This window comes from Streptomyces sp. NPDC002773 (genome assembly GCF_040295605.1).
In the GTDB taxonomy this organism is placed as follows: domain Bacteria; phylum Actinomycetota; class Actinomycetes; order Streptomycetales; family Streptomycetaceae; genus Streptomyces.
In genome coordinates this window covers 337,059-388,635 of sequence record NZ_JBEOVO010000003.1, presented here as the reverse complement: position 1 = coordinate 388,635, position 51,577 = coordinate 337,059, and the positions used below count along the sequence as shown (strand labels likewise).

The following is a 51,577-nucleotide window of genomic DNA, read 5'->3' as shown; positions in this document are numbered from 1 at the left end:
TGGCCGCCGGGGATGAGGCGTTTGAGTTCTTCGGCGGTGCCTTCGGCGGCGATGGTGCCGTTGTTGAGGACGGCGATGCGGTCGGCGAGTTGGTCGGCTTCTTCGAGGTACTGGGTGGTGAGGAAGACGGTGACGCCGGTGGTGACGAGTTCGCGGATGATCTGCCACATGGTGTGGCGGGAGCGGGGGTCGAGGCCGGTGGTGGGTTCGTCGAGGAAGATGATTCTGGGGTTGCCGACGAGGGTCATGGCGATGTCGAGTCGGCGTTTCATGCCGCCGGAGTAGGTGGAGGCGGGTTTCTTCGCTGCGTCGGTGAGGTCGAAGCGGGCGAGGAGTTCGGTGGTGGTCCGGCGGCCTTCGGCCTTGGGCAGGTGGTGCAGGTCGGCCATGAGGAGCATGTTCTCCTCGCCGGTGATCAGGCCGTCGACGGCGGAGAACTGTCCGGTGACGCCGATCGCGGCCCGGACGGCCTGGGGGTGGGTGGTGAGGTCGTGGCCGGCGACCTGGGCCTGGCCGCCGTCGGCGGTGACGAGGGTGGAGAGGATCTTCACGGCGGTGGTCTTGCCGGCGCCGTTCGGACCGAGGAGGGCGAAGACCGTCCCGGCCGGGATCCGCAGATCGATGCCGTCGAGCACGGTCTTGTCGCCGTAGGACTTGCGCAGCCCGACGGTGGAGATGGCGGCCGGGGACGGAGCACCGCTCACGGGATTGGACATGGGCATGACAGAAGAAGGCATGGGACCCTCCGATCGAAGGATGAAGGCGTTGACGGAGTGGAGAGGGGGCGGGCGTTTTCGCGAGCCCCGAAGCTCAGGACTTGGCGCGGCGCACGTCGATGTTGCCCCAGCGGGTACGGGCGCGGATCTTGACGGACTCCTCGGTCTCCGCGGGGGTCTCGGACGCGGCGAGCGTGTTGCGCACCTGCCCCCGGTCGGAGCTGACGTCGAGCCAGGCGGCGGTGCCCTCGCGGATGCCGACCTCGATGGAGCCGTTGGAGGTCTCCAACTGGACGCTGCCACGGGCGACTTCGGCCACGCGCAGGTGCCCGTTGGTCGTGGTGCCGGCGACCGACGCCTCGGCGCGCGCGATGTCGACGGCACCGTTGACGCCGCTCACCCGCAGCTCACCGGTGACGGTGCCGACGGTCGTGGTGCCGTGCGCGTTCTTCAGGACGGCGGGCCCCTCGATGGCGCCGACGCGTACGTTGCCGCTGCTGCTGGTGATCTCGGCCCTGCCCTCGACCCGGTCGACGATGCTCGTTCCGTGTGACGCGGTCAGGTTCAGCGGGCCGGTGGTGTCGAGGCGGACGTCGCCGGCCGAGGTCTTGACGCGGACCTCGCCGAGTCGGCCCTCGCCGAGGACGCCGGCCGCGGTGCCGCTGACGTCGATGCGCGAGCCCGTGGGCAGTTCCACCGCCACGTCGACGGTTCCGCCGCGACCGAGCAGATTGGCCTTGGGCGTCCTGACGGTCAGTACGCCGCTCGCGTACGTGACTTCGGTCTGCTCGGCCGCCCGCACGTCCAGGTCCTTCTGCGGGGCGCGGGGCTGCACCTCGACGACGGTGTCGAGGCGGTCGCCCGCGGTGAACTGGATGGAACCGGAGTACACGTACGCGGAGACGGAGATCGGTGCGGGAGTGTCGTAAGAAGGCATGGCTGTCCCGTCCTCTTGGGTCTTCAGGACGTCCCCGCTGGTGGGACGCGGTGTGAGGTGGAGTGGCGTGGGCGGGTTGCGGCTAGCGCACCCACCCCGTGATGCTCTGGCCGATGGTCTGGGTCCGCTCGGGCGTACGCGGCCGGGTGCCGCCGTCGACCGCGGCCGACACGGCGCGCACCAGCCACGCGTTGACCGACAGCCCCTCGCGGGCCGCGGCGTCCTCGGCGCGGGCCTTGAGGTGGGCCGGCAGACGCAGGTTGACGCGGGCGATGCCGCCCTCGTCACCCTCGGCGGGAGCCGCGGCAGGGAGCGGTTCGGCGGGGGCGGAAGGCTCCGCGTGGCCACCGGCGCCGGCGGGCGGCGGGGTCACCACGAAGTCGGGGTCGAGCCCCCGCAGCCGTACGTCGACCGAACCGGGGGCGAGTTCGCGGGTGATCTCGTCCGTCGCGGCGGAGAGCACGTTGAGCATGGTCAGCCGGGCCGCCGACTCCAGGGGAGCGGTGAGCCGCTCGGCCAGCTCGCGCGCTTCGTCACCGCCGGCTTCGGCGGCCACCGCGAGTTCGCGGCGGAGGGTGTCGACATACGGGGTGAGATCCATGACGCCATCATGGCACCGTAGTGGTGCCATACGCAAGCCCTGATGGCGCCGAGCAGTCTACGAACTGCGTTAGGACGGCGCTGACCTGCGAAAACGCCCCTCCGGAGTCAGCGTGGCACCGGGTGGCACCCGATGGCGCCAAGCGGTGCCATCCGGCGCCAAGCGGTAGTCGTACGCCCCCGGGGCACCTGCGCCCCCGTCACGGCAACGGCGTTAAGAAATCGACAGGAATTACGCCGCCGGGCAGCCGGCTCCAGGGGGCCCGATCGAGACGATGAGCCCGGCCGCGTACGCACAGTCCAGAGCCGGCGCGCCAGCGGGCGCGACTCCGGGCGCCGTACGACCGCGGGGCATCGGAAGGCGACCGTCCGCCCCGGCCGCCGCCATCGATTGGTTCCGGGGCCCTCGCCCTCGCCTCGGCGCAAGAGCGCAGGTGGGAAGGCCCGTTGACGGTCGACTACGGGCGGCTGGGCGCTCTCGGCGCGGTGGTCCGACGCCACCGCCGGGTGGCGCGGAACGGAAGTCCCTCGCCGTTCCCCGGCGCCGTGGGACCCTCCCGCTCCGCCCGCGTCAGCCCTCCCGACCTGCCCCCGAGCTCCTCCCCGGTCCGCCGTACGGGCCCCTGCCGGCCGCTTCCGCGGCGGCCACGGGGCGCCGTCGGGAGGTCCCATACTCGGTGATCGCACAGCCGCGAGAGCGGTGACCGACAGGCATGTCCGCAGGAGCGAGGAAAGTCGATGGGAGACATGAAGGACGCGAACGGCCCGGCCCCCGTGCCCGAGGCGGCGCCCGACGTGGTGCCCGAGGTGGTGGACAGCCCCGCGTTGCGGCCGCAGCCGACCGGACGGCTGGCGCAGTGGATGCTGCGCCACCAGGTGCAGCCCGTGGGCCCGGCGGCCGGCGAGGGGCACACCGAGCCGCACGCCTGGTGGAAGGTGATGTGCCTGACCGGGGTCGACTACTTCTCCAGCCTCGCGTACGTGCCGGCCATCGCCGCGCTCGCGGCGGGCGCGGTCTCCCCGCTGGCGACGCTGCTGATCGTGGCGCTGACTCTGCTGGGGATGCTGCCGATGTACCGGCGGGTGGCCGAGGAGAGTCCGCACGGTGCCGGGTCGGTGGCGATGCTGGAGGACCTGCTGCCGTTCTGGTGGGGCAAGCTGTTCGTCCTGGTCCTGCTCGGATTCGTCGCCACGTCGTGGATCATCACCATCACCCTGTCGACCGCGGACGCCTCCGTCCACGTGGTGGAGAACCCCTTCTTCCCCGAAGCCCTGCACGGCCACGAGGTGGCGCTCACCGTGGCGCTGCTGCTCGTCCTCGGCGGTGTGTTCCTGCTCGGCTTCAGCGAGGCCGTCAGCGTCGCCATCCCGCTGGTGGCGGTCTTCCTGGTGCTGAACGCGGTCGTCATCGCGGTCGGCCTCGTCCATGTCTTCACCACGCCCGGCGCGTTCACGGCCTGGACGGACGCGCTCGTCGGGGGCGGAGCCGGCTTCGGCGACCTGATGGCGCCGGCGCTGCTGGCGTTCCCGCTGCTCGTACTCGGCCTGTCGGGGTTCGAGACCGGCGTCAGCATGATGCCCCTGGTGGCGGCCGACGGCGCCGACGACGAGCGGCGGCTGCGCTCGCGTATCCGCAACACCCGCAGGCTGCTGACGACCGCCGCGCTCATCATGAGCGTCTACCTGCTCGCTTCCAGCTTCGTCACCACCGTCCTCATCCCGGCCGACGAGTTCGAGCCGGGCGGTGCGGCCAACGGCCGCGCCCTGGCCTGGCTGGCCCATGAGCACGTCGGGGAGGCGTTCGGCACCGTCTACGACATCAGCACGATCCTCATCCTGTGGTTCGCCGGCGCGTCCGCCATGGCCGGCCTGATCAACATCGTCCCCCGCTATCTGCCCGACTACGGGATGGCCCCCGAATGGGGTCGCGCGGTGCGGCCCGTGGTGCTCGTCTACACCGCCCTGTGCATCCTCATCACCATCGCCTTCGACGCGGACGTCGACGCCCAGGCCGGGGCGTACGCCACCGGGATCCTGGCCATGATGGTCTCCGGCGCCTTCGCCGTGACCATCTCCGTCGCACGCGCCGGCCGCCGGGCGGTCGCCACCGGGTTCGCGCTGCTCACCCTGGTGCTGCTCTACGCCCTGGTCTACAACATCGTCGACAAGCCCGACGGCATCACCATCTCCGGGTTCTTCATCGCCGGGATCATCGTCGTGTCCCTGATCTCGCGGGTGTCGCGGACCACGGAACTGCGCGCCGACCGCATCGTCTTCGACGAGACCGCCCGCCGGTTCGTCGCCGACACCCTGGCCCATGACGACGCCATCAACATCATCGCCAACCGCCGCCAGGCCGGCGACGGGGCGGAGTACCGCGACAAGGAGCGCGAGCAGCGCGGCACCAACCCGGTCCCCGGACCGGCGGACGTGCTGTTCCTGGAGGTCGACGTGGTCGACCCCTCCGACTTCAGCGAGGTCCTCGCCGTCCACGGGGTCGAGGTCGACGGGTACCGGATCCTGCGCGCCGAGGCCCCCGCCGCACCGAACGCCATCGCCGCGGTCCTCCTCGCCCTGCGCGACACCACCGGCGTCCAGCCGCACTGCTACTTCGCCTGGGCCGAGGGCAGCCCCCTGAAGCACATGTTCCGCTACTTCCTCCTGGGTCGCGGTGACACCGCCCCCGTCACCCGCGAGATCATCCGCAGGCACGAGCCGGACCCCGACCGCCGTCCCGGCATCCACGTCGGCGGCTGACGGGGTCCCGCCACCCTTCCTCCGCGCGCCCCGGCGGGGGCCCGAACGGGTTCTCCCTCCGAAAGCGCCCACTCCGGCATGATCAGCCCACTACCGTACGGACATGCCGCGCTGCCTGCCGCGGCCACACGAGGAGGAATCCTGTGTCGTCGCCCTGTGACCCCACGTACGCTCCCGCCGGTGATGTCGGTGCGGCGCTCATGATGATCGACTCCCAGCTCAAAGCCGTCTACGACGGCAGGACCGAGGCCGATCCCGAGCAGCGGAAGCTGATCGAGCAGCTCACGACGTCCCTGGGCCCCTCGGAGGCCGACGACGTCCTGGACGGCGCGTGCACGATCATCTTCATGTTCGTGAAGTGGCTGCGGATGGCGTACGAGGACCACGACAGGGACGTCATCGAGTACGTGGTGCCCAACCTCGTGGCCTCGATGCGCATGATGCCCAGGAGCATCCGCCCGGAGACCATCCCCACCATGGCGGGCCTGGTCATCGCGGCGGGCACCGGCCTGAGCCCCAGCCTGTGGCGCCGGCAGTACGGGGACTGGACCAGCGAGGAGATGAACTCCCTGGAGGCCACGGCCTTCCTGCTCGCGGAGCACATCAACCGGCTGACCGAGGACCGCGAGTTCGCCACCCGCCTGATCACCGAAGCGCTGTCCCGGGCGGAGGAGATCTGATCACCTCTGACCGGAAAGGTTCACGCACGAATCGATGGGGTTCCGCGTACTGGGCCGGCGGGAGCGCGTGGCCCGCCACCACGGCGTCTGGCGCGACGTCCTGTTCGTGGAACGCCGTAGCCCGGTGGTCGAATGACGGAAGCCGGTCACCCGGGTGACCGGCCCGCGCTCCCTCTCGCCGCCCTGACAGGCGGAAGCGGTCCCGCGTCGACGCCTAGTACCAAGGGCGGGCGTCAGGTGCGGGCAGCGGACGCAGCCTCGGCCAGCGTTCGAGCAGGCGGCTCGCCAGGGCGGAGCTGAGGCGGCCGACGGCGTGCAGGTGATCGTGGTCCCGGGTCATGTCGGCGACCACGCCCAGGCGGTGGACGAGCCGCTCACGGGCGGAGACGTAGCCCCACTCGAAGTCCTCGGCGGGGACCCGGGCGAGCTGGTCGACCGTCCCGCGGTGGGCCCGCTCGACGAGCGCGTCGCCCTGGATCAGCCAGCCCGCACACGCGTCGGCGAGGTCACCCGGCACGTCCTTCCCGGTGAGGCCGCGCCAGGTGGTCCGGTAGACGTCCTCGACCTCCGTGAGCGGGGCCGCGGTGACGGACATGGCACACCAGCAGGTGGGGAAGCCGATGCGGAAGTAGGCGAGTTCGATCAGGCCGTTGCCGAGCGAGGCCCGCTCGAAGTCGACGAAGCGGACGCCGTCGGCGGTGCGCAGATCATTGCCGGGGCAGGGGTCTCCGTGCAGCAGCGCATGGTGCGGGGCGGGGTCCAACCGCTCCAGGAGACCGGCGAGCTCATGGGGGACCGTCGACGGTACGGCCACGTCGAGCGCCCTGGCCAGGGCGAGGAAGGACTCCGCGTCGGTGGCCGTGGGCCCCGACCAGACCGGTAGTGCGCCCGCGTCGGCGGGCCCGGTCAGGGCGTGCAACCGGGCGAGCGACTCGGCGTACCCCGGCATCCAGTCGTCCCTCCTGCCGAGGTCGTCCACGTGCTCGAGGACCATCACCCGCGAGGGCACGTCCGTGGCCAGCACCGCGGGGGCCACGGCGGGCCCGGACGCCCGCCCCGCCAGGCGCAGCCCGGCGACCTCCCGCGCGAAGCGCGTGTCCGCGTCGGCGCCCGCGTCCCCGGCGTCGGTGATCTGCTTGACGATCACCAGCCGCCGGTCGGCCAGCCGCACCCGCCACACCCTCGACCGCGGACTGCTGTCCAGGAGTTCGGCGTGCTCGGGAGAGCCCACGGTGGAGAGCAGCGCCTCGGTGAGGGGAACACGGTTCAGCATGCCGACGAGCGTAGCTGGCGGCTCACCGTGGGCTGGGCCAGGTCGAGCACCTCATCTCCCCCTCCCCCCTCACTCCCTCATCGACTCCCCTCTACGAGCGGCCCCGAGCGCTGGAGCAGCCCCGAGCCCCCCGCGAGCGCGGCCTCGATGCGCAGCCACGCGGCGTCGTCCCGCCGCACGGCCGGCAGTTCCCTGCCTCGCCCCGAGCCCCATCCGGCCGCCGTCCCGACCGGGTCCTCGCCCCACGCGGCGCCCGCCGCGAGTGCGGCGGCTCCCACGGCGACCAGCTCCTCGCCGTCCGGGATCACGACGGGGCGCCCGGAGAGTCGGCGTACGGTCTCGATCCACGCGGCCCCCTTCGCCCCGCCGCCGATCAGCCGCAGCGGCCGCTCGCGCACGTCGGGTGCGTGCGGGTCGAGCGCCGTGGTCGCGAAGATCTCGTCCAGGACCCTCAGCAGCGTGAACACCGCCCCCTCGTACGCGGCACCGAGGATCTGACGGGATGTGGTCGCATGCCGAAGGCCGGTGAGCAGACCGGCGGCGTGCGGCAGATCGGGGGAGCGCTCGCCGTCGAGGTACGGGAGCACGACCACGTGCCCTCCGGGCTGTGCGTCCTCCCGGTCGAGGCCGAGGAGGCTCGCGACCTTGTCGACCGCCTGGGTGCAGTTGAGCGTGCAGCCGAGCGGCAGATAGGTCCCGTCGGCGGCCGCGAAGCCGGCGAGTCCGGCCGCCGACGGCCGGGTGCGGCTGGCGGTGAAGACGGTGCCGGACGTGCCCAGGCTGACCACGGGGTGGTCGAGCAGCCCCGCGCCACCGAGGCCGAGTCCGACGGCTGCCGCCATGTTGTCGCCGGTTCCGGCGGCGACGGGGATGCCCGGGCGAAGGCCCAGGAAGGCGGCGGCCGCGCTGGTCAGGGACCCCACGCGTTCGGCGCCGCTCGTGGCGACCGTGGGCAGCAGCGCGGGGTCGAGCCCGAGCAGGTCGAGGAGCGCGGGGTCGTAGGAGCCCGCGCGGGTGTCGTACCAGCAGGTGCCCGAGGCGTCACCCGGGTCGGTGGCCGCCACCCCGGACAGGCGCTCCGTGAGGAAGTCGTGGGGCAGCCGCACTGCTGCTGCCCGCTCGGCGGTGGCCGGCTCGTGCTCGCGCAGCCACTGCCAGGTGGTGGCGGTCATGGAGGCGACGGGCACCGATCCCGTACGTTCCAGCCAGGCGTCGGCACCGCCCAGGGCAGCGGTCAACGCCTCGGCCTGGGGCGCGGACCGCGTGTCGTTCCAGAGCATGGCCGGGCGCAGGGGGCGGCCCGCCGCGTCGAGTACGACGAGGCCGTGCTGCTGCCCGGCGACCGCGATGCCCCGCACCGCCGCCGGGGAGACGCCGGAGGCGTCGAGCGCCGTGCCGAGGGAGGTGCGCAAGGCCTCCCACCAGCCCTCCGGGTCCGACTCGCGGGCGCCTCCCTCGCCGGTGACGGTGTGGGCGGCGCGGCCGACGGCGAGGATCCTGCCGCTCTCGGCGTCGATCACGACGGTCTTGGTGGACTGCGTGGAGCTGTCCACGCCGATGACAGCAGGTGATGCCAGCACGACGCACCTCATACCTGAAGGCCTATTTTGCAATGGAAGTGAACAAATTACAGCGTCGATCATCCCTGCACGTCAAGGGCAGGACAGTGGACCACTCAAGAAGCCGTGACAGAGCCGAGGGGGTTGCCCGACAGTCACCCATCCTCTATTAGTTTTGGTGCACAACAAATCCGCGACGCCGCATCGTCCCAAGGGAGCGCCACCATGCCCAAGCCCTACTCCCCCACCCCCGAGGACCGTTTCACCTTCGGTCTGTGGACCGTCGGCTGGCAGGGCCGCGACCCCTTCGGCGACGCCACCCGGCCCGCCCTCGACCCGGTCGAGTCGGTCGAGTGGCTCGCCGGGCTCGGGGCGTACGGCGTGACGTTCCACGACGACGACCTCATCCCCTTCGGCACCGCCGAGGCCGAGCGCGACGCGATCGTCAAGCGCTTCCGGGCGGCCCTGGACCGCACCGGCCTCAAGGTCCCGATGGCGACCACGAACCTCTTCACCCACCCCGTCTTCAAGGACGGCGGCTTCACCGCCAACGACCGCGACGTGCGCCGCTACGCGCTCCGCAAGACGCTCCGCAACATCGACCTCGCCGTCGAACTCGGCGCCACCACCTACGTCGCCTGGGGCGGCCGCGAGGGCACCGAGTCCGGCGCCGCCAAGGACGTCCAGGTGGCGCTCGACCGCATGAAGGAGGCCTTCGACCTGCTCGGCCAGTACGTCACGGAACAGGGCTACGACCTGCGTTTCGCCATCGAGCCCAAGCCCAACGAGCCGCGCGGCGACATCCTGCTGCCCACCATCGGGCACGCCCTGGCCTTCATCGAGCGCCTGGAGCGCCCCGAGCTCGTCGGCGTGAACCCGGAGACGGGCCACGAGCAGATGGCCGGCCTGAACTTCCCGCACGGCATCGCCCAGGCCCTGTGGGCGGGCAAGCTGTTCCACATCGACCTCAACGGCCAGTCCGGCATCAAGTACGACCAGGACTTCCGCTTCGGCGCCGGCGACCTGCGGCAGGCCTTCTGGCTCGTGGACCTGCTGGAGACGGCCGGGTACGAGGGCCCGCGCCACTTCGACTTCAAGCCGGTGCGTACGGACGGCTTCGACGGCGTCTGGGAGTCCGCGAAGAACTGCATGCGCAACTACCTGATCCTCAAGGAGCGTGCGGCCGCCTTCCGCGCCGACGCCGAGGTCCAGGAGGCCCTCGCCGCCTCGCGCCTGCCCGAGCTGGCCGTCCCCACCGCCGCCGACGGGCTCGCCGCGCTGCTCGCCGACCCGACCGCGTACGAGAGCTTCGACGCCGACGCGGCGGCGGGCCGCTCGATGGCCTTCGAGCGGCTCGACCAGCTCGCCCTGGAGCACCTGCTCGGCGTGCGCTGACCAGCAGGGACAATCTGAACCGCGGCCGGTCGGCACGTGCCGACCGGCCGCCGCGAACCGTCCGGCCAGCATCAGGGAGACCCCACGTGTCGTCGAGCGCCGAGAAGCCGGCCCGTACCCCGAGGAACCCCATGGACCAGGTGTCGGTGCGACGCGCCAACCTCGCCCTGGTCCTGGCCGAGGTCCGTTCCTCGGGACCGGCTTCCCGTGCGGCAGTGGCCAGGGGTACGGGGCTGACCCGGGCCACGGTCTCCAGCCTCGTCGCCGAGCTGCTCGCGTACAGGCTCGTCCGGGAGACGGAGTACCAGCTGAGCGGCTCGGCCGGCCGCCCGGGACTGCAGCTGGAGCTCGACGGCCGCACGGTGGCGGCTCTGGGCCTGGAGATCAACTCCCGCTACCTCGCCGGTTGCCTGGTCGACATGGCGGGGCGGACGGTCCAGGAGCGCCGCCTCGTCCTCGACGCCACGGCTCAGGACGCGGACGAGACGATCCACGCCCTCGCCTCCCTCGCCGCGGAACTGCTCGGACACGCCGCACGGTCGGGCGTCCACGTGGCCGGCATCGGCGTGGCCGCCCCGGGCCCCGTGGCAGCGGCGACGGGACGCGTCTACTCCGCGCCCAACCTCCACTGGGAGGACATCCCGGTCGCCGAGCGGCTGCGGGCCATGGCAGCCCTGCCCGACAGCATGGGCATCGCCGTCGACAACGAGGCCAACCTGGCGACGCTCGCCGAGTGGGAACACGCCCACCCCGGCGCGGCGGACCTGATGTACGTCACCGGAGAAGCGGGGCTCGGAGCGGGCATCGTCGCCGGCGGCCGGCTGCTGCGCGGCGCCTCCGGCTTCAGCGGCGAGCTGGGCCACGTACAGGTGGACCCGGCCGGTGCTCGATGCGCCTGCGGGCGTACGGGCTGCCTGGAGACGAAGGTCGCGCTCCCCGCGGCGCTCCGGACCGCCGCGCCCGACCTGGTCGAGCCGGCCGGGGAGCGAGGCGAGACGCCGTGGGGCCCCCAGGAGCAGACGGCGGAGCTGGCGCGCAGGGCCGCCGCCGGCGACCCCCGGACGCTGGCCGGCCTGGACGAGATCGGCCGCTGGCTCGGGACGGGCCTCTCGATCCCGGTGAACCTCCTCAACCCGGAAGTGGTCGTCCTGGGCGGCTACTTCGCCTCTGTCGCCCCGTACCTCCTGCCCGCCACGATGAGGGAGCTGCGGGCGCGCGTGGTCGCCGGTGACGCGGCGCTCTGCCGCATCACCGGCTCCGTGTACGGCTTCGGCGCCGCGGTCCGGGGCGCGGCGGGCGTCATCGTGGAAGAGGTCTTCACCGATCCGGCACGGGTGGGCCGCTGACACGCGTCCCCGAGGCCGCACGGCACAGCGGTCCGCCGCGGCGGGTGGGGCGATCGGGCCGTTGACGCGTCCGGAAGCCGCGCTTAACGTCACCGTCGGCATCTCGAACCGATGTCGAACTATCGAACAGGCGACAAGCAACAGGCGACAAGCAACAAGCAACAAGCAACAAGCAACAAGCAACAAGCAACGAGTCGCATCACGTCGGGGAGCCCACCGTGCGCATCACGGGAATCACCACACACGTCGTCGGTACGCCCTGGCGCAACCTCACCTACGTGCGGGTGCACACCGACGAGGGAATCACCGGCGTCGGCGAGACCCGGATGCTGGGACACACCGACGCCCTCGTCGGGTACCTGAACGAGGCCGAGGTCAACCACGTCCGCGGATCCGACCCGTTCGCCGTCGAGGACCTCGTGCGCCGCATGAAGTACGGCGACTACGGCCGCGCGGGCGAGATCGTGATGTCCGGCATCGCCGTCGTCGAGATGGCGTGCTGGGACATCAAGGGCAAGGCCCTGGGGGTCCCGGTCTGGCAGCTCCTCGGCGGCAAGGTCACCGACCGGGTCAAGGCGTACGCGAACGGCTGGTACACCACCGAGCGGACACCGGAGGCGTACCACGAGGCCGCTCGCGGCGTCATGGCGCGCGGTTACAAGGCTCTGAAGATCGACCCTTTCGGGACCGGGCACTTCGAGCTCGACCACGCTCAGTCGATGTACGCGGTCTCCCTCATCGAGGCCGTGCGGGACGCGATCGGGCCCGACGCGGAGCTGATGCTGGAGATGCACGGCCGCTTCTCGCCCGCCACTGCGATCCGCCTCGCCCACGACCTGGCGCCGTTCAAGCCCGCGTGGCTGGAGGAGCCGGTGCCGCCGGAGAACCTCAAGGCCCTCACGAAGGTCGCCGCGAAGGTCGACATCCCGGTCGCCACCGGCGAACGCATCCACGACCGCATCGAGTTCCGGGAGCTCTTCGAGAGCCAGGCCGCCGACATCCTCCAGCCCGATGTGGGCCACATCGGCGGCATCTGGGAGACCAGGAAGCTGGCCGCCACCGCCGAGACGCACTACATGCTCGTCGCGCCGCACAACGTCGGCGGCCCCGTCCTGACGGCCGCCTCCCTCCAAGTCGGCTTCACCACCCCCAACTTCAAGGTCCTGGAGCACTTCAACGACTTCGCGGACGCCGAGATCAAGAAGGTCGTCAAGGGTGCGCCGGAAGTCGTCGACGGCTACTTCGAGCTATCCCACGCACCAGGCCTCGGCGTCGAACTCGACGTGGACGCGGCCGCCGAGTTCCCGCAGCAGAAGGCCCGCTTCGACCTGTGGGCCGAGGGCTGGGAGCAGAGGAAACCCGAGTGAGCCGCGCCGTCGTCGTCGCCGCCCCGGGCCGCCACACACTCCTCGTGCGCGACAGGCCCGAACCCGGCCCCGGCGAGGCACGCGTGCGCGTCGCCGCCGTGGGGATCTGCATGAGCGACCGCGAGGTGTACGACGGGCACCGCGCGCCCGGCTACGTGCGGTACCCGGTGACTCCCGGGCACGAGTGGGCCGGGACCGTGGAGGCGGTCGGTGCCGGAGTCGATCCCGCACTCGTGGGCCGCCCCTGTGTGGCTGAGGGCTTCCGCAACTGCGGGACCTGCGCCCGCTGCCGCGAGGGCGCCACGAACCTGTGCGTGGCGGGCTACGAGGAGACGGGCTTCACCGAGGCCGGGGCCTTCGCGGACCACGTGATCGTCCCCGCCCGCCTGCTCCATCTGCTCGCCGACCGCGCCGATCTCCGGGCGGCCGCCCTGATCGAACCCGCCGCGGTGGTGGCGGCCGCGGTACGGGCGGGCACGCCGCGCCCCACCGAACGCGTCGCCGTCGTCGGTGCCGGAACCCTCGGGCTCCTGGCCGTCCAGTGGCTGGCCGCCCACTCCCCCGCCGAACTGGCCGTGATCGACCCGAGAACCGCACGGGCGGACCTGGCCCTCGGCCACGGCGCGACCCACACCGCCGCCCCTGAAGAGGCGATGGCCTCGGCCGGGCGGTACGACCTCGTCGTCGAGACCGCGGGCGCGCCCTCGACCGCCGCGTCGTCCTGCCTGCTGGCGCGCCGCGGCGGACGGGTGGTGCTCACCGGCATGTTCGGCCCGGGCGCCGTGGGCATCGACCCCGTGCACCTGTCCATGAGCCAGCTGGAGATCCGCAGCGTGTTCGGGGCCTCGTCCACCGACTGGCAGGGGGCCGTCGCCGCCTTCCAGCGGGGCGTCCTCACCCCGGGCGCCCTCGTCACCCACGAGTTCCCGCTGGAGGACTACGCCGAGGCAGTCGAACTGGTCGGCTCCGGCGACCCGAAGGTCGGCAAGGTCCTGCTCCGCCCCGAACGCTGACCGCACGCTCTGACCGCACGCAGAAGGCGCGGGCCCGGGGCGGGCCCGGCCGCCGTCCGAGGCCAGCCCCGTGCGAGGCCGGTCTCACGCGAGGGGGGCCGGCCCCGCGTCCGCACTCCTGACGATTCCGAACGAAGGACATCCCGTGACTGCCGTGACTGCCGTGACCGCTCAGCCGTCGCCGTCCCGCCGCCCCGGAGCGTCAGCGCTCGCGGCGATCGGCCATCCCGTTCCACCGCTCGACGACGCCGACGCCTCACCCCACACCTTCCCCGACGGCGGCACCTGGCGCACCGAGATCCCCTCCGTCGAGGGGCCCGAGTCGCTGGCCGCCGTCATCGAGGAGGCCCGTCGCCTGGACGTGCCGGTCCACCGGGTGAGCCAGGGCAGCGGAATCTGGATGCTCACCGACTCCGAGATCACCGAGATGGTCGGCGCCTGCGGCGAGCAGGACATGGAGCTGTGCCTGTTCACCGGACCGCGCGGCACCTGGGACATCGGCGGCTCCACCCGTACGCCGTCCGGCGGCGCCGGTCTGCGGGCGCGCGGCCATGACGCCGTGGCGGGCAGCGTCGAGGACGCCCTGCGCGCCGTCGAGCTCGGTGTCCGCTGCCTGCTCGTCGCGGACGAGGGCGTGCTGTGGACGCTCCACCGGATGCGCACCCAGGGCCTGCTCCCCGCCGACACCACGCTCAAGGTCTCGGCGCTCATCGGCCCGGTCAACCCGGCGGCGTACGCCGTGTACGAACAGCTCGGCGGCGACTCGCTCAACGTGCCCTCCGACCTGACACCGCAGCACCTCACGGAGATCCGCAGGGTCAGCCGTGCCCCGATGGACATGTACGTCGAGGCACCGGACGAGCTCGGCGGCTACGTCCGCATGTACGAGATCGCGGAGCTGATCCGCCGCGGCGCACCGCTCTACCTGAAGTTCGGCCTGAGCAGAGCGGCGGGGATCTACCCGTACGGCGCCCACCTCCGCGACCACGCCCTCGCCACGGCACGAGAGCGCGTACGCCGCGCCCGCCTCGCCCTCGACCTGCTGGCCCGGCACGGAGCGGACAACGGCATGTCTCCCCTCGGCGCCCGACTCCCGGGCAAACTCCGCCGCTTCCCCACCGAGGGCAGCTGAAACGACCGAGGGATGTGAACCTGGGTGTTATCCGCTACGCAACCCGCAGCCGTTGGGTCACGGGCGTGCGCTGTCGACCTGAGGGGCGGGCTGCTCGGGCATCGCGGCTTCTTTTGCTGCCGGTTCAAGCGCGAGAAGAACGAGACCGGCGCAGATCGGGATGTACACGAAGGTGTCAGCCGACTGCCACGGCTCGCCCAGGAACGTCAGGGAAACCAGCACCAGCAGCACCGGTTCGACGTAGCTGAGCACCCCGAACAGGGAGAACGGCAGGACACGGCTGGCGGTCAGGTACAACGCGAACCCGGCGGCACTGAGAAGTCCAAGCAGGACAAGTCCGACGATCAGCTGTGGGCGGTGGGTGACCGTGCCGAGCGACGGCTTGGCCGCCAGGACGAAGACCGAGAAGGGGAGCATCGCGCCGAGCTCGAAGAGCTGGGCTGCGGCGGAGTCCAGGGCGAAGGCGCGTCGGCTGATGAAGTAGAGCGGAAGCCCCAGGGCGACGAGCAGGGTGGGCCAGCGCAGCCCGCCGGCGACGACCACGGCCGCCACGACTCCCGCAGCGGCGCAGAGCACGGCCGCGATCCGCCAGGGGGAGAGCTTCTCGCGGTAGACCGCGACGCTGACCACCACCATGACCAGCGGCAGGATGAGGTAGCCCAGAGAGAGATCGAGGCCGTGCCCGCTCTGGGGCGCCCATCCGAAAAGCCACAGTTGCAGCCCCAGGAGAGCGGCGTCCACGACCAGGACGCCGGCCAGATGCGGTGTTGCGCGCAGACGGCCGACCAGAGCCGCGGCCTGGTCCCACATCCGCGCCGCGCAGAAGAAGGCAGCCAGGAAGGCGACCATCGCGATGACGCGGTATCCCAGGATCTGCTCGGGATCCAGCGGCAGAAGGTGCGGGGGGATCATGAAAATGATCCCGAAGATGACCGACGCTCCGACCGAGGAAAAAATCCCGGACGCGGGGGCGGAGGGGATGTGCGCGTTCATGTGGGCGTAACTGCCTTCCGGGGGGAGGCGGGGAGCGTGAGGTGCCGACCGACCGGCGGCGACTTCCAGCGTCCTCCACCTCGCCGATAAGGACCAGCGATGAATCATGGAGCTGATTCATTAGGATTTGTGGATGGTCTTGTCTGATCTCCGCCGCCTGAGGATGCTTCACGAACTCGCCGAGCGCGGGACCCTCGCCGCCGTGGCCACCGCGATCGGCTACAGCCCCTCGGCGGTCTCCCAACAGCTGGCAGCACTGGAGCGGGAAGCCGGTGCCCGCCTGATCGAGCCGGCCGGACGGGGAGTCCGGCTCACCGACGCCGGAAAAGTACTCGCCCGTCACGCCGCCGTCCTGCTGAACGTCGCCGAAACCGCCGAAACCGAACTGGCGAACCTGACCCAGGAAGTGCGCGGCAGGATCCGAGCCGTGGGTCTGCAATCGGCAGCCCGCCGCCTGCTCATCCCCGCCCTGGTGGAAGTGGCACGCTCGTACCCCCTCGTCGAGATCGAGATCACCGAACTCGAACTCGAAGTGGCCCTGCCCGAACTGCGCCTGGGAACCGTCGACCTTGTCATCAGCGACGAGTACGAAGGCCATCCCCGCCCGCGCCCCGACGGCGTGGACCATCACCTGCTCCTTCGCGAAGGGACACGCCTGGTTCTGCCGGCAGGGCATCCACTCGCCGCCGGCCCCGGGCCCGTTGCTCTTTCCTCGCTGCGCCACGAGGTATGGGCTTCCTCAAGCAGCGGTACCGGACACCACGCGATGATCATCGGGACCTGCCGGGCGCACGGAGGATTCGACCCCGACCTCCGACACCGGTCCAACGATGCCGACGTCCAGCTCGAACTCGTCCGCAGCGCAGGCGCAGTGACCCTGCTGCCCGACCTGACCCTGCCGGCCGCAGACCCGCGCCTGGCCGTTCGCGACATCGCCGGCACCAGCCTGACCCGACGGCTCTACGCCGTGATCCGCCAACAGTCCCCGACCTCACCAGCGCTCAACGCCTACATCGAAGCCCTGCACCAGCAGAGCAGATCCAGCCCGCCCTGATCACCCCCACCGGCGAGCGCAAGGGACAGAATCCCTCGATCGCGAGCATCTCGGCATGTGGCTGTTCGGCGGCTTCGGGGTGCGCCTCGCGTTTGGCGTGCTCGGCGAGCGCCCGGTCGGTCAAGGGCGAGTTGGCCCCCCAAGTGGTCCCCGCAAACGATCGAGGGGCCGTTTCAGATTTCAGTGAGCTTCGCTGCACCAGGGGGCGTCGTGGCAGAGAAGGCGGACCTGTTCGAGGCGTCGGCCTCGGCGATCGGTTACGTGTACCAGCTGCGCAAGGCGCTACACCTCTGCGTCGAGCGCTACGGGCGAGGGATCGATTGGTCGGTGGCGATCGAAGCCGGGGACGACATCGAAGAGGTCTCCAAGGACGGCACCATCTATTACCAGCTGAAGCACAGGGCGCCGGGAGTCAGCCTGACGGACGCCAGCACGGACCTGTGGAAAACGCTGCGTATCTGGGCACATGCCATCGCCAATCATCAGCTGGATCTGGACGAGACGGATCTGGTCCTCATGACCACGGCCGAACTCCCCAGTGGCTCCGCAGCCAGCTTGTTGCAACCAGGGGCTGTCTGTTCCAGAGATGCATCCGGCGCGCTGAAGGCGCTGACAGCAGCACGGACCGCTTCGACGAACAGGGACCTCAAGAAGGCGTTCGAGGCCTTCGACGCTCTTACGGAAAAGCAGCGGCAGCGGATGGTCAGCCGCATCCAGGTGCTGGGCCGCGCGCCCGACGTGGAAGCCGTGGGGGGCCTCCTGTTGGAGCGAGCAGCCACGGCAGTCGGCCACACGTACGCGAGCCCGTTTCTGAGCCGGCTGGAAGGGTGGTTCTTCCAGCGCACGATTCGGCAGTTGCGAGCTCGGGACGTGGATGCGATCGGCGGCAACGAGTTCGATCAGGTGTTCACCGACTATCGCAACCAGTTCCGTCCGGAGAACCTCCCGATCGACGAGGACATCGCCGGCCTGGAGCCGAACGTTGCCATGTACAGGGACCACGCCTTCGTACGTCAGTTGAACCTGATCGACCTCGGTGCTCCCCGAGTCGGGAGAGCGGTCCGGGACTACATGCGGGCCTTCACTCAACGCTCGCGGTGGTCGGACGAGAACCTGCTGCTGCCAGGCGAGATCGGCCGTTTCGAGCGCCGGCTCGTCGAGGAGTGGGGGGAAATTTTCGACGACATGAGGGACGAGTTGGGCGACGAGGCTGCAGAAGCCGCCAAGGTGGCTGCGGCGCGGCAAATCTACCGGTGGGCAATGACTCAGGCGCGAGGTCGGATCCGTAAGGAGTGCGACGAGCCGTTCCTCACGAAGGGGTCCTTTCACATGCTGGCTGACGACCGCGAGGTCGGCTGGCACATCGACTTTGTGGCCCGACTAATGTCCATGTTGGAGCCCACGGAAGCAAGAACGGGGTGAGTGACTTCGTCGACCTGAGCCGTGAGGAACGGGCTCTGTATAACCCGGCGTTCACGGCCCTGCTCACGGCCAGGACCGTACAGGGGCACCAGACACAGTACGGTCGTCCGTGCCCCGTCGCCCTCGCCGTGCTTGGAGCAGTGATGGCACTGCAGCCCGCCGTACGGGAGAAGCTGCCCAGGACCACCCACGCGGGAGTCAGCCGCTGGGTCGAGGAGAACCGGACCGTGAAGGTGGCAATGATGCAGAATGCCACCGCACTGGCCACTGTCGTGCGGCCTGGCCTTCTATTTGCCCTCCAGTCCACGCTGCTGCACTGCACGGATCAGGGACTGCTCCAGCTGTCGACCGGACGACTGAAGAAGGTGATCACCGGACCGACCGATGAGGTCATCACCATCCAGAAGGCCGCACACATGTTGGGGCGATGGCTGCCCAGCACCGGAAGCATGAGCACTGTGATGACCCTGCTAGGAGTTCGGCCGTGACCTTTCAGATCAGCGCCATCTCGATCTACAACCGCGACGGTCGGATCCGCACCGTACCCATCCGGCCCGGGCGGATGAACATCATCACCGGCGATTCGCGGCTCGGGAAGAGCGCCCTGCTGAACATCGTCGACTATTGCCTGGCCAGCGAGGACTACGTCATCAAGGGCGCCGTTCTCCGAAACTTCGTCCACGTCTTCGCCGTCACCTTCGTCAAGGGGCAGCAGCAACTGTTCGTTGCGCGCCCGGCCCCCGCCGGCAACGCAGCCACGACGACCACGATGTGCGTCGTGTCCCAGGCGTATGGTGCCCCGCCTCCTGCTCTCGACGATCTGGCATTCACGACCCCGCTCGACATCACCAAAAGTCTGCTTTCCGACTTCGCCGGCATCGATCACACTTTGCGGATCCCAGCGGTGCGTAGCGCCAAGCCCATTGCGCCTTCGATCCGCCACGCCCTGTTCTTCTGCCTTCAAAAGCAGAATGAGGTCGCCAACGAGGACCTGCTCTTCCACGGGCAAGCGTCCGAACGGGCGGTCAGGCAGGAGTAGAACTCGCCCCGGAAGCGTGACAGTTCGGCCAGCGGCCCTCGCCGGGCATCGTGATGCTGCAGACTCATCCTCACGGCCTTCGCGCTGGACGTGTGTGTTCCTTGGTCGGAGCACATGTTCAGACGAAGGCCGCTTCCGCGTACGGCGGATACCAAACCGGGTGATCAAGTACGAGAGGCCGTTCGATCGACCAGGCGGTCCCGGTCAGCGATATCGCCTGGGTCATGATGACGCTATGAACAGGGATGCAGCAGGTAAGGCCGCCGTTGAAGCGGGCTGGCAGGCAGTACGTGACGACGGACGCGTACGACTCGAACTGTTTGAAGCGGCCTACGCCGAACCTCGCCTGCGTCAGCTGTTCCCCTGGATCGGGATGGGAGAACTCCACTTCAGCCGCTGCACGGAACAGCGGTGGACCTGGGACATTCCCTACATCCAGCCCGCCAGCGGCGGCACCTATTGGGTCTCTGGCCCGCTCCGCGGCGAGACGGTGGGTCCTGCAGGTACAGCACAGGACGCCATCGGCATGGTGGTTCAGCACCTGCCAGCAGACTGCGGTCCCGCCTTCCTGGGCACCCCCGAAGAACTCGCAGCCCATGCGGCAACAACGCAGTAGACACGAAGGTTAAAGCCCAAGTTAGCCAGAAACGCAGAAGAGCCCTCTCCCCGATCGGGGAGAGGGCTCTCGTTGTACGTCAGGGTTCGGCGGCCGGCACGGCGGCCGAGAAGTCGAGGGCCCGAAGGGGCCGCGCTCGCGGGCCCACGGTGGGCCTACGACACCCCTCCGGACCATCAGCCGAGTTTACCGCGCCAGGTCAGCCACCTGCGGCGCCCCCGCGATCCAAGAGTGATTTTCGGCGGCTCCTGGAAAAACTCATTCGCCGCTGAGACGAACACGGAGACAGTGCCGACGGTGACCTCCGCACTGGTAGCGCCGTGGCCGGACATCGCCCTCACCGTCGTGTCGGTGCCGTTCACGTTGACCACCGTGGTGGACGGGGTGAAGGTCAAGTCGCCGAACACGGGCGGCTGTACCGGGCTGGAGTTGAACAGGAAGGCCGCCAGTTCCGCATGGAGCTCGACCACGAGTTGGACTCGATAGAGGTCAGGAAACGGCCTCACCGTGGAGACGACGGCAACCACCCGACTATCGGCGGAGTAGAAGGCGCTGACGTGGTAGAGGAAGTCATGCGAACGGTAGGGCGATAGGGAATACGTCCAGTCGGACGGGGCGTCGGCGAGTTCGGCGAGCGGTCCGTGGAACTCCTCTTCGATCTGTGCCTTCGTAGGTTTGCGGAGGTCATCCGGCTCGTTCTCGCCGGACCCCTGTGCACGGATCATCGTGTCCCCCAGTCGGCGGTAGGCGGGCCCATTCGCGAGTGGGCCTGCCAACTCTCCTACTGAGTCTAGGAGATGGCGCTGACAATCTGGATGGGATGTGCGGTGCAACGTGAGGCGTCGCTCAGTACGGCGTACGAGTGGGGTGAAGGAATCTGAGCACTGGCATAGCTGCGAGTCAGGTTGGGGCCGACCCTGGTCAGGAAGTTGAGGACGTGCGCCTTGACCGACTTCTCGGAGAGGTACCGGGCAGAGAGCATCGAAAGGCCCCCTCCCCGAACGGGAGGGGGCAGCATCCGAGCTACTTCTTGTTCTTGCGGTTCCACCAGCCGTTCCACCAGTGCAGGCGGTCACGGGACTGGGTGGGCAGAACCGAGCCGGCCACCATCTTGAAGGCGATGGCGAGCAGGACCACGAGGACACCTGCCGACAACGGCACCGCCCGCCTGCGGCAACGTCCTTTCGCGGACAGTAGCCTGCTGATGGCCGCGCACTGGCGGGCGAACCTCACACTGCGGCAGACTCCTAGTGTCATGCTCTCGCTCAACTCTAGGGTTCCGGAGAGTCTCTTCATGTTGAAGAAGTTGGCAGTGATCGGGGCAGCCGCCGGGATGATGATCGGGCTGAACGCGCCTCCGGCAAGCGCGGCGGGGGCGAGGGGGATGTTCGAGGCCATGCCGAGCACATGGAAGTGCCTGGACTATCGGGCGGACTACGGCCCGTATGTGACCACCTGCAACGGGGGCAGCTACCAGACATGGGACTGGGCCGACGATTACGGCGTCTCGACGAGCGTGCGTCAGGAAGCGACGGGACTGTGCCTGACGGCGCGGAACGGGTTGATCGCGATGAAACCCTGCCTGGGCGGTGACTTGGCGGCGTTCTGGTCGATAGACAACGACTACTACTTGGGTGCCCTGATCAAAAACACAGTGACGAAAACCTGCCTGGCCAGGAACACAGCTGACAGGGTGCAACTGTCGACGTGCACGGGCGGTCCATCACAGCGGTGGAAGCCGTGGACCGCCTAAAGGTTGTCCCGTAACCCCGAGGCGTTGCGCTACGACCCTCTGGCCACCAGGGTCTCAAGCTTGGTTGTGGCTCCCTGAGGCATTCCGATCACGCTGCTGGGTGGTGGACGACTCCAGCCACTGGTCCACCACGTCGTCCACTTCATCCAGGGCCGGATCGCGACTTCCGCTGGGCGCGTAGGCCGGTGACCGGTCAGTGCGTAGTGGCAGATGTGCGCAGTCCCAGGCCCGCCGGGCACCGGCTATCTCCGCGGTCGTTCCCGTGCGGAGATAGCCGAGCAATGCCGTCATGACCCTGCGGCGCCCGAATGCGTAGAGCGCCGGCTCGACGAACCAGCGGCAGAAGCTTGGGTCTGGGTCGTAGACAGCAGCAGCCATCAGCGCGTCGAAGAACTCCTCAGACAGGGTGGCGCGTTCCAGCAGTGGCCTTCGTGCCGCTCCGGCCAGGTGCCGCGCACGTCGATCTTCAGGTACGTCGGCCGCAGCCTCAAGGTCCAGCAGGCGAGCCACTTCGGCTGCGCATGTAAGGAATGAATGTGTGGATGCCTCGTGGCGGTCACCTTCGGTCATGGCAGGATTCTCGACCATGGGCCTGTGCAGAGGTGGTCGCATTGGCGAGATGATCTCGATGTGACTGGTGTGATCACGGCGTCGGAGCCGTCCTGGATAGCCCCGTTCTCCGGGCTGAGCCCGCGCGCCTTCGAGAAGCTGGTGACGGTGCTGCGTCGCGCGGGTGCGGACACGGTCCGCAAGGGCAGGCCGTGGAGCCTTCCACTGGAGGACCGGGCCCTGCTGGTCACCGCGTACTGGCGAACGAACCTGACCATGCGGCAGCTCGCCCCGCTGTTCGGGATCTCGAAGTCGGCGGCGGACCGCATCATCGACCATCTCGCGCCGATGCTCGCACTCCAGTCCCGCAAGCGGTTTGCCAAGGACACCGTGCTCATCGTGGACGGCACCCTGGTCCCCACCCGTGACCACGCCATCGCCGAGCGGTCCAAGAACTACCGGTACTCCACCAACCACCAGGTCGTCATTGACGCCGACACCCGGCTGGTCATCGTGGTCGGCCGGCCGCTTGCCGGGAACCGCAACGACTGCAAGGCCTGGGAAGAGTCCGGCGCCAAGGCGGCCGTCGGCGGAACGACCACGATCGCCGACGGCGGCTACCCGGGCACCGGCCTGGTCATCCCGCACCGCCGCAAGCGCAGCCAGAGTGAACTCCCGGATTGGAAGGAGGAACACAACAAGTCCCACAAGCAGGTTCGGGCCCGCGTCGAGCACGTCTTCGCCCGCATGAAGACCTGGAAGATCTTCCGCGACTGCCGCTTGAAGGGGGACGGCGTCCACCACGCCATGCTCGGCATCGCACGGATGCACAACCTCGCCCTCGCCGGATAGATCAGCGGGTCACACTGCGGCCAACCATGCCCGAGACGGCTCGTAGATCATTTACGGGACAGCCCTTAGCTCACGAGCAGGCAAAAGGAGATGGCTGGCGTGAGTCCCGCTGACTCCGGGCCGCGGACGCACCCTCGACCCGGCGAGTGGAGACGTACGACCCGTCAGCGCGAAGCCGTGCACACCGCATTGGCGCACTCGCCCGACTTCGTCTCCGTCAAGGCGCTGCACGCGTCACTGATCGAGACAGGGGCGCCTACGGGCCTGACCACGGTGTATCGCGCGCTCCAGGCCCTCGAACGCGCCGGCCAGGTCGACATCGTCCGTGACGAGGCGGAGGAACGCCTGTACCGGATCCGCCCCGCGGGTGTACACCGCCACTACCTCATGTGCGGCGACTGCGGCCGCAGCCACCCGGTCGACACCGAAGTCGTCGAACGTTGGGTCGCCGACGTACCGGCGGCATCCGGCTTCAGCGAGATCCACCACACCCTGGAACTCACGGGCGTCTGCGCAGAATGCCGACGCCCGTCAGCAACCGCCTGCTGACGGGAACGGCAGCGCATCGGGGGCGGCGCTCGGACGTCGAGCGCGCAGCCGGAGTCGAACCTGCTCCTTCTGGCCGAACGAAGACGCGTTTCCCGTCTGAGAGGTAACGAGGCCCCAGCGAGTCATCGAGGTCGGTCGCGGTGCCTCACGGCCCCTTCTTGACGACCGCGAACGCCCACGCCCAGGGGGGCAGTGGCTGTCTCATGTCCATACTCCTGACTCGCCGCACGGGCTCCTTAGCCCGTTCTGCCCGCCGGCGGTGCGATGCGCGCGACCAGCAGGGCGATGTCGTCGTCGGCTGAGCTGGGCACGAGGCGGGCAAGCAGGGAGTCACAAAGGTGATCCAGTGAGCTCTGGGGTTCGCTGAGCAGGCCAGTCAGCTCAGCGAGGCGATCGTCGAGGTCGCTGTCCCGGCCTTCGATGAGGCCGTCGGTATACAGGACGAGAAGGCTGTCGGCGGGCAGCGTGGCTTCTGCGGTGGCGAAGTCGACTCCGCCGACGCCCAGGGGCGCGCCGGCCGCGGCGGTGAAGAGGTAGGCCCTGCCGTCGGGCTCCAGGACTGCGGGGGGCGGGTGGCCGGCGCGAGTGATGGTGCAGTGCCCGGTGGCGGGGTCACAGACGACGCAAAGGAACGTGGCGAGCATCGGCTCGGCCAGGTCGGCCAGGGCTGCTTCAAGCTGGTGGATCAGGTCGACAGGGGCCATGTCGAGGCGTGCCAGGGCTCTCACGGTCGCCGAGAGGCGGCCCATGACGGCTGCTGCGGCGATGCCGTGCCCCATCACGTCCCCGATGACCAGAGCGGCCTTGCCGCCGGGCAGGGGCAGGACGTCGTACCAGTCGCCCCCGACCTCGTTGATGTCGCTCGCGGGCAGGTAACGGTGGGCGATCTCGATGCCGGGCGGCGGTGTGACATGTTGCGGAAGCATGCTGCGCTGGAGAACGACGGCGGTCTCGTGCTCGTGCTGGTAAAGGCGCGCGTTGTCGATGCTGACGGCAGCGCGGGTGGTGAGCTCGCCGGCAAGAGTGACGTCCTCGGACCCATAAGGGTCCCCAGGCCGGGTTCGGCAGAACGTGGCGACGCCGAGGACGAGGTCGCGAGCGACGAGCGGCAGCATCATGAACGAGTGCACGCCCTTGCTGAGCAACTGGCCGGGCACGGCGGAGTGACGGGCCGCCGGCGCGATCGTCTGCTCGTCGAGGTGGGCGATCAGGAACGGCCGGCGGGCCCTGAGGGCCTGCGTGTAAGGGGCCTCGGCCGGGAAGGTAAGCGTACGGCCGAGCGGGGCGAGGAGACGCGTGATCGCGGAGCCCGTCAGAGGCGCCTTGCCCAAGCGCCGCACAGCGACACCGCCGGCCAGTCCGGGGCCTGGTTCGTCTCCGCGGGCAAGGCTGTCCAGGATGTCGACGGTGACGGCGTCGGCCAGCTGCGGAACAGCCAGGTCGGCCAGTTCCTGGGCGGTGCGTTCCACATCGAGACTGCCACCGATGCGGGCGCTGGCCTCGCTGAGAAGAGCGAGCCGGCGCCGCCCCGCCTCCGCATCGACGTGGTCGCGGTGCTGAGCGGTGATGTCGACGAGGGTGGCCACTACACCGATCGGCTGGCCGATCGGGTCTTCCATCCGCACGTACGAGCACGACCAGACGTGGTCGTGCTCCGGGTCGGCCGGAGTACGACCGGTGCGGTGCCGGTCCAGAACGGGCTCTCCGAAGGCCAGGGCCTGGCGCATCGCGTCCTCTATCTCGCCCGCGTTGACCTCGGGTAGCAGCTCGGCGAGGCGTCGACCGACATGCGCGGATTCGGCCAGGCCGTTCATCTTCTCCAGGGCGGCGTTGACCCTCAGGAAGCGCAGTTTGGTGTCGAGAAGCCCGATGCCGACCGGCGAGCGGGCGAACAACCCGTCCCAGACTGCCGAGGTTCCGCGGATCCGGCGAGTCGTGTGAGCGTCGGCGGCGAAGATCAGCACGGCTGAGGCGCCGCGGTGCCGGTCAGGAACGGGGCAGGCCCAGATCTCCAGTTCCAGGGGGTAGGCGTCGTGGTGCCAGGCAGTGACCGTACCCATCACCCCGCGTCCACTGGATGCCGCCTCCCACAGCGAACGGCCCAGGCTGCGGTCGGCCCCCGGATGGAGGAGTTCGGCGATGTGCCGCCCCACCACGTGCGGCGGAGCGTAACCGAGGAGCTCCTGAGCGGCGTGGTTCCAGCGCACCACTGTCCCGTCAGCCGCCGTGGCCACTTGCGCCACCGCCAAGGAGCCGAGCCAGCCACCGGCATCCTGCGCGGCCCCGCTGATCAGCTCCTCGATCGGCAGTCGCTCACTCATCCGGTGCCATCCCTCGGCGCGCGCCATGCCGCCGCATCAGTAGCGGCTGCGGCCTCCATGCCTCCATGGTCGCCCTCGGCACCGCTTCGCGCCCCCGGGTACACCAGCAGCGAGCGCTCTTGCCGTCCCTGTAGGCCCTGATAATCCTGGTCCCCCCTGTGTCGAGGCCCGCTCGAAACTGAAGGCTCCGTGCAGTTGTCAACTCCCGACGGGCCGCGTGCCGGGGCGGCTGCTGGGCTCCGCCGGATGACGGGACTCGGGATCGACGTGCCCGGCACTCCGGCGTCAGGTGGTCGTCCCGGCCGCCGGGCCAGGAACGGACCGTCGGGAGCCCTCGGCCGTTCGCACGGTGAGGGTCATGGTCAGGCCGCCCCCCAAAGGTCCTCCGCCGTCACCGTGCCGCCCATCGCCTCCAGAAAGCCTCGGGCCACCTCAAGCCCAGGCCGACGCCCTCCCCACGCACCGCGTCTCAGCAGCGCTGGAAGGCACCGAGGATGCGAGGCTTGGCCTGGTGGGGGACGCCCGGGCCACGTCAACGATCCTGAGCTCGACACGGTCCGCCAGAGCGCTCGCCGCGACCAGCACAGGCCTCCCGGGCGGGCTGTACTTGACCGCCTGCTCGACCATGTTGGCGACGGCCAGCCTGCGGGAGTCGGCTGCCGCCGGACGAGTCAGCGATCCGCGCTGAGTCTTCGCAACGATTCCGATGTACAGCCATTCGGCGAGCGCGGCCTCGACCACATTCGAAGACCCCCGGAGAACGACGCCCGGCCTGACCAGCCCTATCCCGTGTGAGACGGCCGCCGGGGCCCGGCGGCCGCGTCGTTCGTCCTCGCGTTACGGTCGAGGCCCAGGTCACCCACCGCGCTACCGGGCCGGAGGGGTGTCGTGCCGAGCCGTTCGCAACGAGGAGACCGACCGTTGGAAACCGCCACCCTGCCCGCCGACGGGGACGACGCCTTCTGGCAGGAGCGCCGCGTGTGCTTCATCACCACCCTCCGGCCCGACGGAACCCCGCACGTCACCCCGGTCGGTGTCACGTACGACCCCGAGACGCGGATCGCCCGCGTCATCACCGACGGCGGGAACATGAAGGTCCGCAACATCCGCGCCGCCCTTGCAGCGGGCACCGAAGCCCGCGTCGCCGTGAGTCAGGCCGAGGGCCGGCGCTGGTGCACGCTCGAAGGCACCGCGGTCACCAAGGACGACCCCGCCTCCGTGGCCGACGCCGAGCGTCGGTACACCGAGCGGTACAAGCCCCCGCGCGTGAACCCCAACCGGGTCGTCATCGAGATCACCGTCACCCGCGTCCTGGGACCCACCAAGCCCTCCGGCTGGTGACCCCGCCCGCCCCAGGCGCGGGCGGAACATAGGCGAGGCGCCCCGGTTTCCGAAGCCGGGGCGCTCGCGGAGGATGGACGACACCACCGCCACCCCCGCCCCTTCGGCGAAAGGCGCCTCTCACCGAGACGGCCACGCCCTGCCGCACCGGCTACGCCGCCGCGTACGCCTGCCGGAACAGCTCCAGCGCCCGCTCCACGTCCTTCTCCGAGCGCAGCTGGACCTCCAGATCCCCCGTGCCGTGGTGCCCCAGCCCTGTCACGTCCCGGGTGAAGCCCGGCACGAGGTCGACGTCCACCGGCGCGGCCTTGAGGTAGACGAGGAGCTTGTCCTGTCGTCCGGTGACGCAGGCGAAGTTCCGTAGCCGCTGGTACGCGTCGTACTGCTTGCGCGACACCTTCGTCACGTCCTCCCCCAGCCCTCGCAGCACCTCGTCGACGACCACCGCCAGCTCCGTCATGGCGCCGGCCTGCCGGCGGGGCGCCTGCCCCCACCCGCCGCGGGCACGGTCCCGCCGGTGAGTGGGCCTGCTCTGGGCGGCGCCCGTGGCGACCGCCTCCAGCGCGATGTGACGCTCGCCGAACATCCGGTACCGCACGAGGTCGATCGACCGGCGATGCTCGCGCACCGCGTGCAAGTCGTACCGGGTGAAGTCACCGGCAATGCAGATGAGCCTCGGCGAGCTCCACAGGACGGCAGAGGCCGCAGTCGCACCGAGGCGTTCACGGACCAGGGCCTGGAACTCATCCCGGTGGTCCAACAGCCACGCCATGTAGTACAGGCCCTGCGACAGGACTCCGGGGTCGGTCGCCCGCTTGTACTCGACGATCACCGGTGAGCCGTTCTCGTCCAGCCCGAGCGAGTCGATGCGCCCACCGTGGACGGGGCCGGTGCTGTACTCAGTCGCCAGGAAGCGGACTCCGAGCATCGGCTCCATCGCGCTCTCGACGAGCGCCTGTAGATCGGCCTCGGTCTCGGCCAGACGTGGCACGACTTCGAGCACGCCGTTCATCGTGTGAAACAGCTTCAGGTCAGAACACCCCCCGTGTTCGTGGTTGCGAGTAGGAACGCCCATTGCACTGGGTTTATTTCCGGGAGGCCTACCGGTCCGCGGGCAGAACGTCGGAAGTACTACAGGGATCTCACGCCACCGATCATCTCCCCCGAGGAAAGAGACCAGTTGCTGATGCTCATGACGGTCACGCCTTTCGTAGGGCTACCCCTCGACATCACGGCTGGGCGATATATAGCGCACATTCCCCGGTTTCCGAAACCGGGGAATCACTCGGAAGATCGTGCCTTCACAGCAACGGTTCTGTCCGCCACCCCTGAAAGGCCCTCCCCCTCCTCATGTGTGTTCATGGCGCCCAGGTTGCCAGCCTGCTCGCACTCCCCGATCGACGGTGCATCACTTTTGCGCAGCCTCGCTGAAATCGGTGACACTCACCAGGCAACGCTGCACCTCAGCGGGCCTGATTCCGCCAGGGCCGGGAACGACCTTGCGGGAGACGCATGTCGCGTCAACGGCACTTACCGGAACAGGTTGTTCTCCGTACGCGAATCCATGGGGGTTCCCCTGGACTTCTCCACCCTTGCCCCTATGGTCGTCGTCCCGGCGTTCCTCTGGTCAAGGGAGCTGACTGACCTGCCTCGTACATCGCCCCACCACGTCGGCGCGCTGCGCCGCCGCAAGGAATTCATGTCATCCAAAGAATCCACCGCGAACGGACGAAACGTTTCCTCCGAGCTGGTCGTCGGCAAGTAGTTCACGACCGATGAGCTCGCGGGCATTCTGAACGTCGACCCCTCCACCCTCCGTCGCTGGCGTACGGCCCGCCCTCCACAGGGGCCGCCCTTTGTCCCCGTATCCGATCGCGTCACCCTCTACAGCACTCACGACGTCGAGCACTGGCTGCGCAGTCGCCGTGTGGTCCCGGGGCAGGCAGCCTGACATGGCGATAGCAACACCTCCCGCTGCTGCCGAGAGCGTTCCGATCGGTGTCCGGCTCACCGCCGATGTCGAGTACCGCCCCAACCGCCCCTCGCCGTACCGGGCCCGCGTGCGCTGGTGGGACCCTGAGACGAAGTCCCGGAGATCCGTCTCCGAGGCCAAGGACACCGAGGACGAAGCGCAGGAGTAGATCACGGCGCTCGTCGAGGCGGCGGAAGCCGGCATCAACCCCTCGCTCGCCACCATGCCTCTGGTCGACTACGGCTCCGCGAATATGGAACTCGCGCTCCGTGGACTGGAGCTCAAGACTCTCGACCCTTATCTGGCTGGCTGGCGACTGGGAGTTGTGCCGGCCCTCGGTCACCTGCCGGTCCGAATGATCACCAACGGTTCTGTCGACCGCACCGTGTACCGGTGGATCGCCGACGAGTACAGCCGCTCGACCGTCAAGAACACCATCGCCGTCCTCGTGCGCGTCATGGAGCAGGCGGTCCGCGACGGCCTCATCAAGGTCAACCCGGCCCGGGTCAGCGGCTGGCAGCGTCAGTACCAGCAGGTCGAGGACGAGCTGAACGTTCCTCGCGCACTCGCTCTGCCCGACTGGGAAACTCTCCAGACCCTCGCCAAGACCCTGGTCGCACGCTCACACGGCCAGTACCAGGGCTGGGGCGACGTGGTCACCTTCGCCGCCTCTACAGCAGCGCGGATCGGCGAGGTCTCCGGAGTCCGCGTCCGGGACATCGACACCGACAACTGGATCTGGACCGTCCGTCGGCAGACCACTCCCGCCCGTGGCGGGCTCGTCGACAAGGCCACCAAGGGAAAGCGCGCCCGCAAGGTGCCTCTCATCGAAGAAGTCCGCCCGATGGTCGCCCAGCGCCTGCTGGCGGCCGGTGACAGCCCGGACGCCCGGGTCTTCTTCGGTCCTCGCGGCGGACGCATCTCCACCGCCGTCCTGCGTGACGCCACGCACTGGGACGACGTCGTGGCCGAACTCCGCTACCTGCACCCCGACGCAAGCCAGATCACCGCGGCCGGTGCAGCGCTCCCCGCGCACCTCATGGTGCTCCGTGCACCTCGTTCGCTGCCTGTCACGGCAGCTGCCGCCGTCTGACCCGCGCCGATCGCTCTGGTCCCCAAGTGGTCCCCGAAAACGATCGAGGGGCCGTTTCAGATTTCTCTGAAACGGCCCCTCGATCTACGACTCCTTCGAGTCGGGACGACAGGATTTGAACCTGCGACCCCTTGACCCCCAGTCAAGTGCGCTACCAAGCTGCGCCACGTCCCGATGCGCGTCTCCGCCGGGCTTCCCCGGCGTCGGCGTGCAGGGAAAACACTACCTCACTCCGGCGGGTGGGATGACGCACGGGCTGTCACCGGGTCCGCGGTGGCGGGGTCCGCGCCGCAGGTGGTGGCCAGGGCCTTCGCTTCGGCGAGGGTGGTGGCCGAGCCCGTGGCGTGGGCGAGGTCCAGGCGGGCGCGGGCCTCCTCGTAGCGGGAGGGGGACGCGGTCAGGTGCGCGACGGCCTGGGTGAGGAGGCGGCGGGACTCGGCGGGGTCGGCGAAAAGGGCCAGGCAGCGGAGGGCCTCGCCCAGGACGGTGGGGGTGCCGAGGCGTTCGGCGTGGGCGTGGGCCTCGGTGGCGATGCGGGCGGCGCGGTCCGGGTCCGTGGCGGCGAGGGCGCGGGCCAGGTCGAAGGGCCAGGGCGCCCAGAGGCCGTGGTGCCTGCCGCGGCCGGCCAGGGACTCGGCCGCCGCTTCGAGGGTGGCCACCGCCTCCTCGCGCCGGCCCTCGGCGAGCAGCAGCCGGCCGAGAACGCTGGGGCCGTCGGGCAGGACGATCGCGCCCGGCCAGGGCGGGCCGAAGGAGTAGCGGTCGGCGACGCTCCGCGCCTCGGCGGTACGGCCCCGGGCGACCAGCGTGTCGATGAGGAGGCAGGCCGTGTCCCAGTGCACGGGAAGCCCGGTGCCGACCCGGTCCGCGAGCCGGAGTCCTTCCTCCAGGTGGTGCTGCGCCAGGGGCAGGTTGCCGCGCCGCCGGTGGACCAGGCCGAGCAGGGTGTGGGCGAAGGCGAGGTGGGCGCCGCTCCAACCGGAGATCTCGAACGCCCGGACCGCCTCCCCGAACAGGGCCTCGGCCCGGTCCGGACGGTCGGAGAAGGCGTACGCGATGCCCGTCAGCGCCGGAATCTCGAAGCCCCAGGTGGTGTCCGTCCAGCCGAGCCCGCGGGCGGGTACGCCGTCGACGAGGGTGCGGTCGCAGAGCCGTACGATCTGGTCGGCGGGCTCGCCCCGCATCATCCCGTCGAAGGCCCGTACGGCGACCAGGGCACGCTCGGAGTTGTCCGCGCAGGTGAAGTGCGCGGTGAGGTCGGCGAGGCGGCGGGAACGGCCGATGCCGTCCTCCTCTGCGGCCTGGAAGCCCTCGAACATGAAGTGCGCGGCCTGGAGACGTCGGCGGCCCGTGCCGGGCGGGGTCCGGGTGGCCGCGGCGCCGGCCGTCCTCGCGGCCTCCTGGAGCTGGTTGTCGTGGGCGAGGGCCTGGGCGAGCCGGTGGGTCGCGTCGATGCGGAGGGCGTCGTCGAGGCCGGGCAGTTCGAGCGCGGAGCGCAGGTGGCGGACGGTGGCGCCGGGTGCGGTGAGCAGGGACGCGCAGCCGAGTTCGTAGAGGACCCTGGCGTACGTCTCCGGTCGTGGCGGTTCCGCGAGGGCGCGCCCCAGGCAGCGGCGGGCCGCCTCGGGGGCGCCGACCGCGAGGTGCTCGACGGCGGCGGCCCGGAGCTGGCTGACGACGTCCTCGTCGTCGTCCGGGTGCACTTCGAGGAGGTGCCGCGAGACGGCGGCGGGGCCGAGGCCCGCCGCGGTGAGCGCCCAGGCGGCGCGCCCGTGCAGAGCCGTCCGGACGGCGGGCGGCACCGATCCGTAGACGGCGGTCGCGATGAGGGGGTGCGCGAACTCCAGACGGTCCGTGGCGGAGGCCGTGACATCCGGCCTCGTCTGCACGATCCGGGCCTGGCGGAGGCGGTCGGTGTGTTCGGCCACCTCGGCCGGGCGCATGCCCGTGAGCTCGGCGAGGAGTTTCGGTGTGCTGTCCGAGTCGAGGACGGCGATCGCCCAGGCGAGACGGGCGGGGCCGGAGCCGAGCGCCTCCAGGCGGGAGACGAGACCCCCGCCGCGCGCGGCCGCACCGAGGTCGCGGAGGAGTGCGGCCGATCCGGCGACGGGTTCGAGCATCCGGTCGCGGACCTTGGCGAGCAGCTCGACCGTCTCGTACGGGTTGCCGGAGGTGACGGTCCACAGTTCGTGGCAGAACGGCTCGTCCGCGTGTCCGCCGAGCACCTCACGGGCCAGTGCGGCGGTGGCGGTGGGCGTGAGGGCGTGCAGGCCCAGGGTCAGGACGGCGCGGTCGCCGATCGCGGCGAGGGTGGCGGGCACGCCCGGGCCGCTCGGTTCCGCCGGCAGGGGGCGGTGGGCGAGGACGACCAGGGCGGGCAGCCGGCCGTCCGGCCGGATCCGGGTGAACGTGTCGAGCCAGGCCAGCGATTCGGCGTCGGCCCATTGGGCGTCGTCCACGAGCAGGACCAGGGGCCGGTCCCGCAGCCGGTCCGCGAGGTTGTCCAGGAGCTTGGCGAGTCCGTCCCGTACGCCCTGCGGGTCGGCGGGCGCCGCCGAGGGCGGGGGCGGCGGTGCGAGGCCCAGCGCGGGGGCGAGGAGGTCGAAGTGGCCGCCGAAGAGGAGGCGGACGTCCTCGGCGTCGAAGCCGTCAAGGGCGGGCTGGAGGAGCTGGCGGGCGAGGTGGAAGGGGACCGAGGTCAGGGTCTCGCCGCCCCGAGCGGTCAGGACGGTGCACCGGTCCTGGGCGGTACGGCGTATCTCGGCGAGCAGCGCGGTCTTGCCGATTCCCGGTTCGCCCTTGTAGACGAGGATGCCGCCGTGCACGGGGCCGCCCGCCACGGCCGCGGCGACCAACTCGTCGACGGCGTGGACGGCGGCGGCGAGTTCAGGACCGCGTTCGAGCAGCCCGTCCTGCGGTGAGGGTGCGGAGGCCGCCGCACGACCGGGACCTGCGGGGGTCTCGAAGGGCCTGACGGGCGGCGACTGTTCGGATTCCGACGGCACCGGTGACTCACTCCCCACACGTACAACTGCCTTGACGTGACCCGCGTGACCCACGCGGACCAGTGACCCACTGGATCGATGAGCCTAGCGGTCCTGATCGTCCAAAGGGCGACAATGGACGGGTGAAGCGGACAGTGAGTGACCGTGGGAGAGACCGTGACGACGAGGGGCGTGCCCGTAGCGCGCGTCCCCGGGACGGGCTCGGCCGCCCGCTGCCGTACGGCGCGGAGGGCGTGCCCCGGCAGCCGGAGGGCGTCGTGCGCGGCCCCGCCGAGACCCTGCGGGAGGCGCAGCGGCTGCTCGACGCCGGAATGCCCTTCCACGCGCACGAGGTCTTCGAGGACGCCTGGAAGTCCGGCCCGGAGTCGGAGCGCGAGCTGTGGCAGGGCCTCGCGCAGCTCGCGGTGGGCCTGACGCACGCGGCCCGCGGCAACACGGCGGGAGGAGCGCGCCTGCTGCGCCGCGGCGCGGACCGACTGGCGGGGTGGGCGCCGGGGGGCGGTGAGACGGTTGGTGGTGAGGCGGCCGGTGAGACGGCTGCCGGTGTGACGCCAACCGGCGCGTACGGCATCGATGTCGGTGGGCTCGTGTCGTGGGCGCGGGGGTTGGCCGACCGTACGGAAGGCGTCGCGGCGGTCGGCGCGGCGGTCGACGCCGCCGGCGAGGCGCCCCGGTTGTGCCGGGACACCTCCTGAGGGTGGTTACGTCGCGGACGGGTCGAGCTCGCGTCGCAGTACCGAGGTGTGGCTGACGGCCGGGTCCTTGGCCGCCGTGAGAAGGGTCACGGTCTGCCCGGCCGCGAGCTCCCGTAGCCGGTCGAGGGCCGCGGCGGCCTCGGGGGCGGCGAGTTCGGCCTCGTACCGGCGGCAGAACTCCTCGTACTCGCCCGCCGGTCCGTGGTACCAGCGGCGGAGTTCGGCCGACGGGGTGAGGGCCTTGGGCCACTCGTCGATACGGGCGTCCGTCTTGGCGAGGCCGCGCGGCCAGAGCCGGTCGACGAGCACCCGGACACCGTCGTCGGCCGAGGGTGCCTCGTAGATCCGCCGGACGCGGACGTCATGGCTGCGTGCGGGCATGCTCCCAGCGTGCCGGACGCGGTGGGGGGTGTCCTGACGATGGGGCCGACCGGGGGCAGCTCAGCCCTTGACGCGGGGGCTCGGGGGTTCAGCCCTCGACCCGCAGGGCCGGGAGGAGGACCGCGTCCACGAAGCCGCGCATGGTCGTCGCGTCCGTGAAGCGTTCCTCGAAGAGGCGCTCGATGCGGAGCATGCCCAGGAAGCAGGGCGCGACGAATCCGATCGCCGGGTTGCCGGCGTCGACCTCGCCCCGCTCGACCGCGCGCGCCACCACCGCGTCGATCGCCGCGACCTCGGGGGCGATGACGGTCTCGCGGAGCGCGGCGCGCAGGTCGGGGTGCTGGATGAAGGCCTGGGCGACGGCCTCCATGAGTTCGGCGTCGCGTTCGCGGTGGGACGCGGCGATACGGGCCGCCTCCCGCAGGTCTCCCGCGAGGGAGCCGGCGTCGATGCCGGCGAAGACGACGCAGCGCCGCTGGGCGAGCGCGGCCGTGACGAGCTGCGGTTTGGTGCCCCACTGGCGGTAGAGCGTGGCCTTGCCGCACTTGGTGCGGGCCGCGACGCCCTCCATGGTCACCGAGTCGTAGCCGCCCTCCCGGAGGAGGCGGAGCACGGCGTCGTACAGCTCCGACTCGCGCTCCGGCGTGATCTTGCTGCGGCGGGCTGCGGCGGTCGCGGCCTCTGTGGACATCGGTCCCTCCCGGACATCTGACACGGGCACCTGACACCTGGTTCTGCACATACGAGAGTAGGGGGTGCACAATCGAGACGCAAACGTATCGAGACGTTTGCGTCTCGATGAAATCGGATCTAGGCTCACTCCGTTTGTTGCCGATTGGACGGATTAGAGGGCCGCGCGATGGCTGCCGGGACAGGCGGGATACCAGGACCACGTCCTGCGGGACCGGGGCTGACGCCTACCCCCGGCCCCACCGGGCACCACGGACACCACGGGCCCCACGGCGACGGCGGGGACACCCCGGAGGAGAGCGCGGGCGGCGAGCGCTCCGGCGAGTCCGCCAGACCGCCCCTCCTGCGCGAGCTCGCCCTCGTGACCGCGCTCTTCCTCGTCTACAAGTTCGGCCGGCTCTTCGCCAACGGCCACGAGACCCGCGCCTTCCGGAACGCCGACCGCGTCTGGGACGCCGAGCGCGCGGTCCACCTGCCGGGCGAGGGAACGATCCAGCAACTGCTCCTGCACGGCGAACCCCTGGTCCGGGCGGCGAACACGTACTACGCGGCCGTCCACTTCCCGGCCACCCTCGCCTTCCTCGTCTGGCTCTACCTGCGCCGCCCCGCCCACTACGTGTGGTCGCGCCGCGTGCTCGCGCTCCTCACCGCCGCCGCGCTCGCCGTGCACCTGCTGATGCCGCTCGCCCCGCCCCGGATGCTCGCGGCCAGCGGACTCGTCGACACCGCCCGGGTCTACGGCCCCTCGGTGTACGGCGCGACGCCGGAGACGGACTCGATGGCGAACCAGTTCGCGGCCATGCCGTCGCTGCACTTCGGCTGGGCGCTCATGGTCGCGATCGGCCTCATCGCCGCCACCCGGTCCCGATGGCGGGTCCTGTGGCTGCTCCATCCGCTGCTCACCCTGTTCGTCATCGTCGGCACCGCCAACCACTACTGGTTCGACGCGCTCGCCGCCGCCGCGCTCCTCGGTCTCGCGCTGCTCGCCGTCCGGGCCCCCGGGCACCGGACGGCGCCCCCGCCCACGCCCCGCGTCCTCGGGACGGCCCCACTCCCGGTCGGAGCCCTCCGATGAACGCCGCCACCGGAACCGTCGTCGCGGTGCTCCTCTCCCTCGTCTCGGCCGCTGGTTACGCGCTCGCCGCCGTCGCCCAGTCCCGGCTCGCCGCCGCCTCGCCCGTCCAGGACGGGCGAGGGGCGCTGCGCGCGCTGCTCGCCCACGGGCAGTGGTGGTCGGCGGTCGGCCTCAACGCCGCCGGAGCCCTCGCCCACGTGGCCGCCCTGCACTACGGGCCGTTGACCCTCGTCCAGCCACTCGGCGCGCTGACGCTCGTGGCGGCGCTGCCGCTGGGCGCGTACCACGCACGGCGCCGGGTGACCCGTACCGAGTGGCGCGGGGCGCTCTGGACCTTGGGCGGCCTGCTCGGCCTGGTCGCCGTGACCGGGCCCGCGGCGCCCGGCGAGGCGCTCAGCCTGAGCGAAGCCCTGGTCGTCGCCGCGGCGACGGCGCTCCTGATCGCGGCGCTCGCCTCCGGCCGGGGGCACGTGCACCGGGGCGGGGCGGCTGGAAGGGGTCGGCGCGGACTCGGTCACGCCACGGCCTCCGGCATCGCCTCCGGGGTCGCCTCCGCGCTCACCCAGACGCTGACGGCCGCGCTCGCGCGGGAACTGCCGGGCGGCGCGGCGGCCTGGTGGCAGACCACGCTGCTCGCCCTCCTCGTCTCGGGCTTCGCGACGGGCGGACTGCTGCTCTCGCAGGCCGCCTACCGCGGCGGCCTCGCCGCGCCGCTCGCCGTGGTCAACCTCTCCAACCCGGCGGCCGCCGCCGTGATCGGGGTGGCCCTGCTCGGCGAGACGTTCCGGGCGGGCGCGTGGGGCTGGCTCGTCGCGGCCGCCGCCTCCCTGGTCGCGGCCCGGGGCGTGGTCCTCCTGACGAAGGACGGCCCGACCGCCCCCGACCCGGACGCCACGCACGCGCGTGAAGGCAAGGGGAGCCCCGCCGTCCCCGAACCCGACACCACGCGCACGCGGGAAGACAAGGGCAGCGCCACCACCCCCGCCACGCGCACGCGTGAAGGTTGGGAGACCCGGACGGTACCGTCGCCGCGCGCGACCGCGACGGCCAGCGGGGAGGGCGCTGCCGCGTCAGCGGGCGGGGCCCTCGCGCAGCGCGTCACCATCGACGCGGCAGCGCCTCCGGCGGAGCCCGCAGCGACCGACGTGACCACGGCGAAGCTCGCGGCCACCGGCTAGGCGGGGACGGGGAGACCCTCCCGAGGCACCCGCCCGATCTTGAACTCGTCACCTTGACGAAAAGCAGCGACACCCCCTATCGTCACTCTGACGACAAGGGGGTTCCTCTCATGGCAGACATCACCCGCCGCGCCGGCTGGCGCCACCTGCGCTCCGCGCCCACCGCGCACATCCGCCACCAGCGCCGGGGCCGGCTCGTGCACGACGGCGAGGGGCTGAGCTTCTGGTTCCGGCCGCTCACCGCCGCACTCTCCGAGGTCCCGGTGAACGACCGTGAGCTCGCGATGGCGTTCCACGCCCGTACCGCCGACTTCCAGGACGTCAGCGTCCAGTCCACGGTCACGTACCGGATCGGCGACCCGGCGGCCGCCGCCACCCGGCTCGACTTCTCCATCGACCCCGACACCGGCGCGTGGCGCGGCGCCCCGCTGGAGCAGATCGCCACCCTCCTCACCGAGACCGCCCAGCAGCACGCCCTCGACGTCCTCGCCCGTACCGCGCTCGCCGAGGCGCTCGTCGACGGCGTGGCGGCGGTGCGGGACCGCGTCACGGCTGGGCTCGCGGCCGAGCCCCGGCTGCCCGCCACCGGCATCGAGGTCGTCGCCGTCCGGGTGGTGGCGATCCGCCCCGAACCCGAGGTCGAGCGCGCCCTGCGCACCCCCGCCCGGGAACAGATCCAGCAGGAGGCCGACCGGGCCACGTACGAGCGCCGCGCCGTCGCCGTCGAACGCGAACGCGCCATCGCCGAGAACGAGCTCGCCAGCAAGATCGAGCTGGCCCGGCAGGAGGAGCGGCTCGTCGAGCAGCGCGGCACCAACGCGCGCCGCGAGGCCGAGGAGAACGCCGCCGCCGACGCGGTACGGGCCGAGGCCGAGGCCGTAAGGAAGGTCCGCCTCGCGCGCGCCGAGGCCGAGGCGGCCCGTGAGGTCGGGGAGGCGCGCGCCGGTGCGCAGTCCGCGTGGCTGCGCGCGCACGCGGAGGTGGATCCCGCCACCCTGCACGCGCTCGCCGTGACCCGCGCGGCCGAGAACCTGCCCCGGATCGAGCACCTGACGCTCTCGCCTGACGTCGTGACGGGCCTGCTCGCCAAGCTGGGCGAGGGCGGGGCCCGGCCGTGAGCCTCGCGCCGCGCGCGGTGCTCGTGCACCGGACCACGGAGTACGAGGAGCTGCTCGCCCGGCACGGTACGCACGGCCAGGCCGCGTTCTTCCTGTCGGCGCGCGGCCGTTCGGTCGACGCCGTGCGCGAGCGGCACGAGCGCACCCTCCGGGCGCTGGCCGAGGTGGCGGGCGCGGTGCCACTGGCGTGGCGGCAGACCCGGGTGGAACGGGCCGACCTGGACCGGTTCCTGTTCGGTCCCGAGGACGTGGTCGTCGTGGTCGGACAGGACGGCCTGGTCGCCAACGCGGCGAAGTACCTGAGCGGTCAGCCGGTCGTCGGGATCGACGCCGACCCCGGGCGCAATCCGGGCGTCCTGGTCCGCCACCGCGCGGACCGGGCACGACGGCTGCTGCCGTACGCGGCGGGAGACGGGGCGACGGTCGACGAGCTGACGATGGTCGAGGCCGTCACGGACGACGCTCAGCGACTGCTCGCCCTGAACGAGATCTACGTCGGCCCCCGCGGCCACCAGACGGCGCGTTACACCCTGGGCCTGGACGCGACGGAGGCGCCGCCCGAGCCCCAGGCCTCCTCGGGTGTGCTGGTCGGCACCGGCACGGGAGCCACGGGGTGGCTGCGTTCCCTGTGGGAGCAGCGCTCCAGCACGCTCCCGCTGCCCTCGCCGGCGGACGCCCGGCTCGCCTGGTTCGTCCGCGAGGCCTGGCCGTCGCCGACGACCGGCACGAGCCGGGTGGAGGGGCTCCTCGATCCGGGGCAGGGCCTGCGCCTCACCGTCGAGTCGGACCGTCTCGTCGCCTTCGGGGACGGCGTCGAATCGGACGCCCTGGAACTGACGTGGGGTCAGACTGTCCGTCTCTCGGTGGCCGGTCCGCGCCTGCGTCTCGTCCACTGAGGAATGCCGGGAATGCCCCCTTCGGGCCGCCCGCGGGGCGCGGCCGGAATCGATCGGCCGTCAGCCGGCCCGGTCCCGCGCGGCGCCATGACGACGCTATGCTCGGCGCGCTTTGTCCGCTTTTCCAAGCGGTCTGTGCGCTCCGCGCGGTCCATGCGAGTCGTACGGCCCATGTTGCCCGTGCGGCCCGTGCGAGCCGTGCGACCCATACGTACCGCGCAACCGGACTGCCTCCCCGCCCGCTCCCGGCCGTCGAAGGAATCCCCATGGTCTCCGTCTCCTCCGGCTCCTCCGGCTTCGGCCCCTCCGGCTCGCTGTCCGTGTCGCCCGCCACGGCGCGGGACTGGGAGCTCGTGCGTTCCTGGGCCGCCGAGGAGGGGTGGAACCCCGGTCTCTCCGACGCCCGGGCGTTCTTCGCGCAGGACCCGCACGGTTTCTTCCTCGGGCGGATCGACGGGGAGCCGGTATCCGCCATTTCCGTCGTCACCTACGACGACGCCTACGCGTTCCTCGGCTTCTACCTCGTACGTCCCGGGCTCCGCGGCCTCGGTCACGGTCTGGCCACCTGGCAGGCCGCGCTCGCCCACGCGGGCGACCGGTCCGTCGGGCTGGACGGGGTGCCGGCGCAGCAGGACAACTACCGGCGCTCCGGCTTCTCCACGGCGTACCGCACGGCGCGGTACGTGGGCGAGGTCCCGGCCCCCGACGGTCCGGTGCCCGGTGTGATGGCCGCCTGGCGGGTCGATCCGGTCACCCTCGCCGCGTACGACAGCGCCTGCCACCACGCCGACCGGCCGCGGTTCCTCGCGGCCTGGCTGACCACGCCCGGCCACCGCGCGCTGGTCCGGGTCGTCGACGGTCGTGTGACCGGGTACGGGGTGGTCCGGCCCGCGCGGGACGAGGCACGGGTGGGGCCGCTGTTCGCGGACAGCCCGGCCGACGCGGCCGCTCTGCTCGACGGGCTGGCCGCCGAGGCGCGGGACTTCGGCTCGGCCCGGATCGCGGTCGACATGCCGGAGTCGAACCCGGCGGCGGCGCGGCTCGCCGAGGAGCGGGGTCTCGAGCCGACGTTCGAGACGGCCAGGATGTACACGGGCCCGGTGCGACCGGTGGTGCGCGAGCGCGTCTACGGTGTCACGACGCTCGAACTCGGCTGAGCACACGACGCTCGGACTCGGCTGAGGATCACCCCGCTCACGCCGCTCGGACTCGGCTGAGGGTCACACCGCACACGGCGCTCGACCCGGCTGAGGGTCACACCGCACACGGCGCTCGAACCGGCTGAGGGTCACACCGCTCACGCCGCTCGAACCCGGCTGAGCCATCCGGCCCGGCCGGGCCGACCCCGCCACCCCTCGCTCCGAGGGGCCGGTCGGCCCCGTCCCGCCCCCCGTCGCCCCTCCCCCTCGCCGACCCCCCGCCGCCCCCCGAGGGGTGACAAGGGTTTTCCCCGTATCGGGTTCACCCTCCCGTTCCCTACTGTCCTCCGCACCGGCAGATATCATCCCCCGATCGCACCCTGACAGGTGCATGAGGAGGGTGGTGTCCGCCGGTGACGGCCTTGACCCGGGCCGTCGCGCCGGTGGCGGCGCACGGGCTTCCCCAAGCCCAGGGACCGACGGACAGCGACCCCACTTCGCCCCGTGTGTCCCGCGCCGCCGCCACTGCTCCGCAGTTACGTCGTACTTGAAAGGGCCACACCTTGAACGGTTCCAGGCGGAGAGTCATATCCGTGGTCGCGAGCGCCGCCATCCTCGGCGCCGCTGCCACCACCTCCGGGGCGTTCGCCGCCGCCCCGGGCGCTGCCACCCCGAAGCCCGCGCCGGCTTCGCAGACGATGCGGGCGCTCCCCAGCGCCCCGGTCGAGAAGGTCATCGTCACCTACAAGAGCCAGGCCGCCGAGGCCGGCTCCAACACCGCCGCGAAGAGCGACACGGCCGAGAAGGCCGCGAAGACGGGCGAGCAGCTCTCCTTCGAGCGTCGCCTCGCCGGCGGTGGTGCCCTGGTCGACCTGGGCGACAGCGCCACCAAGCAGGACCTGACGGAGGTCATGGACGCGTTCCGCGCCGACCCCGCCGTCGCCTCCGTCGAGCCCGACATCCGCGCCTACGCGATGGCGGCCACGCCGAACGACACCGACTACGCCAAGCAGTGGGACCTCTTCGAGCCCACCGGCGGCATGAACGTTCCTGCGGCCTGGGACAAGACGACCGGCTCCGGCGTCACCGTCGCCGTCATCGACACCGGCTACGCCGCCCACTCCGACCTGGCGACCAACATCGTCTCCGGCTACGACTTCATCTCGGCCTCCGCCGACGCCCGCGACGGCAACGGCCGCGACGCGGACGCGAAGGACGAGGGCGACTGGAACGCCACCGACAACGAGTGCGGCACCGGTTCCAAGGCCTCCAACTCCTCCTGGCACGGCACCCACGTGGCCGGCACCATCGGCGCCGTCACGAACAACACCAAGGGCATCGCGGGCATCGCGTACAACGCGAAGATCCAGCCCGTGCGGGTGCTCGGCAAGTGCGGCGGCTCGTCCGCCGACATCGCCGACGCCATCACCTGGGCCTCCGGCGGCACCGTGCCGGGCGTCCCGGCCAACGCGAACCCGGCGAAGGTCATCAACCTGAGCCTGGGCGGCGCCAGCTCCACCTGCCCGAGCGTCTACCAGACCGCGATCAACGGCGCCGTCCAGCGCGGTACCACCGTCGTCGTCGCCGCGGGCAACAGCAACGCCAACACCTCCGGCTTCACCCCCGCGAACTGCTCGAACGTCATCACCGTGGCGTCGACCAGCCGTGAGGGCAACCGGTCGTTCTACTCCAACTTCGGCACCATCGTGGACGTGGCGGCCCCCGGCGGCGAGACCCGCCGCGGCACCGACACCCCGGGTACCGTCACCACCCCCGAGAACGGCATCTACTCCACGCTGAACTCGGGCTCGACGACCCAGTCGGCCGAGAACTACAAGCCCTACCAGGGCACCTCGATGGCGGCGCCGCACATCGCCGGCCTCGCCGCCCTGCTGAAGTCGGCCAAGAGCACCCTCACCCCGGCCGAGATCGAGTCCGCGATCAAGACCAACGCCCGCCCGCTGCCCGGCACCTGCACCGGCGGCTGCGGCAGCGGCATCGCGGACACGGCGAAGACCGTCGACGCCGTCACCGGCACCACCACGCCGCCGACCGGGAACGTCTTCACCAACGCGACCGACGTCACGATCTCCGACAACACCACCGTGTCGTCCTCGATCGCCGTCACCGGCCGCACCGGCAACGCCCCCGCCGCCCTCAAGGTCGGCGTGGACATCAAGCACACCTGGCGCGGGGACCTGGTCATCGACCTGATCGCCCCCGACGGCACGGTGCGCAACCTCAAGGCGTCCTCCTCCTCGGACAGTGCCGACAACGTCCTGACCACGTACACGGTCGACGCGTCGAGCGAGGTCGCCAACGGCACCTGGAAGCTCCAGGTCCGCGATGTGGCCTCGGGTGACACCGGCTACATCAACTCGTGGAGCCTCACCTTCTAAGGCACCACCGCTCCACCACAGAACCACCCCCCACAACAGCATCACTGCTGGTCAGCGGCGCGCTCGTGGTCTACACCACGGGCGCGTCCTGGCGTTCGGGCGCACCGCTCCGCCGGGGTGCGCTGTCCGTATGCCGGACAAGGGGCCTGGACTCCGCCGGATGGCTCCGTATTCTCTGCCCACGGGGCTCTTGGGCAGGGGGCCCGAGCGGCGGAGGTGGTGGGACAGTGACGACAGCTCCGTATGTCGCCCTGCGCCCTGCGGGCGCGGGGGCTCCCCCGGCGCCGGTGGGCCGCGAGGACCTCCTCGGTCGGCTGGAACGCGCCCTGCACACCCGCGGCCGCGCCCTGCTCACCGGGCCCGCCGGGGTCGGCAAGACCGAACTCGCGCTCGCCGAGGCGACCCGCGCGGAGGCGCGCGGCGAGACCGTGCTGTGGCTGGCGACCCTGCCGTCCGACCGTGAGATACCCGGCGCGTCGGCCGCCGCGCTCGTGGCCTCGGTGTCGGCCACGGTGGCCTGGCCGGACCTCGGCCCCGGCCGACCCGAGGCCTGCGGGGTGTTCGACGAACTTCCCGGCCCCCAGCGCACCGCCGTCGCCATGCTCTGCCGCGAGGCACCGCTCGACGCGGGCGGCTGGGACCCGATCGCGCTCCGGCTCGGCATCGCCCAGATCCTGCGCACGCTGGCCGGCCGTGGCCCCGTCCTCCTCGTCGTCGACGGCGTGCAGCACATCGACGCGGACAGCGCGGACCTGCTGCGGTTCGCCCTCCACCTGGCGCCGCCCGCGCTGCGGGTCGTCGCCGTCGAGACGCCGGAACCGTACGGCGAGGCCAAGGAGCCCCACCGCCCCGAGGACCCGCACGCCACCCACCTCTGGGTGCCGTCGGAGGCGGACGTGCTGCTGGTGCCCCCGCTCCAGGCGGACGAGATCGCCGCACTCCTCATCCACCACCGGCTCCCCTCCCGGATGGCCGGCCGCATCCACCGCGCCAGCGGCGGCAACCCCCGGCTCGCCCTCGCCGTGGGCCGCTCGCTGGCCGACGCGCGGACACCCGTGCACCACGCGGAGGCGCTGACGCTCTCCGGGCGGGCCCGCGACCTCGCCCGCCAGCTCCTGGGCGCCGCGCCCCTCGCCGTACGCGAGACGCTGCTGCTCGCCGCCCTGGCGCTGCGCCCCTCGTCGACGCTGGTACGGCGGGCCGGGCGGGCCAACGCCGAGGCGGACCTCGCGGCGGCCGAGCGGGCGGGGCTCGTCTCGCTCGCCGAGGACGGCTCGGTGACCTTCACCGCCGGGCTGCTGCCGTCCACCCTGGTGCACGACGCCTGCTGGGCCGAGCGCAGCGCCGGACACGCGGCGCTCGCCGAGGTCGTGGACGACCCCGTCGAAGCGGTACGCCACCGGGCGCTCGCCACCGACAGCCCGGACGAGGACCTCGCCGCCGAGGTCGCGGCCGCCGCCGACGTGGCGCGGCGGCGCGGCAACAGCGCCCTCGCCGCCGAACTCGCCCTGCTCGCCGCCGAGTCGACGCCCGGTCGGCACGGCAGGCGGCGGATCGCGCGGCTCGTCGACGCCGCCGAGGAGGCGGCCCGTGCCGCCCGCGCCGACCTGGCGATGCGGGCCGCCACCGATCTGCTCGCCCGGGACGCGGCTCCCTCCGACCGGGTCAGGGCGCGGCTCGCCGTACTCGACACGGCGGGCCAGGGACTGACGGGGCTCGACGAGATGTACGTCCACGCCATGGAGGACTCCGAGGGCGACACCGCCCTGCGGGCCGCCGTCCAGCTCCGCCTCGCCGTCAAGTACGTACTCGCGGACGGCGATCCGCAGCGCTCCCGCGCGGCGGCCGTCGAATCGGCCGCGCTCGCCGCCTCCATGGGCGACCCGCGTACGGCGGCGCAGGCCCTGACCGTACAGGCGCGGATGGAACGGGCCCTCGGATCACCGGACGCGGAAGCGGTGCTCGCGCAGGCTCGCGCACTGGAGCTGGCCGAGCGTCCGCTCGGGATCCGCAACGCCGCACAGATCCTGACGATCCGTCACGCCCTCTTCGACGACCGGCTCACGGACGCCCGCGACGAGCTGAACGCGCTCCTTCCCCTCGTACAGCGGCGCGGCTCGGTGGAGGACGCCATCGAGCTGTTCTCCACGCTCGCCGCGATCGAGTCCCGCAGGGGCGCGTGCCCGGCGGCCCTGGCCCACGCCGGGCAGGCCCTCGCGCTGACGCTTGAGGCGGGTCTCTCCCCGGGCCCCGCCTGGTACACCCTCGCGCTGGCGGAGACGGCAGGCGGCAGCTTCGCGCGGGCGGCGAGCTACGCCCGGCGCAGCATCCAGGCCTCGGAGGAGGAGGGCGACCGGGTCTTCCTCTCCCGCAGCCGGTACGCGCTCGGTCGCGTCCAGCTGATCAACGGGGACGTCGCCGCGGCCCTGGAGACACTGCGACGCGTCCAGGCCGACGAACGCGCGCAGTCAACCATGGACCCCTCGATGCTGCGCTGGCACGAGGAGCTCGCCGAGGCACTGCTCGCCCAGGACGCGGGCGACGAGGCGCTCGCGGTCCTCGACGAGGTACGGCCGGTGGCGTCCCGCCTCGGACGCTCCACGGTCCTGCTCGGCTGCGACCGGGCGTACGCCCTGTGGCTCGCGGCGGAGGGCCGGACCGATGAGGCGGCCGACCTGCTCACCCGCACGGCCGAGTCCTTCGGGCAGGCCGGACTGCCGCTCGAGCGGGGCCGGGCCCTGATCGCGCTCGCCCGGGTGGAGCGCCGCAGACGCCGCCGGTCGGCGGCGCAGAGCGCGCTGCACGCGGCGGCCTCGGTGTTCGAACGGGCCGGGGCGGCTCCCTGGCTGGTCCTGGCGAGCGAGACCCCGGCGGGTCCCGCGGGCGAGACCCCCGGGGGCGGTTCCGCGGGTGAGGAGGCTCCGGCCGCGCTCTCGGCGCTGACGGAGGCGGAGCTGCGCCTCGCCCGCCTCGTGGGCCAGGGCGCCAGCAACCAGGAGGCTGCGGCGAAGCTGTACCTGAGCGTGAAGACGGTCGAGGCGCGCCTCACCCGGATCTACCAGAAGCTCGACGTCCGCTCACGAGCCCAACTGGCGACGGCACTGCGCCGGTGAACGGCGTTCCGGTACGGCAATCCCCGTACCGGAACCCCGTGGCAGTGCTCAGCCCTTGGCCGCGCCGAACCACTCGGCCAGACGGGCGCGCAGCCCCTCCTGGTCCTCACCGACCCACACCACGTGTCCGTCGGGCCGCACCAGCACCGCAGGAACGTCCAGTTCCTCGCTGACGTCGACGACATGGTCGACCCGGTCCGCCCAGCCCTCCACCGAGAGGCTGCCCGTCTGGTCGAGGAGCAGTCCGCGGCCGCCGCGCATCAGCTCGTAGAGCCGCCCCTGCTTCAGCTCGACGTCCCGCATCCGCAGGCCGAGCAGTTCGTGGCCCTCGCCCACGTCGTAGCGGACGTCGACCGCGGTGATCATCGCCGTCACGTACCGGTTGACCTCCTCGAAGTCCATCAGCTTCGAGAACAGCTCCCGCAGCGCCGTCGCACCCGGGTCGGTGCCGAGCAGCGTCATCTGCGCGCGGGTGTTCTCCACCACGCGCGCGCCCGCCGGGTGCCGTTCGGCCTGGTAGGTGTCGAGCAGCCCCTCCGGCGCCCAGCCGTCCACCGCGGCGGCGAGCTTCCAGCCGAGGTTGAACGCGTCCTGGATGCCGAGGTTCAGGCCCTGCCCGCCGGTCGGCGGGTGGATGTGCGCCGCGTCGCCGGCGAGGAACACCCGGTCGACCCGGTAGCGCTCGGCCTGACGGGTGGCGTCGCCGAACCGGGAGAGCCAGCGCGGCGAGTGCACCCCGAAGTCGGTCCCGGCGACGGCCCGCAGCCGGGTCCTGAACTCGTCGAGGGTCGGGCCGGTCGCCCGGTCCTCCGCCACTCCGTCGGCGGGCACGACGATCCGGAACACCCCGTTCTCACCGGGGATGACGCCGAACCGCAGCTGGGTCTTCTGGACTTCCTTGACGGTGGCCGCGATCGTCTCCGGATCGGCGGTCGCCTCCATGTCGCCGAGGAGCGTCTCCACGGTGGCGGGCTCGCCGGGGAAGTCCACGCCGATCAGCTTGCGTACGGCACTGCGGCCGCCGTCGCACCCGACGACGTAGCGCGAGCGCAGCCGCGTCCCGTCCGCGAGTTCGACGGTCGCCCCGTCCTCGTCCTGGCTCAGCCCGACGACTTCGCAGCCGCGCCGGATCTCGGTGCCCAGTTCGCGGGCGCGCTCGTCGAGCAGCCGCTCGGTGACCGGCTGCGGAGCGGCGACACCGAACGGGTGCGCCGTGTCCAGGCTCGTCGGCCACGGCTTCATGATGCCGCCGAACAGGCCGCCCACCTGGAACTTGGGGCTGACCTCGAGGAACCTGTCGAGCACGCCGCGCTGGTCCATCATCTCCACGCTGCGCGCGTGCAGGCCCTGCCCCCGGGACTCCCCGCTCGGCTCGTCCCGCTTCTCCAGCACGACCACGTGCACGTCGTGCAGCCGCAGTTCGGCCGCCAGCATGAGACCGGTCGGTCCGCCGCCGACCACGATCACGTCCATCATCAAGGTTCCCCGTTTCAGAAAATTGCCAGAGTCACTGGCCACGAGCGGAGATTCTGCAGCACGACGGGGGCCTTGCGGCAAGGCCCCCTGTGCGCTATACCTTGAGAGTGGCAAGGAGCGCTCGTCTCTCCTTGTCCTTCTTTTTGCCCTCAGATCGTGAACGGGCGCTGGCTGAGGAAGTCCGTCGTCGGCGTGCCCGTCAGGTAGAGGTTCGGACTCTGGGTCGGCGGCAGTCGGCGCTGGATCGCCCGGTGGAAGTCCCGGTAGCCGCCCCGGAAGGCGCCGTCGTCCCACACCCGGAGCAGGGCCGTGGTGAAGGCTCCGTTGACGTCGCCGTCCAAGGCGACCTGGTTGTCCTGGCAGGCCGACACGAGGAGCGCGTCGGGGCCCGCCCCGTCGGTCGGCGGGTCCTTCGCGAGCGTACGCCGGAGCTCCTCGAAGAAGCCGCGGTCCCGGTCGGCCAGCTGCCTCTGCTGCGGCTCGGGCAGATGGCGGGGCGTGCCCTCGGCCGCCGCGCCGCCGCCGGGGACCTCGATGCTGCTGCCGCTGTGGCAGCAGTCGAAGAGGGCGAAGATCCGTACGTCGTCGGCGAAGGCGCGGAAGGCCTGCTGGACCTCGTCGTCGAGGAACTGGCGGTCGTAGAGGACCAGGGTCTCGTCGAGCGCGTCCGGTTCGTCGTCGGAGCCGGTGGCATCCACCTGCCCGCCGTGGCCCGAGTAGGTGAGGAGCAGGATGTCGCCGGAGCCGAGCCGTGCGGCGGCGTCGCCGAGAGCGGCGGTGACATTGTCGACGGTGCCGTCCGGGGTGAGCAGGACGGTGCTCTCGAATCCGGCGGTGCCGGCGAGTCGCGCCATGTCGCGGGCGTCGTTCTCGCAGGCGACCAGGGTGCCGTCCCAGCCTTCGTAGCGGGCGGGGTCGACGCTGTTGAGTCCGATGTGCAGGGCGAGTCCGGTGGCCATGGGTTGCCTCCTGGCGGGAAGCGGAGGGGAGACCGGCAGGGGCGTCTGATCGAGTGGCCTGTGGTCCGGCGCCGAGCGCGACCCTCTCCACGCGGTACTTACATCGTATGAACCCTTCCGATCTCCCGCCCCCTCCGGGCTCGGGCGGCGTCCCCCGTGATCTGCTCGCCGACCGTGCCGGCTACGACGAGAGCTTCCTCGGCCCGGTCGTCCCGCTGCCGCTCCCGGCGCGGGAGGCGGTCGAGACGGTGATCCTGCCGTACACCCACTTCACCGTGGTCTTCCGGCCCGACCGCCGACTGGCAGCCTCGACGGCGGTGTGCGTCGAGGGGCGCGAGCTCCAGGAGGACGTACCCCGGGACGACGTCTGGCTGTTCGACCCCCGGCTGCCCGAGGAGCAGCAGGCGGGCGACGAGGTCTACCGGAACAACAGCCTCGACCGCGGCCATCTGGTGCGCCGGCTCGACCCGGTCTGGGGGCCCGCGGCCACGGCGTTGCGCGCCAACACGGACACCTTCTACTTCACCAACGCCGCGCCCCAGGCGGACGTCTTCAACCAGGGAAAGCAGCTCTGGCAGGGCCTGGAGAACCACCTCCTCGACCACGCCGCCGACTTCGACCGGAAGCTGACCGTCCTCACGGGCCCCGTGCTCCAGGACTCCGATCCGCCGTACCGGGGGATCCAGGTGCCGATGCGTTTCTGGAAGGTGGCCGCCTTCCTCCAGGACGGGGCGCTCGCCGCCGCCGCGTACGTCCTCGACCAGAGCCCCGACCTGAGCCGGGACGCCGAGCGGGCGCTCGCCGGGGCGACGGCGGGGGCGCCGCCGCCGCTCGGCCCGTTCCGTACGTACCAGGTCCCCGTATCGGACGTCGCGGAGATCGCCGAGCTGGAGTTCGGGCCGTTGCCGGACGTGGACGTGATGCCGCCGACGCGGGCGCCGGAGGAACGCTGGCGGCGCCTAGAGTCGTACGAGGACATGGTCCTCCACCCCTGACGCTCCTCGACCGTTCCCGACGACCGCGTGACGCTCCTCGCCCGTTCCCGACGGCCGCGATTGCGACGCCTCCGGGCCGGTGGAACGATGGGAGGGATCGGTCGTCACGTCCGATCTGTCACGTCCCGGCGCCGGAGCTTTCCGGCGCTGCGCCGAGAGCGCCGGACAGGTGCGGTATGCCGCTCACCGAGACCGAGTGGGGGCTCGTCGTCAGCTGGGTGCGGGACCATCTCCTCGACACCCCCGAGCCGCGCGACAGGTTGCTGCGCGCGGGCCTCCCGGCCGACTTCGTCGAGGATCTGCCGCTCACGCCGGACGCCGACCGGAACGCCCTGCTGGTGGTCGCGGCCGCCCGCCGGGACATCGCCCACCAGCGCCGGCTGCTCTCCGTCCTGGCCGGTCTCGACGCACTGGCCGCCATCGACGCGCCGCACGCCTTCGAGCAGGGGGCGGAGGCCCGGAGCCTGCTCACCCGGCTGCGGGAGGACGAGCGGCTCGGGCGCTCCCCGCGGGACCCGTTCGACAGTCTGCTCCTGAAGCACGGCACCGCGGTGTTCCTCGACCGGTCCGAGCTGCGCGAGAAGCTGCGGGGCTTCCTCGCCGACCCCGAGCAGACGGTCCTGCTCGTCGACGGTCCCCCGGACAGTGGCCGTTCCTACACGTACGAGCTGATCCGCCACCTCGGGCAGCACTGCGGCTTCCGTCCGGTACGGGTGACCCTGTCCCGCACGTCGACGGCGGCGCGTCTGATGGAGCGGCTGTCGGCCTTCCTCGCGGGGCCGGAGGCCGACGGCTTTCCGTTGAATCCCACACGGTTGAACGATCCACTGCCCTCCTTCGAGGACGCCGCCCACCGGATCGTCGCCCGTGCGACCGCCGCCCAGGACCGCTTCTGGCTGGTCCTCGACGACTGCGATCGGCTCGACCCGCACACGGACGTGTGGGACGCCATCGGGGTCCTGGCGCGGGCGATCTACGAGCACACCCCGGTACGGACGGAGACCGTTCCCCGCCTCGTGCTGCTCGGCTACGCCACGACGATGCGTCAGCTTCCGTACGAGATACGCAAGAACGAGTGCCGGGACACCACCCGGCTCGCGAACGAGCACGATGTACGGCACTTCTTCCGGGAGTTCTTCACCGACGCGGTCACACCGGGGCAGGAGCAGTGCGTCCACGAGCTGACGGAGACGGCCGTCGCGGAAACCTTCCGCACCGTCAATTCACCGTCAGGCGAGGACAGTTACATGCGCCGGTTGTGCACGGCAGTGGAGGATGTCGTTCGGATCTACCGGACGCTCCCGCCGTCGCCCCCGCCCGGGGAGGCGGTCAGGCTGCTGTGCGACGCCCTGCGCGCGACCCTCTCCGCTCCCGCCGCCGCCCTGCCCGACCCCCGCCGCCCCTACCGTGAGGCGGCCTGCCTGCTCCAGGAGTTCGACCCCGCCCTGCTCCGCCTGCCCGGCGAGGAACATTCCACCGGGCGGGCCGTCCTTGAGCTCGTCGACGACTGCACGGCCCTGCCGTCACCCGGGGCCGCGGTCTGGACGCTCAAGCCCGAGATCCGCGACGCGACGCTCGCGGGGCTCGCCGGACCCGGTGCCGCGCTCGACGTCCTGCGGACCAACATCGGGCTGCGCCCCGAGGGACCCGGCCCGGAACGCACCGCCCTGACGCTGCTCGCCGGCGCGCCCGCCGGCGCCGCTCCGGTCGGCACTCCTGTCGGTGCTCCCGTCGGTCCGCCACCACCGCCGCCGCCGGCGGCGAAGGGGGACGACGACGTCGAGGTGCTGTCCGACACCCTTCAGGCCGTGCTCTGGCTGAGCCGTGTGCCGGGCGTGACCGGCCTGCCCTCCGTCGAGTCGATCCAACACCGCCTTGAGGAGGCCCGGTTGCTCCAGCCGTTGCGCCGGCTGATCCGGGGGACCTTCCACGGCCGCACCGCCGAACTCGACTCCCTCAACGCCTACCTCGCGCTGCCGGAGGAGCCCGCGGAACCCCCGGTGCTCCTCCACGGACTCGGCGGCATCGGCAAGAGCACGTTGCTGGCCAAGTTCCTCGTCGACGCCTTGGCCGCGTCCCCCACCGGCTTCCCCTTCGCCTACATCGACTTCGCGCGTCCCACGCTCTCC

At 71.4% G+C, this 51,577-nt stretch carries 45 protein-coding genes, 1 tRNA gene and 3 pseudogenes (1 of these 49 running past the window's edge); 31 read left to right on the top strand and 18 right to left on the bottom strand.

What is annotated here, in order from left to right; genetic code table 11:
- The 3 genes from ABT034_RS06985 to ABT034_RS06975 all read right to left on the bottom strand — a co-directional run.
- Window positions 1–737: ABC transporter ATP-binding protein (locus ABT034_RS06985; RefSeq protein WP_351212037.1), on the bottom strand; the 737-nt coding region annotated here is incomplete at its 3' end.
- Between the two features lie 73 nt (window positions 738–810).
- A complete protein-coding gene (locus ABT034_RS06980) occupies window positions 811–1,653 on the bottom strand; it encodes a DUF4097 family beta strand repeat-containing protein (RefSeq protein WP_351212035.1) in 843 nt (280 codons plus the stop codon).
- An 82-nt stretch (window positions 1,654–1,735) separates the two neighbouring features.
- Window positions 1,736–2,254: a hypothetical protein gene (locus ABT034_RS06975; protein ID WP_351212033.1), complete on the bottom strand. Its 519-nt coding sequence runs from the start codon at window positions 2,252–2,254 to the stop codon at window positions 1,736–1,738.
- 746 nt (window positions 2,255–3,000) lie between these two features.
- Here ABT034_RS06975 and ABT034_RS06970 point away from each other — a divergent pair.
- The 3 genes and pseudogenes from ABT034_RS06970 to ABT034_RS06960 form a co-directional block, all read left to right on the top strand.
- A complete protein-coding gene (locus tag ABT034_RS06970) occupies window positions 3,001–5,010 on the top strand; it encodes an APC family permease (RefSeq protein WP_502972821.1) in 2,010 nt (669 codons plus the stop codon).
- Between the two features lie 143 nt (window positions 5,011–5,153).
- Window positions 5,154–5,690 carry a hypothetical protein gene (locus tag ABT034_RS06965; protein WP_351212029.1) on the top strand — a complete coding sequence of 179 codons (537 nt, stop codon included), beginning with the start codon at window positions 5,154–5,156 and terminating at the stop codon, window positions 5,688–5,690.
- Between the two features lie 25 nt (window positions 5,691–5,715).
- Window positions 5,716–5,826: pseudogene (locus ABT034_RS06960) on the top strand (GNAT family N-acetyltransferase); the annotation flags it as partial.
- A gap of 78 nt (window positions 5,827–5,904) precedes the next feature.
- On the opposite strand, the gene ABT034_RS06955 reads toward ABT034_RS06960, so the two are convergent.
- On the bottom strand, window positions 5,905–6,963 hold the full coding sequence (locus ABT034_RS06955) for a phosphotransferase (RefSeq protein ID WP_351212027.1): 1,059 nt from the start codon (window positions 6,961–6,963) through the stop codon (window positions 5,905–5,907).
- A 77-nt stretch (window positions 6,964–7,040) separates the two neighbouring features.
- Complete coding sequence (xylB, locus tag ABT034_RS06950) at window positions 7,041–8,540, bottom strand: xylulokinase (protein ID WP_502972819.1); 1,500 nt, start codon at window positions 8,538–8,540, stop codon at window positions 7,041–7,043.
- 207 nt (window positions 8,541–8,747) lie between these two features.
- Between xylB and xylA the strand changes: the two genes are divergently transcribed.
- From xylA to ABT034_RS06925, 5 genes are all read left to right on the top strand, one after another.
- The gene (gene xylA, locus ABT034_RS06945; RefSeq protein WP_351212023.1) at window positions 8,748–9,917 is read left to right on the top strand and encodes a xylose isomerase; all 1,170 of its coding nucleotides are present in this window, start codon (window positions 8,748–8,750) and stop codon (window positions 9,915–9,917) included.
- A gap of 86 nt (window positions 9,918–10,003) precedes the next feature.
- Window positions 10,004–11,263 carry an ROK family transcriptional regulator gene (locus ABT034_RS06940; RefSeq protein WP_351212021.1) on the top strand — a complete coding sequence of 420 codons (1,260 nt, stop codon included), beginning with the start codon at window positions 10,004–10,006 and terminating at the stop codon, window positions 11,261–11,263.
- A gap of 218 nt (window positions 11,264–11,481) precedes the next feature.
- The gene (locus tag ABT034_RS06935; RefSeq protein ID WP_351212019.1) at window positions 11,482–12,630 is read left to right on the top strand and encodes a mandelate racemase/muconate lactonizing enzyme family protein; all 1,149 of its coding nucleotides are present in this window, start codon (window positions 11,482–11,484) and stop codon (window positions 12,628–12,630) included.
- Complete coding sequence (locus tag ABT034_RS06930; protein ID WP_351212017.1) at window positions 12,627–13,643, top strand: zinc-dependent alcohol dehydrogenase; 1,017 nt, start codon at window positions 12,627–12,629, stop codon at window positions 13,641–13,643. Before ABT034_RS06935 ends, ABT034_RS06930 begins: the two co-directional genes overlap by 4 nt.
- 154 nt (window positions 13,644–13,797) lie before the next feature.
- A complete protein-coding gene (locus ABT034_RS06925; protein WP_351212089.1) occupies window positions 13,798–14,775 on the top strand; it encodes a hypothetical protein in 978 nt (325 codons plus the stop codon).
- 57 nt (window positions 14,776–14,832) lie between these two features.
- On the opposite strand, the gene rarD is transcribed toward ABT034_RS06925, so the two are convergent.
- Window positions 14,833–15,768 (bottom strand): EamA family transporter RarD, encoded by a 936-nt coding sequence (gene rarD / locus ABT034_RS06920; RefSeq protein WP_351212015.1) that lies wholly within the window; start codon window positions 15,766–15,768, stop codon window positions 14,833–14,835.
- Between the two features lie 133 nt (window positions 15,769–15,901).
- Here rarD and ABT034_RS06915 point away from each other — a divergent pair, with 133 nt between their 5' ends.
- The 5 genes from ABT034_RS06915 to ABT034_RS06895 all read left to right on the top strand — a co-directional run bounded on the left by ABT034_RS06915 (window position 15,902) and on the right by ABT034_RS06895 (window position 19,899).
- Entirely contained in the window at window positions 15,902–16,822 is a 921-nt protein-coding gene (locus tag ABT034_RS06915) for a LysR family transcriptional regulator (protein ID WP_351212013.1), read from the top strand.
- Between the two features lie 210 nt (window positions 16,823–17,032).
- Window positions 17,033–18,244, top strand: coding sequence for an ABC-three component system protein (locus ABT034_RS06910; RefSeq protein WP_351212011.1), 1,212 nt, complete (start codon window positions 17,033–17,035; stop codon window positions 18,242–18,244).
- A complete protein-coding gene (locus ABT034_RS06905) occupies window positions 18,241–18,732 on the top strand; it encodes a three component ABC system middle component (protein ID WP_351212009.1) in 492 nt (163 codons plus the stop codon). The genes ABT034_RS06910 and ABT034_RS06905 overlap by 4 nt, the downstream gene beginning before the upstream one ends.
- Entirely contained in the window at window positions 18,729–19,283 is a 555-nt protein-coding gene (locus ABT034_RS06900) for a hypothetical protein (RefSeq protein ID WP_351212007.1), read from the top strand. The genes ABT034_RS06905 and ABT034_RS06900 overlap by 4 nt, the downstream gene beginning before the upstream one ends.
- A gap of 235 nt (window positions 19,284–19,518) precedes the next feature.
- Window positions 19,519–19,899, top strand: a complete 381-nt coding sequence (locus ABT034_RS06895; protein WP_351212005.1) for a DUF6193 family natural product biosynthesis protein — start codon at window positions 19,519–19,521, stop codon at window positions 19,897–19,899.
- A gap of 176 nt (window positions 19,900–20,075) precedes the next feature.
- Here ABT034_RS06895 and ABT034_RS06890 read toward each other — a convergent pair whose 3' ends face one another.
- Complete coding sequence (locus ABT034_RS06890) at window positions 20,076–20,624, bottom strand: hypothetical protein (RefSeq protein WP_351212003.1); 549 nt, start codon at window positions 20,622–20,624, stop codon at window positions 20,076–20,078.
- Between the two features lie 298 nt (window positions 20,625–20,922).
- Entirely contained in the window at window positions 20,923–21,060 is a 138-nt protein-coding gene (locus ABT034_RS06885) for a hypothetical protein (protein WP_351212001.1), read from the bottom strand.
- Between the two features lie 133 nt (window positions 21,061–21,193).
- Here ABT034_RS06885 and ABT034_RS06880 point away from each other — a divergent pair, with 133 nt between their 5' ends.
- Window positions 21,194–21,652 carry an RICIN domain-containing protein gene (locus tag ABT034_RS06880; RefSeq protein WP_351211999.1) on the top strand — a complete coding sequence of 153 codons (459 nt, stop codon included), beginning with the start codon at window positions 21,194–21,196 and terminating at the stop codon, window positions 21,650–21,652.
- 54 nt (window positions 21,653–21,706) lie between these two features.
- Here the strand turns inward: ABT034_RS06880 and ABT034_RS06875 are convergent, their stop codons facing one another.
- Window positions 21,707–22,222, bottom strand: a complete 516-nt coding sequence (locus ABT034_RS06875) for a hypothetical protein (protein ID WP_351211997.1) — start codon at window positions 22,220–22,222, stop codon at window positions 21,707–21,709.
- A gap of 60 nt (window positions 22,223–22,282) precedes the next feature.
- Between ABT034_RS06875 and ABT034_RS06870 the strand changes: the two genes are divergently transcribed.
- Window positions 22,283–23,053, top strand: a complete 771-nt coding sequence (locus tag ABT034_RS06870) for a transposase (protein ID WP_351211995.1) — start codon at window positions 22,283–22,285, stop codon at window positions 23,051–23,053.
- A 90-nt stretch (window positions 23,054–23,143) separates the two neighbouring features.
- Window positions 23,144–23,602, top strand: coding sequence for a Fur family transcriptional regulator (locus ABT034_RS06865; protein ID WP_351211993.1), 459 nt, complete (start codon window positions 23,144–23,146; stop codon window positions 23,600–23,602).
- 236 nt (window positions 23,603–23,838) lie between these two features.
- Here ABT034_RS06865 and ABT034_RS06860 read toward each other — a convergent pair whose 3' ends face one another.
- Together ABT034_RS06860 and ABT034_RS06855 are read right to left on the bottom strand one after the other, a co-directional pair.
- On the bottom strand, window positions 23,839–25,923 hold the full coding sequence (locus ABT034_RS06860; protein ID WP_351211991.1) for a SpoIIE family protein phosphatase: 2,085 nt from the start codon (window positions 25,921–25,923) through the stop codon (window positions 23,839–23,841).
- Between the two features lie 285 nt (window positions 25,924–26,208).
- Window positions 26,209–26,562, bottom strand: a pseudogene (locus tag ABT034_RS06855) (sensor histidine kinase); the annotation flags it as partial.
- A gap of 282 nt (window positions 26,563–26,844) precedes the next feature.
- Here ABT034_RS06855 and ABT034_RS06850 point away from each other — a divergent pair.
- Window positions 26,845–27,264: a PPOX class F420-dependent oxidoreductase gene (locus ABT034_RS06850; RefSeq protein WP_351211989.1), complete on the top strand. Its 420-nt coding sequence runs from the start codon at window positions 26,845–26,847 to the stop codon at window positions 27,262–27,264.
- 151 nt (window positions 27,265–27,415) lie between these two features.
- On the opposite strand, the gene ABT034_RS06845 is transcribed toward ABT034_RS06850, so the two are convergent.
- Window positions 27,416–28,276: a DUF5655 domain-containing protein gene (locus tag ABT034_RS06845; RefSeq protein ID WP_351211987.1), complete on the bottom strand. Its 861-nt coding sequence runs from the start codon at window positions 28,274–28,276 to the stop codon at window positions 27,416–27,418.
- Window positions 28,277–28,864: 588 nt separating this feature from the next.
- Here ABT034_RS06845 and ABT034_RS06840 point away from each other — a divergent pair.
- The 4 genes and pseudogenes from ABT034_RS06840 to ABT034_RS06825 all read left to right on the top strand — a co-directional run bounded on the left by ABT034_RS06840 (window position 28,865) and on the right by ABT034_RS06825 (window position 30,329).
- On the top strand, window positions 28,865–29,029 hold the full coding sequence (locus ABT034_RS06840) for a hypothetical protein (RefSeq protein WP_351211985.1): 165 nt from the start codon (window positions 28,865–28,867) through the stop codon (window positions 29,027–29,029).
- Window positions 29,030–29,041: 12 nt separating this feature from the next.
- Window positions 29,042–29,215, top strand: a pseudogene (locus ABT034_RS06835) (helix-turn-helix transcriptional regulator); the annotation flags it as partial.
- A gap of 1 nt (window position 29,216) precedes the next feature.
- Window positions 29,217–29,405: a hypothetical protein gene (locus tag ABT034_RS06830; protein ID WP_351211983.1), complete on the top strand. Its 189-nt coding sequence runs from the start codon at window positions 29,217–29,219 to the stop codon at window positions 29,403–29,405.
- Between the two features lie 54 nt (window positions 29,406–29,459).
- Window positions 29,460–30,329 (top strand): tyrosine-type recombinase/integrase, encoded by an 870-nt coding sequence (locus ABT034_RS06825; RefSeq protein ID WP_351211981.1) that lies wholly within the window; start codon window positions 29,460–29,462, stop codon window positions 30,327–30,329.
- A gap of 100 nt (window positions 30,330–30,429) precedes the next feature.
- On the opposite strand, the gene ABT034_RS06820 is transcribed toward ABT034_RS06825, so the two are convergent.
- Both ABT034_RS06820 and ABT034_RS06815 read right to left on the bottom strand, forming a co-directional pair.
- A tRNA-Pro gene (locus ABT034_RS06820) sits at window positions 30,430–30,503 on the bottom strand.
- Window positions 30,504–30,556: 53 nt separating this feature from the next.
- Window positions 30,557–33,235 (bottom strand): ATP-binding protein, encoded by a 2,679-nt coding sequence (locus tag ABT034_RS06815; RefSeq protein ID WP_351212087.1) that lies wholly within the window; start codon window positions 33,233–33,235, stop codon window positions 30,557–30,559.
- Window positions 33,236–33,468: 233 nt separating this feature from the next.
- Between ABT034_RS06815 and ABT034_RS06810 the strand changes: the two genes are divergently transcribed.
- Window positions 33,469–34,029 carry a DUF309 domain-containing protein gene (locus tag ABT034_RS06810; protein WP_351211979.1) on the top strand — a complete coding sequence of 187 codons (561 nt, stop codon included), beginning with the start codon at window positions 33,469–33,471 and terminating at the stop codon, window positions 34,027–34,029.
- A gap of 6 nt (window positions 34,030–34,035) precedes the next feature.
- Here the strand turns inward: ABT034_RS06810 and ABT034_RS06805 are convergent, their stop codons facing one another.
- Together ABT034_RS06805 and ABT034_RS06800 are read right to left on the bottom strand one after the other, a co-directional pair.
- Entirely contained in the window at window positions 34,036–34,410 is a 375-nt protein-coding gene (locus tag ABT034_RS06805; protein ID WP_351211977.1) for a DUF488 domain-containing protein, read from the bottom strand.
- A gap of 88 nt (window positions 34,411–34,498) precedes the next feature.
- Complete coding sequence (locus ABT034_RS06800) at window positions 34,499–35,101, bottom strand: TetR/AcrR family transcriptional regulator (protein WP_351211975.1); 603 nt, start codon at window positions 35,099–35,101, stop codon at window positions 34,499–34,501.
- Window positions 35,102–35,269: 168 nt separating this feature from the next.
- Between ABT034_RS06800 and ABT034_RS06795 the strand changes: the two genes are divergently transcribed.
- From ABT034_RS06795 to ABT034_RS06765, 7 genes are all read left to right on the top strand, one after another.
- Complete coding sequence (locus ABT034_RS06795) at window positions 35,270–36,175, top strand: phosphatase PAP2 family protein (RefSeq protein ID WP_351211973.1); 906 nt, start codon at window positions 35,270–35,272, stop codon at window positions 36,173–36,175.
- A complete protein-coding gene (locus ABT034_RS06790) occupies window positions 36,172–37,353 on the top strand; it encodes a DMT family transporter (protein WP_351211971.1) in 1,182 nt (393 codons plus the stop codon). Before ABT034_RS06795 ends, ABT034_RS06790 begins: the two co-directional genes overlap by 4 nt.
- Before the next feature lie 110 nt (window positions 37,354–37,463).
- Complete coding sequence (locus ABT034_RS06785; RefSeq protein ID WP_351211970.1) at window positions 37,464–38,471, top strand: SPFH domain-containing protein; 1,008 nt, start codon at window positions 37,464–37,466, stop codon at window positions 38,469–38,471.
- On the top strand, window positions 38,468–39,367 hold the full coding sequence (locus ABT034_RS06780) for a hypothetical protein (protein ID WP_351211969.1): 900 nt from the start codon (window positions 38,468–38,470) through the stop codon (window positions 39,365–39,367). The genes ABT034_RS06785 and ABT034_RS06780 overlap by 4 nt, the downstream gene beginning before the upstream one ends.
- Window positions 39,368–39,633: 266 nt before the next feature.
- Window positions 39,634–40,524: a GNAT family N-acetyltransferase gene (locus ABT034_RS06775; protein WP_351211967.1), complete on the top strand. Its 891-nt coding sequence runs from the start codon at window positions 39,634–39,636 to the stop codon at window positions 40,522–40,524.
- Between the two features lie 575 nt (window positions 40,525–41,099).
- The gene (locus ABT034_RS06770) at window positions 41,100–42,905 is read left to right on the top strand and encodes a S8 family serine peptidase (RefSeq protein WP_502972812.1); all 1,806 of its coding nucleotides are present in this window, start codon (window positions 41,100–41,102) and stop codon (window positions 42,903–42,905) included.
- A gap of 227 nt (window positions 42,906–43,132) precedes the next feature.
- On the top strand, window positions 43,133–46,018 hold the full coding sequence (locus ABT034_RS06765; protein WP_351211965.1) for a helix-turn-helix transcriptional regulator: 2,886 nt from the start codon (window positions 43,133–43,135) through the stop codon (window positions 46,016–46,018).
- 48 nt (window positions 46,019–46,066) lie between these two features.
- Here ABT034_RS06765 and rox read toward each other — a convergent pair whose 3' ends face one another.
- On the bottom strand, window positions 46,067–47,494 hold the full coding sequence (gene rox, locus ABT034_RS06760; RefSeq protein ID WP_351211963.1) for a rifampin monooxygenase: 1,428 nt from the start codon (window positions 47,492–47,494) through the stop codon (window positions 46,067–46,069).
- A 149-nt stretch (window positions 47,495–47,643) separates the two neighbouring features.
- Complete coding sequence (locus ABT034_RS06755) at window positions 47,644–48,453, bottom strand: caspase family protein (RefSeq protein ID WP_351211961.1); 810 nt, start codon at window positions 48,451–48,453, stop codon at window positions 47,644–47,646.
- A 107-nt stretch (window positions 48,454–48,560) separates the two neighbouring features.
- Here ABT034_RS06755 and ABT034_RS06750 point away from each other — a divergent pair, with 107 nt between their 5' ends.
- Both ABT034_RS06750 and ABT034_RS06745 read left to right on the top strand, forming a co-directional pair.
- Window positions 48,561–49,448 (top strand): DNA/RNA non-specific endonuclease, encoded by an 888-nt coding sequence (locus ABT034_RS06750; RefSeq protein ID WP_351211959.1) that lies wholly within the window; start codon window positions 48,561–48,563, stop codon window positions 49,446–49,448.
- Between the two features lie 176 nt (window positions 49,449–49,624).
- Window positions 49,625–51,577, top strand: the start of a protein-coding gene (locus ABT034_RS06745) for a trypsin-like peptidase domain-containing protein (RefSeq protein ID WP_351211957.1). 3,558 nt of this gene lie beyond the right edge of the window; only the first 1,953 of its 5,511 coding nucleotides appear in the window; its start codon is at window positions 49,625–49,627; its stop codon lies beyond the right edge, outside the window.

Excerpts from the sequence above, each read along its gene's own strand:
- ABT034_RS06840 (WP_351211985.1), top strand. The coding sequence starts at position 28,865 with ATGGTCGTCGTCCCGGCGTTCCTCTGGTCAAGGGAGCTGACTGACCTG.
- ABT034_RS06795 (WP_351211973.1), top strand. The coding sequence starts at position 35,270 with ATGGCTGCCGGGACAGGCGGGATACCAGGACCACGTCCTGCGGGACCG.
- ABT034_RS06775 (WP_351211967.1), top strand. The coding sequence starts at position 39,634 with ATGGTCTCCGTCTCCTCCGGCTCCTCCGGCTTCGGCCCCTCCGGCTCG.
- ABT034_RS06970 (WP_502972821.1), top strand. The coding sequence starts at position 3,001 with ATGAAGGACGCGAACGGCCCGGCCCCCGTGCCCGAGGCGGCGCCCGAC.
- ABT034_RS06895 (WP_351212005.1), top strand. The coding sequence starts at position 19,519 with ATGAACAGGGATGCAGCAGGTAAGGCCGCCGTTGAAGCGGGCTGGCAG.
- ABT034_RS06845 (WP_351211987.1), bottom strand. The coding sequence starts at position 28,276 with ATGAACGGCGTGCTCGAAGTCGTGCCACGTCTGGCCGAGACCGAGGCC.
- xylA (WP_351212023.1), top strand. The coding sequence starts at position 8,748 with ATGCCCAAGCCCTACTCCCCCACCCCCGAGGACCGTTTCACCTTCGGT.
- ABT034_RS06975 (WP_351212033.1), bottom strand. The coding sequence starts at position 2,254 with ATGGATCTCACCCCGTATGTCGACACCCTCCGCCGCGAACTCGCGGTG.
- ABT034_RS06890 (WP_351212003.1), bottom strand. The coding sequence starts at position 20,624 with ATGATCCGTGCACAGGGGTCCGGCGAGAACGAGCCGGATGACCTCCGC.
- ABT034_RS06865 (WP_351211993.1), top strand. The coding sequence starts at position 23,144 with ATGGCTGGCGTGAGTCCCGCTGACTCCGGGCCGCGGACGCACCCTCGA.
- ABT034_RS06755 (WP_351211961.1), bottom strand. The coding sequence starts at position 48,453 with ATGGCCACCGGACTCGCCCTGCACATCGGACTCAACAGCGTCGACCCC.
- ABT034_RS06800 (WP_351211975.1), bottom strand. The coding sequence starts at position 35,101 with ATGTCCACAGAGGCCGCGACCGCCGCAGCCCGCCGCAGCAAGATCACG.
- ABT034_RS06980 (WP_351212035.1), bottom strand. The coding sequence starts at position 1,653 with ATGCCTTCTTACGACACTCCCGCACCGATCTCCGTCTCCGCGTACGTG.
- ABT034_RS06860 (WP_351211991.1), bottom strand. The coding sequence starts at position 25,923 with ATGAGTGAGCGACTGCCGATCGAGGAGCTGATCAGCGGGGCCGCGCAG.
- ABT034_RS06915 (WP_351212013.1), top strand. The coding sequence starts at position 15,902 with ATGGTCTTGTCTGATCTCCGCCGCCTGAGGATGCTTCACGAACTCGCC.
- ABT034_RS06805 (WP_351211977.1), bottom strand. The coding sequence starts at position 34,410 with ATGCCCGCACGCAGCCATGACGTCCGCGTCCGGCGGATCTACGAGGCA.
- rarD (WP_351212015.1), bottom strand. The coding sequence starts at position 15,768 with ATGAACGCGCACATCCCCTCCGCCCCCGCGTCCGGGATTTTTTCCTCG.
- ABT034_RS06830 (WP_351211983.1), top strand. The coding sequence starts at position 29,217 with ATGGCGATAGCAACACCTCCCGCTGCTGCCGAGAGCGTTCCGATCGGT.
- ABT034_RS06955 (WP_351212027.1), bottom strand. The coding sequence starts at position 6,963 with ATGCTGAACCGTGTTCCCCTCACCGAGGCGCTGCTCTCCACCGTGGGC.
- ABT034_RS06875 (WP_351211997.1), bottom strand. The coding sequence starts at position 22,222 with ATGACCGAAGGTGACCGCCACGAGGCATCCACACATTCATTCCTTACA.
- ABT034_RS06825 (WP_351211981.1), top strand. The coding sequence starts at position 29,460 with ATGCCTCTGGTCGACTACGGCTCCGCGAATATGGAACTCGCGCTCCGT.
- rox (WP_351211963.1), bottom strand. The coding sequence starts at position 47,494 with ATGATGGACGTGATCGTGGTCGGCGGCGGACCGACCGGTCTCATGCTG.
- ABT034_RS06785 (WP_351211970.1), top strand. The coding sequence starts at position 37,464 with ATGGCAGACATCACCCGCCGCGCCGGCTGGCGCCACCTGCGCTCCGCG.
- ABT034_RS06750 (WP_351211959.1), top strand. The coding sequence starts at position 48,561 with ATGAACCCTTCCGATCTCCCGCCCCCTCCGGGCTCGGGCGGCGTCCCC.
- ABT034_RS06880 (WP_351211999.1), top strand. The coding sequence starts at position 21,194 with ATGTTGAAGAAGTTGGCAGTGATCGGGGCAGCCGCCGGGATGATGATC.
- ABT034_RS06790 (WP_351211971.1), top strand. The coding sequence starts at position 36,172 with ATGAACGCCGCCACCGGAACCGTCGTCGCGGTGCTCCTCTCCCTCGTC.